This is a genomic window from Bradyrhizobium sp. CSS354 (assembly GCF_029051725.1).
Taxonomy (GTDB): domain Bacteria; phylum Pseudomonadota; class Alphaproteobacteria; order Rhizobiales; family Xanthobacteraceae; genus Bradyrhizobium.
The window spans coordinates 57,672-108,033 of record NZ_JAACFU010000022.1; the positions used below are offsets into that span (position 1 = coordinate 57,672).

Here is a 50,362-nt window from a genome sequence, read left to right on the forward strand (position 1 = left end):
TTCCCCAGCAATGCTTCCTCCATCGACGCCGCGAATTACTGGGTGGACGTCGTTTTCACTGATTCAGGCCTGACGTCGCCGCAAGCTCACGACGATGGTGGCTTCACCGTTAGCCAAAACGGTGTGCTGAACATTTCGTCGTCAACGCTGCTCGCGAACGACACCAACCCGTCTGGCCTGGCTTTCTCGCTTACCAGCGTCGGTAGCCCTTCCAATGGAAGCGTGAGCTACAATTCGCAGAACCAGACCGTGACCTTTACTCCCACCGCTGGCTATGCCGGGGCGGCGAGTTTCACCTACACGATCACGGACACGAGCGGTCAAAGCGGGTCCGGCCAAGTGTCGCTCAAGGTTAACTATCCTGTCTCCGCGCAGAGCCTGTTCGGTACCAGCGATGCGCCAAGCGTCCCCAATTCCGGCGATACCAGCCCCATCGAAGTTGGCGTCAAGTTTACCGCATCCGTGAGCGGGACAATAACCGGCCTGCGCTTCTACAAGGGATCGTTAAATAACGGCCCCCATATTGCGGATCTCTGGAGCTCGACCGGAGCCCTGCTTGCAACTGCTACATTCACGAACGAGACAGCCAGCGGTTGGCAGCAGGTCAATTTCTCCAATCCCGTGGCCATCACGGCAGGCACAACCTACGTCGCGTCCTATCACACCAACGGTAATTATTCCGGTACCCAGAACTATTTCACGACATCGCTTGCCAACGGCCAGTTGACGGCTCCGGCTGGCGCCAACGGAGTCTATAGCTACGGATCTGGAAGCGCGTTCCCGACGAGTACCTTCAAATCCTCCAATTACTGGATCGATGTCGTCTTCAACGGCTCCTCCGCCACCAGTGTGCCACAAGCTAACGCCGACAGCGGCTTCACGGTTAGCCAAAATGGTGTGCTGAACCTTCCGGCATCAGCGCTGCTCGCGAACGACACCAACGCGTCCGGGTTGGCTTTCTCGCTTACCAGCGTCAGTAGCCCTTCCAATGGAAGCGTAAGCTACAATTTGCAGAACCAGACCGTGACCTTTACCCCCACCAATGGCTATGCCGGGGCGGCGAGTTTCACCTACACGATCACGGACACGAGCGGCCAAAGCGGGTCCGGCCAGGTGTCGCTCAAGGTCAACTATCCTGTCTCCGCGCAGAGCCTGTTCGGCACCAGCGATGCGCCAAACGTCGCCAATTCCGGCGATACCAGCCCCGTCGAAGTCGGCGTCAAGTTTACCGCATCCGTGAACGGGACAATAACCGGCCTGCGCTTCTACAAGGGATCGTTGAATACCGGCCCCCATATTGCGGATCTCTGGAGCTCGACCGGAACCCTGCTTGCAACTGCTACATTCACGAACGAGACGGCCAGCGGCTGGCAGCAGGTCAATTTCTCCAATCCCGTGGCCATCACGGCAGACACCACCTACGTCGCGTCCTATTACACCAACGGCAATTATTCCGGTACCCAGAACTATTTCGCGACATCGCTTGCCAACGGCCAGTTGACGGCTCCGGCTAGCGGCAATGGTGTCTATATCTACGGATCCGGAAGCGCGTTCCCGACGAATACCTTCAGATCCTCCAATTACTGGGTCGACGTCGTCTTCAACGGCTCCTCCTCGGCCACAAATACGCCGCCAACCGCGGCCGCGGATGCCGCTGATGCGACCGAGAAGGGTGGCGTAAACAACGGCACGGGCGGCATAGCGGCCATCGGCAATGTTCTGGCCAACGATATCGATCCCGATGCCGGTGACACCAAGACTGTCACTGCAGTCAGCTTCGGCTCGACCAACGTCACACCCGGTTCAGCTCTCGCGGGCGCGCACGGCACCTTGATGCTCAACCCGTCGGGTGCCTTCACTTACGCGCTGAACGAGAACGATGTAGCTGTGCAGGCCCTGCGGCTGCCGACCAATACGTTGACAGATGTCTTTAGCTATACGATGCGGGACTCTGTGGGCGTCCCGTCGTCGGCCACGCTCACTGTCACCATTCATGGCGCCAACGACGCACCGGTGCTGGCGATTCAGACCGCCAGCCAGGCTGCGACCGTTGGCTCGGCGTTCTCGCTGACGCTGCCCGCCGGCACCTTCACGGACATCGATTCCGGCGACTCGCTCACCTACACCGCGGGCGGCTCAACCCTTCCCGCCTGGCTCGCGTTCAATGCGTCGACCCGCACCTTTAGCGGCACGCCGACGTCTGCGGACCTTGGTACGCTCACCGTTACGGTCTCTGCTGCTGATCTTGGTAACCTCACTGGCAGTGAGACATTCGATATCGCAGTGTCGCCAGTTCCTTCAACGGTGAGCCTGTTCTCGATCTCAGATACCCCGGCGATACGGTCGAATTCGGATACCTCCCAAGTCAACCTCGGGATGAAATTCACGTCGTCTGTGGCAGGCACGATCAGCGGTATCAAGTACTTCAAGAGTGCAAATGACCTCGGTACTCATACGGGCTCGTTGTGGAGCAGCACCGGCACGCTACTGGCGAGCGCAACTTTCACCAACGAGAGCGGCAGCGGTTGGCAGACCCTCACGTTCAGCAGTCCCGTGTCTATCGCGGCTGGCACCACCTACGTCGCGAGCTTTCACAGCAACGGCCACTATGCCTCCACCACCAGCTACTTCAACGCTGCTCGCACCAACGGTCCGCTCACGGCTCCGGCGAGCATCAATGGCGTCTACACCTACGGAACAACCAATCTGTTCCCGACCAGCAGCTATAACTCAAGCAACTACTGGGTGGATGTCGTGTTCAACAGCTCGAGCGGCGGCGCCAACCAGTTACCAGTCGCTGCGAACGACAGTGGCCTCTATGCCACGCAGAGCGTCCCCTTCGCGATCCCGGCCTCGGTACTGCTTGCCAACGACACCGATCCCGATGGCGGTACGCTCACGATCACGGGCGCGAGCGGCGGTGTGAATGGCGTCGCCAACTTCAACGCCCAAAGCAACAGCGTGATCTTCACTCCGACGACCGGTTACACGGGAACGGCGTCCTTCAACTATAGCATCTCCGACGGCCATGGTGGCACCGCCAGTACATCCGTCTCTCTCAATGTGACCGCTCCGTCTTCGACGACTGTGCGCCTGTTCAGCGCAAGTGATGAGCCCAGCATTGTGACGGCGAATGATCCACAGTCAGTGGAACTTGGCGTCAAATTTCAGACGTCTGCGCCAGGCGATGTTGTCGGCATTCGTTTTTACAAGGGGCCATCCAACACGGGCACCCACGTTGCGGATCTTTGGAGCAGCACCGGAAATTTGCTGGCAACTGCGACCTTTACCAGCGAAACGGCCGACGGCTGGCAGCAGGTCAATTTTGCCACGCCCGTGACGATCATGCCGGGAACGACCTACGTCGCCTCCTATCACACCGCCGGGAATTATGCATCCGATCCGGGCCTCCTCGCCAACGCAATTACCAACGGCCCTCTGACGGCCCCATCCTCGGCATCGATCAACGGCAACGGTGTCTTTGCGTACGGGACGGATAGTCTGTTTCCGACCAACACTTACAACGCAACGAGCTACGGCGTTGACGTGGTTTTCAGGCAGCAGCTCGCAGCATAGGAGACACCAGATGCACGCCGAACTATATACAGACGGAATCGAAGAAATTACCGTCAGCGGAACTATCGTCCGCATCGATCTGGTCAGTCTTTCACCGACGGAGCGTGACGCCAACAATGTCCCGAAACGCGTGTTTTCTCAGCGGCTGATCTTTTCGGTCGAATCCTTCGCCAATTCGGTCGATGTGATGCAGAAGGCGCTTCAGGGGTTGGTCGACGCGGGCGTAGTCCGGCGAGGTCAGCCAGCTGAGTCGCACAACGGTGCGTCGGTCGTACGCGATGCGCTCGCGCCCAGCACGCCACGGTCCCATAATGTCTCTTCGAACTTCCGGTGAAATCGACGCCGCTGGTGGCGCGAAAGGCCTGGTTGTGGACCCGCCTGGATTGGCGACGCAGACGGCATTGGAGTGCCTGTCCAAGATTGCCGGTCATCACGGCGTCGACCTGGCGGTCGAGCGTCTAAAGCACGCCTATGCCGTAGCCGCTCCGCTCTCGTTGAACCTTCTGTTGCGCATGGCCAAGGATGCAGGTCTGCGCGCGAGAAGCACGAAAATGGAGTGGGGTGCGCTGATCCGTCTCGGAGAAGCCTATCCGGCGCTGACGCGGCTCGCCAATGGCAACTGGATCGTTGTCCTGGGTGCAGGATTGGGAGCTGAGGGCACTGAGGTCGTCAGCGTCTTCGACCCGCTCGCCGACCGCAAGGACGAGGTCTTGGTTGTTGACCGAGACCGATTCTGTGCCCAATGGGCCGGGGACATCATCCTGATCAAGCGCGAGCAGTTGACACGGGAGGCTCCCAGGACTTTCGGCCTCCGGTGGTTCGTGCCGGAATTGCTTCTTCAATGGCGACTGTTCAGGGACGTCGCGATTGCGGCCATCCTGCTCTATGCGCTGGGACTCGTCATCCCGATCTTTTTCCAGCTCGTCATCGACAAAGTTCTGGTTCACGAGAGCTTCACCACGCTCTACGTACTCGCGGCAGGGGCGGCCGCAGCACTCGTCTTTGACACGATATTCGGCTTTCTGCGGCGCTACTTGCTGCTTTATGCGACTAATAAGGTCGACATTCGAGTTGCTACAAAGACGTTCGGTCATCTCCTCGGGCTGCCGGTCACCTTCTTCGAGCACATGGCAGCGGGGGTCTTGGTCAAGCACATGCAGCAGGCGGCGCGAATCCGTGAGTTTCTGACCGGTCGACTATTCTTAACCACCCTGGACGCGCTTTCGCTATTCGTCTTCCTGCCGGTACTTGCGCTCTACAGCGTGAAGTTGACGCTCATGGTTCTGGCCTTCACTGCCGCGAGCGGCGCTGTTGTCGGCCTGCTCATGGGTCCTTTCAGGCGACGTCTCTACGATCTTTACCAGGCGGAAGGTGCGCGGCAGGCTCTCCTCGTCGAAACAGTTCACGGTATGCGCACGGTGAAGTCGCTGGGGATGGAGCCCGTGCAGGGCAGGATCTGGGATAGCCGCTGTGCACAGTCGATTACCATGCGATTCGGTGTCGAGAAGATTTCCGCCGGTGCCCAAGCGCTCACCGGATTTCTCGAGAAGATCATGACGATTGGGATCATCGCTGTCGGAGCCCTCGATGTCTTCGCTGGAGAAATGACAATCGGCGCGCTGGTCGCCTTTAACATGTTGGCCGGCAGGGTCTCCGGACCACTGGTCCAACTCGTGACCATGGTGCACGAATACCAGGAAGTTGCTCTTGCCGTGAAAATGCTCGGCGAGGTGATGAATCAGAAGCCTGAGCGTGACGGCAAGAAAGATGGGCTGCGCCCCGATATCGCCGGCAAAATCGAGTTCGAGAATGTTTCCTTTCGCTACGGAGCTGAGGGAGAGCCGGCGCTCGATGATGTCTCCTTCACCGTCGAGCCAGGTTCGATCTTCGGGATCGTGGGCCGAAGCGGCTCCGGCAAGACGACGCTCACAAGGCTGATTTCGGGCATGTATCCGGTGCAGCAGGGGCTGCTCCGTATCGACGGTTACGATTCGAGGGAGCTCGACCTGGCACACCTGCGCCGAAACCTCGGAATCGTCTTGCAGGATAATTTCCTGTTTCGAGGGACGGTTCGCGACAATATCGCCTGCGTGAAACGGGACGCGACATTTGCCGAAGTCGTCGCTGCGGCGCAGCTCGCAGGCGCCGATGAGTTCATCGAGCGGTTGCCCCGTGGCTTCGATACCATGCTTGAGGAAGATGCCTCGAACCTGTCCGGCGGGCAGAAGCAGCGGCTCTCGATTGCGAGGGCTCTGATCGTCAATCCACGGATCATGATTTTCGATGAAGCGACGAGTGCCCTCGATTCCGAAAGCGAAATGATCATCAAGCGCAATCTCCGCCGTTTGGCGGCGGGACGTACCGTCATCATTGTCTCGCATCGGCTGTCCATGCTGACCGAAGCAAGCCAGATCCTGGTGATGGACCGCGGCCGAATCGTTGACGTGGATCGCCACGACCACCTCCTGTCGAAATGCACCATCTACAGGCATTTGTGGAACCAGCAGATGAAACAGATTGCATGATGGAGCCAAGGCAAACACGGACGGACGCGAACAGGAACGATCTGGTCCCGGCCAGGACGGTCGAGCGACGGCGGAAGCTATTCAGGCCAGTGCCAAGACAGGCGCCTGTGATCGCCGAGTTCCAGTCCGATGCAACCGAAGTCGAGCACCAAGCGCCGCCGCGGCTCGCGCGCCTTACCCTCTACGGCGTGCTTGGGCTAATTGCCTTCGCGGTCACCTGGGCATCCGTTTCGCAAGTGGAGACGATCGTCACGGCGCAGGGGAAATTGACCACGACACGTCCAAACCTGGTCGTACAGCCGTTGGAAACGTCGGTCATACGCGAGATCCACGTCAAGGCCGGTGATCGCGTCAACCGCGGCGACGTTCTGGCTACGCTCGATCCGACCTTCTCGCAGGCTGATTTCGATCAATTGCGCGGGAAGGTGGCTGGTTTCGATGCGTCGATCGATCGCCTTGGCGCCGAATTGAATGGAACGGAGTATGCCGCCAAGGAGCTCACAAATGCGGACCAAATCCTGCAGGGCAAGTTGTTCTTGCAGAGGAGAGCCGCCTATGAGGCGCAGATCCAGAACTACGACGCACAGATCGCTTCCGCTCGAGCCAATCTGAAGACAGCGCAGGACGAAGAGGCGGTTCTCCTTCAGCGACTCGATACGATGCGTTCTATTGAAGCCATGCGCACCACGCTGATGGACAAAGAGGTCGGTTCGAGGCTGAATTTTCTACTGTCTCGCGATGCACGGCTCGAAGTTGAGAGCAATCTGGCGCGCGTTCGTGGCAGTATCGCCGATACGACCCATCGGCTGGACAAGGCCCGCGCTGACCAGAAGGTCTTCGTCGAGGAGTTTCGTCGCGCCACTTATCAGGAAGTGGCGGAGACGCTACCGAAGCGCAATGGTGCAGCAGAGGAATTGAAGAAAGCCGAGCTTCGTCGACAGTTGGTCGTCCTGCAGGCGCCGGCAGATGCCGTGGTGCTGGATATCGCAAACCGGACAGTCGGCTCGGTGGTTCGCGAAGCGGAAACGCTGTTTGTCCTGGTTCCGCGTGACGTGCCTCTTCAGGCGGAGGTCAACGTCGAGGGTCGGGATATCGGTCAGGTGGCGCTTGGACAAGCGGTCCGGATCAAGTTCGAAGCGTTTCCTTTCCAGAAATATGGAACTGCAACGGGGGAAGTCCGCATCATCAGTCAGGACACGTTCTCGCCGGACCCGAAGGCCGAAGGTGCGCGCCGCGCGTCAGCTCCCTATTACCGCGTACTGGTCGATTTGTCGGACACGCACCTTCGGCTGCCGGCTGAGCGCATTCAACTGATTCCGGGTATGGCGGTGACGGCCGAACTGAAAGCTGGCAAGCGCACCGTGATCTCCTATTTCCTCTATCCATTGCTGCGCGGATTGGATGAAAGCATTCGTGAATACTAACCCAGCTTGGAATGGCGATGACCATGATCATTAGTCCGAATTTTGGGGCGAAGCTCCTAGTGCCCACAGCGGCGGGCAAGCTCTCGCAAAATTCACCGCTCGTGAACTATGCGCTCAACGGGCTGGAACGTTGTTGGCTACCTGAACATCGTCGGTGGTCCCACATTTACCATCTTGATGGACGTTCTTCGCCCAATGAGTCGGTACCCAACAGCGACGTATTCTATACTCTCAACGTTTTACTCGGGATGTCGCGCGTCGCTGGAATTCCAAGTGGTATTGATCTGCCGGAAATATTCCATCGCAATGTTCTGTTACTCACGAGGCTCCCGGTGCGCAAGTACGCCTTCGGTATGGCGCTATGGAGCGCCGCCGAGCTCGGCGTCGAAATACCGGAGCCGGTCAAACACCAGCTAAGAGCCATTCTTGCCGATGAGTCCCGGTGGAGGGCTTTCCGTGCGCAGGATCTTGGCATGCTGCTCACGGGGATCGTGGCTCAGGCGAGGGCGGGCGAGAACGAATGGTGGCGCTACGCCATGCCGCTATATCGGTTTTTGAAGGAACGCTTGCACAGCGAATCGGGATTGTTTTTCGATGCACCGTTCGGCTTTCGGCGCCGTTTCTCGTCATTTGCAACGCAGACCTATCTCTCGATCGCCTGTTATCAATATGGTGAATTCGCTGGCGATGCTTCCGCGCTTGTCATGGCCGATACTTGTGTGCGCAATCTGATAGCGCTTCAAGGTCCACAGGGCGAATGGCCTTGGTTTTTCGACGCGCTGAACGGTCGCGTCCTTGATTTTTACGAAGTCTATTCTGTCCATCAGTATGGAATGGCTCCGGCACTGCTGGAATGGGCAGAGAGCTTTGGCCTGAGGGGATCGCGGGACGCCCTGGTCAAGGGATTCAACTGGGTACTCGGCCAGAACCAACTGGGCCGAGCCATGCTCGTGCCTGAACTCAACCTGACCCTCCGCTCGCAGGTTCGCAAAGGTGAATTGACAACGAGGGCGCCCCGGGTATTGCGCGCGCTCAAGAACGCCTGGCTCGGAAAAGGGCCGCGGCTGATCGAAGACACTAACGTGGAAGTTCGGCTTGAGTGCCGCAGTTACGAGCTGGGTTGGATCCTGTGGTCATTCGGCCGGCGTACCGACCTGCAGGAGCTGACCCACAATTGTGCCTTTGGCGGCGCCTGACAGAATTGGCGTTTCGCTAACGGTTCCAGGCGACTGCTCGGCGCCCTCGTAGGTGCGAGAGCATCGTCATGGCGCGGTGCGCTCGGACAGCACACAATACGGCAATAGCTTTGAGGCGGACGCCGCTACCGTGTAGGCGGTCGCTGGTGAGCACAGTCACGGCGTTTGGCGCGAGTGACGCGAGGACGAGCAAAGCTTGCGCGATCCAGCGCAATTGCCAAATGGGTTTACCTTCCGCCATGTTGCGATAGTGCGCGATGTGTCGGTCCCATTTGGCGTAGAGCTCCTGGAGAGAGCCCCGGGCCGGATGGAAGACGATCATCTCAGGGGTGTATCGAAATCGAAGTCCGGCCCGCAGCGCACGCTCCCCCCACTCCATATCTTCGGCGACTTCAATGCCAGCGAAAGGGCCGACGCGATCGAAGTCGCGGCGAAACACCGCCATATTGCCAGTGCCGGAATAACCGTGGCGCTCGATATAGAGCTTGAAACGATAAGCGAAGACGCTTTCGTAAGCCGCAATGGCGTCAAGCTTCGCATTTTCCGGCCGCCAAATGCGAACGTCGCCCCCGAGAACGGTGCCAGCCGGTGACAAGCGAGACCATTTCACCACGCTGCTCAGCCAATCCTGATGGGCCCTACAATCGGCGTCGATGAAGGCAAGGATCTCGCCGTTGGCAGCAGCGACGCCTGCATTTCGCGCCGGGCCGGGTCCTGGATGCGGTTCGTGCTGCAGCCGCACACCAGGATGAGCCGCAACGACGTCCATTGGGGGCGTTGCCGAGCCGTTGTCCACCACGATGATCTCAAATGCGTCACGCGTCAGGGTCTGTGCGTCCAGGCTGTGCAAACAGGCTTCCAGAGCACCAGGCTGGTTGAGGTGGGGAATAATGACCGAAATCATCAGTTAATTCCTCTATTTAATTCATGTTAGATTTTCTGCCCGCCAGTTTGCGCGACGGCCTCGTATTTTGCGAGGGTGCGGCGAGGTCCGCTCGATTTAAACCTTGCAATTAAATGTTGCTTGCGTATTATCTCGATAATAATCTTAAATGCAAACTTAAACCGGGTGGAATTTTCTAGGAGATAGGTTCCAATGCGCGCCTCATTTCTGGGATGCCCCATCGACCTGTTGACAATGGCGGAAACCGTCGATCTGGCGCGCGGGGCCATGCACAGCCGGCGACGGCTGCAACATGTGGCGCTGAACGTCGCCAAATTCGTCAATATGCGATCCGATCCCGTGCTCGCGGCCGATGTGGCCAACAGCGATGTTGTCGGCATCGACGGCATGGGGATTGTTTGGGGCGCTCGAGCACTGGGGCTTCCGGCGACGTCGCGGGTCGCGGGTGTGGATCTCCTCGCCGAGTTGCTCGCGGTATGTGCGCATGAAGGCTTCAAGCCCTATTTCCTGGGAGCCACTCCCGCCGTACTGCAGCAGGCGATGCAAGGCGCGCGCGAGAGGCATCCTTCACTTGTCTTTGCGGGCTGGCACGACGGCTACTTCAAACGCGAGCAGGAGAGTGATGTCGTCCGGGACATCCAATCCAGCGGGGCCGATTGTCTCTTCATCGGCATGCCGACCCCCCGGAAAGAGCGCTTTCTCGCCGCTCACCGCGATGATCTCGGCGTACCTTTTATCATGGGCGTCGGTGGTGCATTCGATATTCTAGCAGGCACCGTTCGGCGCGCGCCGGTCCAGATACAGAGGCTCGGCCTCGAATGGCTGTACCGCATCTATCAGGAGCCTGGGCGGATGTGGTGGCGATACGCCACGACGAACACGCTGTTTGCGGGCGTCCTGGCGCAAGCCCTCATCAGGCAGGCATTTCGGCACCCGCTTGGTGCGCCCGGCGCCGCTCCGCCTGGTCCGAGCCGGATCGGAGGGTGAGGCGTGCGCAAGCATTTTTTCATTCTTCTCGGAACCCGGCCGGAAGCAATCAAGCTCTTTCCGGTCATCAACCGGCTCAAGGCCGAGAAGCGCAAGGACATCTCCGTAACGATCTGTGCGACTGCACAGCATCGGCACTTGCTTGATCAAGTCCTCAAGTTGGCCAAAGTGGTCCCGGATTTTGATCTGAACGTCATGACGACCAATCAGACTCTCGATCATCTGACCGCTCGGCTGCTCGGACAAATCGGCGAACTCCTCGAAAAGTTGAAGCCCACCAGGGTTATTGTCCAAGGCGACACGGCGACTGCCATGACGGGTGCACTGGCATCTTATTATCACCGTATACCGGTCTCGCACATCGAGGCCGGGCTGCGCAGCGGTGACATCTTCGCGCCGTGGCCCGAGGAGGTGAACCGCAAGATCGTCGGCTCGATCGCCGATCAACATTTTGCCCCGACAGAGCGCGCGGCGCGCGCGTTACGCGCTGAAAATGTCCCGGATGACCGCATTCACGTTACCGGAAACACGGTGGTGGACGCTCTCATCCTCGCGAAAGCTATGGTCGAATCCGATCCAGGGCTCTCGTGCCGATGGGACGGCATCAAGAAGCGTCACGGCAATCGGCGCATCATCCTGGTGACCTGCCATCGCAGGGAGAATTTCGGCGGCGGCGTCGTTAATATCGCGAACGCGTTGGAGACCATCCTGCGCAGGGAGGACGTCGCCGTGGTGCTCCCCGTGCATCCGAATCCGAATGTCCGCGACATGTTTGCGTCTCGGTTCTCGGACCATCCGCGGGTCGTCCTTATTTCCCCTCAGGAATATACGGATTTTGTGAGCCTGCTCTCGATGTCTTATTTGGTCCTGACAGATTCAGGCGGCGTACAGGAAGAGGCACCCACTTTCGGTAAACCGGTCCTGGTGATGCGCGAGACAACCGAGCGTCCCGAGGGAGTAGAAGCGGGAACGGCGCGCCTGGTCGGTGCGAACTACGACAGGATCGTGGCCGAGACATTCCGCCTCCTCGACGACGACGAGACTTATGCTGCCATGGCGCGTTCGCACAATCCGTTCGGTGACGGGCACGCGAGCGAGCGGATCGTGAAAGTGCTTCTCGATGCCTGAATTCCAAAAGATCAATGTGGTTGGACTTGGTTATATCGGTCTGCCGACCGCGGCGCTGATTGCGAGCCGAGGGCTGCAGGTGGTCGGTATCGATACCAATGAACGCATCGTCGACACCGTTGCATCCGGCAGAATTCACATCGCCGAGCCCGATCTGGATGGCCTTGTTTCCAAGGTCGTGTCGAGTGGTGCGCTCACGACCGCCAGAAAGCCGCAGCCGGCGGACGTGTTCATCATCGCAGTACCGACGCCAATCGATCACGAGAACCGTCCAGACTTGTCAATGGTGAATGCCGCAGTCGACTCGATCGTAGATCTTCTCGCGCCGAGCAATCTTGTCATTCTGGAATCGACATCGCCGATTGGGACAACAGAAGCCATCGCAAAGCGGATCGTCGAACGCAGGCCAGAGTTGCACATAGGCGTCAACGGCAAGGAAGAGGGAGCGATTTACGTCGCATACTGTCCCGAACGCGTGCTTCCGGGACGGATCTTGACCGAGCTTATCAACAATGACAGGTGCATCGGCGGGATTACGCCAACCTGCACGCGGCGGGCTCAGCGCTTCTACAAAATGTTCGTTCGCGGCGCTTGCGTCGGTACTACGGCGCGCGCGGCAGAGCTGGTCAAGCTGACCGAAAACGCCTTCCGCGACACCAACATTGCATTTGCCAACGAACTCTCGCTGATTTGCGACAGGTTCGACATCAACGTCTGGGAGGTGATCGATATCGCCAACCGCCACCCTCGCGTAAACGTATTGCGACCGGGACCTGGAGTGGGCGGGCACTGTATTGCGGTCGACCCCTGGTTCATCATCGACTCAGCGCCAGACCTCGCGCGTGTGATGCGAACAAGCCGAGAAGTGAACAACGCCAAAACGCAGAAGATCATCGAGCGCACAGAGGCACTGATCGACGATCATCCCTATGCGAACGTGGCTTGTTGTGGACTGACCTTCAAGGCCAATGTCGACGACGTGCGTGAAAGCCCGGCCATGGAGATAGCCACGCATCTCGCGGCAAAATACGGTGAACGGATCAAGGTTGTTGAGCCGAATCTGCGCCGTCTGCCTCCTCAGTTGGCCGATCATCGTGTCGCATTCGTGAATATTGAGGAAGCCCTGCGCAGTTGCGAGATCGCGATTCTTCTCGTCGACCATGACGAATTCAAAATGGTGCCGTTAGCAGAGCGCCGGCACCTCGACGTGATCGACACGCGAGGCATCTGGCAGGATATGCCGGCGCGGACATAACGTATTGCGGCGTAATCCCCCGAATGGATCGAGGTCAGTATGCGAGATAGCCAGGTGGGAATCGGGGTCGTGGGATACGGCTATTGGGGCCCTAATCTCGTTCGCAACTTCTCGATCAATCCGGACGCCCGCGTCGTCAGCGTCAGCGACCTTGATCCAGGCAGGCTCGGCGCCATAAGGCAGGTTTACCCGGGGGTATCAACCACACCTCGATATGACGATCTGCTGAAGGACACCTCGATTGATGCGATCGCTATCGCTACGCCGGTGCACACACATTACGAGCTGGCAATTGCGGCCTTGAGGGCTGGCAAGCACGTGTTGGTCGAGAAGCCCCTGGCGCCAAGCACGGACCTCGTGTCCCGCTTGATCGACGAAGCGGACCGGCGCGGATTGACGCTGATGGTCGATCACACCTTTCTCTACACGCCAGCGGTTCAGAAGATCCGCGAGCTCTTGGTGAAGGGAGAGCTCGGAGACATCTACTATTACGATAGCATACGCTCGAGCCTCGGGCTGTTTCAAAAAGACGTAAATGTGATCTGGGATTTGGCGGTGCACGACATCTCGATCATCAACCATATCCTCGATGAGGAGCCGGTCGCGGTCTCGGCAACGGGCTCGTGCCATGTTGCCGGTTCGCCGGAAAACATGGCCCACATCACATTGTTCTTTCCCAACGCATGCGTGGCCCACGTCAGCGTCAACTGGCTCTCGCCTGTCAAGGTACGCCAGACGTTCATTGGTGGCAGCAAGAAGATGATCGTCTACGACGATCTCGAGCCGACCGAAAAGGTGAAGGTCTATGACAAGGGAATTACCCTTGATAGGCCTCCCGAGAGTGCACATCAATTTCGGATCGGATATCGCGCCGGCGATATGTGGGCTCCGCACATCTCGCCTAAGGAGGCGCTGCAAACGGAGGTCGAGCACTTTATCGACTGCGTGCGCACCGGCGGACAGCCGATTTCCAGCGGCATGTCTGGGCTGCGAGTGATCGAGGTGCTTGAGGCGGCGTCGCGATCGATTGCCGAACAGGGCAAGCCGGTCGCGATCAGGCAGTTGCCGGGCAGGCGACCGGAGCGGGCTCGGGCCACGGCTTAATTGGCGGTTTGGTGAGGGCTGTTCGCGCGCGAGCCCCGCGACGGAGTCGCAATGAATTCAGTGCAACGTTCAGTCTTGTTTTCTGCGGTCGATCGCTATGCGGGTCTCGTGCTGTTCCTCGTCTCGACCGCGGTGCTTTCGCGTCTACTGACGCCGAGCGAGTTCGGGGTCTTCGCGGTTGTCAATGCGCTTACGGCCGTGATCACAGCCGCTTTTCAGGAATTTGGGGGGGCGAATTACCTGATTCAAAAACGTGAGCTATCGCGCGGGACGATTCGCACAGCGTTCACTATCACCTTAGGCATCTCACTGGCGATTGCGCTGATCCTATTTGCCACGGCCGACGTTGTATCGCGACTCGTTGCGCAGGACAGTGTAAGGCGAGGTATCGAGGTTTCTGCGTTGAATCTTCTCGTTCTACCGGTCTCCGGAACGTTGATCGCCTTGTTTCGTCGTGACATGCAGTTCGGGACGCTCGCGGTCTGCAATCTTGCAAGCAATATGGCGGTGGCGCTGGTTTCGATCGGACTGGCAGTACTGAAATTCAGCTACATGGCTCCGATCTGGGGTGGTGTGGCGGGGAGCATGGTTCTCACGGCCATGCTGCTGAGCTCGTATCGGGATTTCAGTGTGTTACGTCCTTCGCTGTCCGAATACCGAGACGTCCTCGAATTCGGTCTCTATTCCAGCGGCGTCAGCGTCATCAATGTCTTTTACAACCTGGCGCCCCAGCTCTTTCTTGCGAAGGTTCTCGATTTTACCGCTGTAGGTCTCTACAGCCGGGCGATCAACCTGACCCAGGTGTTCGACAGGCTTGTCACGCAGGTGCTGAACCCGATCATCATGCCCGCGATTGTGACGAGGCGTGCATCCGGGGCAGATCTAAAAGGCGTGTATCTAGATGCGGTCCAACTGCTTTCCGCCGTGCAGTGGCCGTTCCTCACGTTCGTGGCCATTATGGCAAGGCCGATCGTTTTGATCTGGCTGGGTGAAGCCTGGCTGGACGTAGTGCCGTTAGTGCGCATTCTTTGCCTGGCAAATCTGGCGGTGTTCGCCGCGTGTCTGACGTATCCTGTTTTCCTGGCAGTCGGACGCGTGCGCGACGCGCTTGTTTCGTCCTGCATCTCGATACCACCTTCACTCCTTGCCCTTCTTGGTGCGTCCTTTTTTGGCGTGGAGGCAGTCGCAGCGTGCGCCTTGCTGACGTTGCCATTCCAAGCAGCAGTGGCGATATACTATCTCAGTTCGCATCTGGCGCTGCGGCCGGGCGAATTTGGCCGTGCCCTGCTGAAGAGCGGTGTCGTCACGATGGCGACTGTAGCGGGCGCGGCCACCTGTGCGGCGTTGATCGGGACGGGAACTCTTAATCTCATTGTAGGGCTTATATCAGCGTTGGTGGTCGCCGCCTTCTGCTGGTTGTGGGGACTGATCGTGACAAGGCATCCTCTGCTGCAGCACCTTCGTCAAGCGGCAGCAGGTCTTGCCGAGATGGCGCCCAGGCGGCTCCCGTCACGCCCTGTACTGTAAAGGCTTGATTGACTGTAGTGACAGGAAAACTGACATGGCAATAAAGGACACCCAGCTTGGCCGCGATGTCCGCATTCTGCATCCGGACCTGGTCAACCTGTATGGTTGCGCCGTTGGCGACGAGAGCAGGATCGGAACCTTTGTCGAGATCCAGGCCGGGGCAAAGATAGGTGCGCGCTGCAAGATATCGTCGCACAGCTTCATCTGCGAGGGTGTCACGATCGAGGACGAAGTGTTCGTCGGGCATGGCGTGATGTTCACGAACGACAAATTTCCGAAGGCAACAACCGCGGATGGTCGTCCTCAGCAAGCGTCGGACTGGACACTGCAGCGCACTCACGTCGGCAGGGGAGCTTCAATCGGCTCGAACGCCACCATTCTGTGCGGTGTGACGATCGGCGCGGGTGCTTCCGTGGGCGCAGGGGCAGTGGTGACGAAGGACGTTCCGCCCGGCGTCATCGTCGCCGGAGTGCCCGCTCGGGTTCTGTCCGGAGATGAAAGCACCGTTCTGGGCAATCGAGATTCGTCAGTCGCGCATCATAAACCATTTTAAATCGAAAGATATATCCCGTCGAATTTAATGCTTGATTAAATACGATAATGCGAGTTAATTTGTTTGTATAATTTTGCTCCAATCCAAGGTCTTGAATCTTGATCCCCTTCCTGGATTTGAAAGCCCAATATAGCCAGATCAAGCCGGAAATCGACGCCGCGGTAGCGAGGGTCGTCAGCAGCGGGCACTTTGTGCTCGGGCCGGAGGTGACGGCCTTCGAGTGGCGCTTTGCGGATTATTGCGGGACCGCCCATTGCCGCGCGGTGAACACCGGCACTTCGGCGCTTCACCTTGCCTTGCTTGCAGCAGGCGTCGGCCCCGGTGATGAAGTCATTACAGTATCCATGACGTTCGTCGCGACAACCGCGGCCATTCTCTACAGCGGCGCCAAGCCGGTGTTTGTCGACGTCGACCCGGTAACGTGGACGATGGATCCCGGCTTGATCGAGGCTGCGATAACGCCGCGGACCAAAGCGATCCTGCCGGTTCACCTCCACGGGCTGATGGCCGACATGGATCCGATAATGGCGATCGCCCGCCGTCACGGTCTGGTCGTCATTGAGGACGCCGCGCAGGCGCACGGCGCGGAATACCGGGGACGCCGCGCAGGCTCGATTGGCGATCTGGGATGCTTCAGCTTTTATCCCGGCAAGAATCTTGGAGCGTTTGGCGAGGGTGGGGCGGTCGTAACCGATCGGCCTGACTTCGCGCGACACGTGTCACTGCTGCGGGACTGGGGGCAGGAGGCGAAATACGACCACGTCATCCCCGGATACAACTATCGCATGGACGAAATTCAGAGCGCGATACTGAAGGTCAAGATGGACTACATCGAACGCTGGACGGAAGCGCGTCGGTCGCTCGCTGAGCGATACCATGCACTGCTATCCGATCTCCCATTCGCGCGTCCCCAGCCGCCCCGCCACGCCCGTCACGTGTATCACGTCTATGCGGTCAGACTGCAGCGGCGCGACGACGCGCTGACGCTATTGCGTGATGCCGGCATTGGTGCCGGGATCCACTATCCCATTCCGGTGCATCTGCAAAGAGCCTATGCCGAACTCGGTTATCGTGCCGGTGATCTCCCCATCACTGAGATGCTTGCGAACGAGTTCCTCTCTCTTCCCATTTATCCGGAGATGCTGCCGGAACAGGCGATCGAAGTTGTCGCTACATTGAGGAACGGGGCGGTCCTGTGGCCCAGCGAAGCCGTCAGCGACCGGGCGGAGCATCCACAAAGCGTCATGACATGGTCCCACAACAGGAGAGCGTCTTGATTGATCTCAAGGGAAAGCGCGTTCTGGTCACCGGCGGGGCGGGATTCATCGGCTCCCACCTCGTTGATCAGCTCTGCGACGAGGGCTGTATCGAGATTGTTGCCATAGACAACATGATCCGAGGCCGGCCGGAAAATCTCCGGCGCGCGCTCGGGCGCGGGCCGGTGAGATTGGTTCACGGCGACATACGCGATCGCAAGCTGATGGAAGCGCTAGTCAAGGCGGCCGATATCGTCTTTCACCAGGCCGCACTCCGCATCACTCATTGTGCAGCCGAACCACGCCTGGCCAAGGAAGTCATGGTGGATGCCACCTATGACCTGCTGGAGCTGTGCATCAAGCACGATATCGAGAAGATCATCGCAGCGTCTTCGGCATCTGTATACGGCATGGCCGAGGAGTTTCCGACGACCGAGCGGCAGAATTCGTACAACAACCGAACGCTCTATGGGGCCGCCAAGGCGTTTAACGAAGGGCTCCTGCGGGCCTTCAACGATGTAAGCGGCCTCGACTATGTGGCATTCCGATACTTCAACGTTTACGGCAGCCGGATGGATATCCACGGACGGTACACCGAGGTCTTGATCCGCTGGATGGAGCGCCTGGAAGCCGGATTACCTCCCATTATCTTTGGTGACGGCCGTCAGACCATGGATTTCGTCCACGTCCGCGACATCGCGCGTGCCAACATCCTTGGAGCCAGGGCAAAGGTTACTGATGAGGTCTTCAACGTCGGGAGCGGCACTGAAACCAGCCTGACCGAGCTGGCGACGGTGCTTGCGTCCGTGATGGGACACCGCGGCTTGACACCCGAATTCGCGCCGGAGCGCTCGGTCAATCCGGTGCCGCGACGGCTGGCATCGACGGGCAAGGCAGAGCGTTTGCTGGGTTTCCGCACCACGGTCTCGCTTGAGCAGGGGCTCGCCGATCTCGTGAAATGGTGGCGATCCGAACGCGATCTCGCTTCGGACCGCCAGCGACAAGCGGCGGCATCGTGATTCCGATCGCGCTGCCGCTGCTTGCGGACGAAGAAGCTGACGCTGCGCGCGCGGTCGTGCTGTCGGGCTGGGTATCGCAAGGTCCGCAGGTGGCGGCGTTCGAGCGCGAGTTCGCTGCACTTGTTGGCGCACCGCACGCTTGTGCCGTCTCCAATTGTACGACCGCCCTGCAGCTCGCCTTGGCAGCGTTGGATGTCGGCGCCGGGGACGAGGTGATCACGGTCAGCCACTCCTTCATTGCGACCGCGAACGTCATCCGACACCAGGGCGCCACTCCGGTTTTTGTCGATATCGATCCCGAGACATACAATTTGGATTGCGCTCGGCTGGCCGAGGCGATCACCGAGCGCACGCGCGCGATCATCGCGGTCCATCAGATGGGCATGCCTTGCGATATGGCAGCGCTCATGGCTATAGCGCGCCGCCACGGGATCGCCGTGATCGAGGACGCGGCCTGTGCCGCCGGATCGCAGATCCGGATAGACGGGGAATGGGAGCCGATCGGCAAGCCGCGTGGAGACATTGCGTGCTTTTCCTTTCATCCGCGAAAGGTGATCACGACGGGTGAGGGGGGAATGCTCACCACCGCGAATGCCGAGCTTGATCGCAAATTCAAGCTCCTGCGCCAGCACGGCATGAGCGTTCCCGACACGGTGCGGCACAATTCGTCGTCCGTGATCTTCGAGGAATACGTCGTTGTGGGCTACAACTACCGAATGACGGACATGCAGGCCGCGATTGGGCGCAAACAGCTCGAGCGGCTCCCGGAACTGATTGCACGCCGGCGAGCCGTCGCCGCCAATTATGCCGAACAGCTCGGCAATCTGGAAGAGTTGCGGTTACCGACTGAACCGGCGTGGGCCAGATGCAACTGGCAGAGCTATTGCGTACGTCTTCCAGACCGCCTCGACCAGCGCATCGTCATGCAAAACCTCCTCGACAAGGGAATCGCGAGCCGCCGCGGGATAGTGTGCTCGCACCGTGAGCAGCCTTACGCCGAGTCGAGGCAACGGCACGACCTTCGTCAATCTGAACTTGCGCAGGACAGGTCGATCCTGCTGCCCCTCTACGCGCAGATGACGGATGCGGACCTGCTGAGCGTTGTCGCGGCGCTGAAAGCCGAGATAGCCAAATGATGAGTGCGGCACGTCTATGAGAATCTTGGTCGCAATCGCCAGCTACGGCCATGCAAATGACCGGTACTTGGATCGGGTGATCAATGAATACCGATCCATGAAGTTCGATGTCGACCTGGTAGTTCTCTCAAATATCGAAAAGGCCGTTGCGCCCACTGTCGAGTGTCTTGTCGGACTTCCAACCAAAGACCCTTGGTCTCTCCCGTTTCTGCATAAGAAGCTGTTCCTAGAGCGGCTCAATTTGTACGATCTGTTCATCTACTCGGAAGACGACATTCTAATTACCGAAGAGAATATCCGCGCGTTTCTGGACGTTGAGTCTGACCTGAACGAAGACGAGATCGCCGGATTCTTGCGAGTTGAATATGGTCCGAACGGAGAGCGCAACTTTCCCGAGGTGCATGGTCATTTCCGCTGGGATTGTGAATCGGTCAGAGTTAGGGGGGGCTATACGCTCGCCCATTTCACGAACGAACACTCAGCCTGCTACGTACTAACCCGGCAACAGCTGGCGAAAGCGATTGCTTCGGGCGGCTTCCTGGTAGAACCGCACGAGGGAGAGTACGATCTTCTTTGCAGCGCTGCCACTGACCCGTATACCCAATGCGGGTTCAGAAAATTTATTGCCATCTCGCACATAGAGCAATTCTGGGTGCATCATTTGCCGAACAAGTATATCGGCCATTTTGGTGTCGACCAACACGAACTAGGCTCTCAAATATCGGCGTTGTTGCAGATCGCCTCTCAGGAGGAAAGACGTTGTTCGCTGCTGAATACCGAGACCAGCTTGTGGCACAAGATGTACTCGAAGGATTACTATGAACCGATCAGAAACGAAGTCTTGAGCTTGATCCCCAGGAGCGCCGAACGCATCCTGTCGGTCGGGTCAGCTTCCGGCGCTAATGAACTTTGGCTGCTCGAGACCGGAAAAAGGGTGGTAGCGGTACCGCTTGATGACGTCATAAGCAGCGAATCGGCCGCACGTGGGCTTCAGGTGGTGTCAGGAGATTTTGATACCGCTCGGGCAAAGATTGGCCCAATGAGATTTGACTGCATCTTGTTTCTCAACATTTTGCAGTTCGTTCATCATCCTAAGCATTTGCTGAGATTGTTTGCCGATGCTCTCTCGCCAGGAGGGGCAGTCCTCATTACGGCACCGAACTGGCCGTATGTCCGTTATCGGTGGCGGCGGAAGGGCGGCAGCGGGCCGCGCCATGGGCGGCTTAGCTTCGAAACGACGAGAATTCACAATACGTCGACCTCGGTAATTCAACGTTGGTGTGCCGAGTCGGGGCTCTCGATGGAGAGGACATCGAAAGTCGCTTCAGCCCGAGCCTACGGATCCAGGCAAAATCGTTTGTCCTCTCTTTTTGCCGCGGATGTGGTCGCTCTGGCAAAGAGAGTGGATGATCCGAATGAACGCAGAGGTTCGAAGAGAAACGGTGGAAACGCGGGCGAGCTGCTATGACAAATCGAAGAGACGGTAGCGCTTGTGACTCGGAACGTACCGAATACTACAGGCATTCACGCGAGGAAATTAGATCGCTCTTGCCAGATGGAGCATCGAGGATCTTGGAGGTCGGGCCGGGCGGCGGTTACACGCTGCGTTGGCTGAGATCGATCTATCCGAACGTCACGACCGTGGGGGTCGAGGTCAACCGCGAGCTGAAGGAAGAGTTGGAGGAAAACGCGGATATCGCCGTTATCGGCAATATCGATGACTGTTCATCCGACCTGGGCCAGTTCGACCTCGTCTTACTCCTTGATGTACTAGAGCACCTGCCGGATCCCGGGAGGACACTTCGATCGATCAGCGGGCTTCTAACGGAGGGCGGCCGCATCATCGTTTCGGTGCCGAACGTCGCACATTTGAGTGTAGCGCTGCCGTTGCTCTTCCGACGGAAATTTACATATCGGGATTCCGGGATTCTTGACCGTACGCATTTGAGGTTCTTTGTCGAAGGAACGGCCGTCGAACTTCTGAACGATGCTGATCTGATTGTCACAGATGGTTTGGTTGCGGGCATCGAAGGACCAAAATCGAAGCTGATTGACTGTCTCTCACTCGGGGTCCTTCGTCACCACCTGGTCAAGCAATATATCATGGCCGGGCAACGACGCGGCGATACCTCGGCACAACCCAAGATCGGTTGGAGGATGGCAGACAGCGTGTGCGCAACGGAGGGATGCCGGTGAGCTCCATAGATGTCATCATCCCCTGCTATCGGTATGGGCATTTTCTGAGAGATTGCGTCCAAACTGTTCTGACGCAATCCGGGGTGACGGTGCGCGTGTTGATTATCGACGACGCATCACCAGACAACACGGCTGAAGTTGCGCAAGAGTTGGCTCGCGAAGACTCACGGGTCAACGTTCTCAAACACGCATCTAATCGGGGGCACATCGCAACGTTCAACGAAGGGATTGCCTGGGCGGCGGCCGACTACATGGTGCTGCTTTCTGCGGATGATTGTCTGTTGCCTGGTGCCCTCGCGAGATCAGCCCGCCTGATGGATGATCACCCTTCTGTCGGTCTCGCTTTTGGTCGAGCGATCGTACAACAGGATGATCGAAGGGAAGACGTCGCTGCTCCCCCAGGCTTGGGGCCGGGAACACGGATATTATCTGGAATTGAGTTCGTCCGTCTCAGCCGTGCCAAGAACATCGTGCTCGCGCCTACCGTAATGGTTCGGACGAGCCTACAGAAAAAGGTGGGCGGATATTCGGCGCAACTGACGCACAGCGGGGACATGGAGATGTGGCTGCGATTTGCCGCGCACGCCGAGGTTGGATTTATTGACCAGAACCAGGCTGTTTATCGACGGCATACAGCCAATATGTCCACGACATACTCGCCGGAGCAGGATCTCGCTCAACGGAAGGCGGCAATTGAAGGATTTCTGAGCAGTTGCGCTCCAGTGCTCGCAAACGTTGATGATCTTCGGACCTGGTTCGTCCACGAACTGGCGCTTGACGCAGTAAAGAGTGCGAGCCGTGCCTTCAACGTAGGAGCAATGGGACTTTCCGACCGGCTTTGTGACGCTGCATTGAAAATCGACCCAAAGGTCGAAGGAACGCCGTCTTGGCTGGCTCTGGCTTGCAAACGGCGTTTAGGCCGTCGTGCGTGGCGGCTTCTGCAGCCGGCGGCCGATCGGTTACGGCAGATGATCGTGCGGTAGTAAAGCCTGCTTGGCCCTTGTGCCGGCGGACGCGCTGCGAGCGCAGTTCTCTCCCATTTGACGGAAGCTTGCGGGCATGGCCTGTCACGAGGAGCCATCGCGCCCCAATTCAGGCGCGCTTATGGTCGCGCGTGAACTAGGGAAATGTCAGCGGTCATCAACGGCATCGCTTCGTCCGCGAGCATCCGGTATTCGGTCATAGATGCCTCGCGAAGGGACGCGCGAATCCCCAGACAAAGACCCCAGAATATCCAAAGAAAGTGCCAGTAATGAACGGTCAGGCCGGTGAGCATCGTCAGTACGAGCGCCGTTGTAAATCCCCAATGTAGGGGATCGCTAGCGACCTTGCTGGCGTTTCGCCTGGCCGGCAGAATAGTTGCGATGTTGGTGAGGGCCACTAGCACAATCATGGGAATGCCGAAGCGTAACGCCAGCTGCAGCCACACGCAATCGACGGTGTAGTCCAATATTTCGTTGTGCAATGGGTTAAAGGCAAATCCGGTCCATGGTTCTTGGTCAATTTTCATTAGAGCCAGATCCCAGATCATCAACCGGAAGTAACCTGACACTGGATCGAGTGTCAGATGGGAGATGATCCAGCCGATCGGATGATTGGCGACGAAGAAGATCGCCAGTATGCCCGCTCCAACGGCAAACCAGAACACGCTCCAGCGCCATGAATAATTCCTCATGAAGCATTCGTATGTGAAGGCCACTATGCCAATGATGAACGACAGCAAAGGTGCAGAGGACATTGATAGTATGCATCCAAGAAGGCACACGCCCACCCACAATGTTCGCTTTGCACGGTTCTGTTCGTAAGACATCAGCAATGCGCCGGACAGAGTGCAAAACGTGCCGAACAGGATGGGGTGGTCAAAAGTGGATGCAGTCCTCAGCAGGTCCGCGCGAAAATCAGGCTGTAGCAGGGGGGCACTCTGGAAAATGCCGGCCAGAGTTGTGTGCACCATCAGTCTTCCGGTGATGCTGTCTGCGAGTGCCAGGAGCACGACGACGATCACGAATTTCTTCAGCACTTGAATGAATGTCGAAACGGCGGATCCGAAAAACAGCCCTCGGGCCACAAAGTATCCTCCGACGTACTCCAGGCACACCGCCACCGCGGATGACACGCTGCCGTCCCCTCCGACATGAGCCGCAGCCCCGACCATCCAGATGCCGGTTAAGGCCGCCAGATAGTCACTTGCTATGAAATGGCGATCAGCCTTTGTAAGTCGGAAAAGGGCCGGTATGAGCAGTATCAAGACGGCGATCCTGCCGACCGTGAGTTTGGCGCCAGACGCATCCACGGCAACCAGACCTCCAGGAAGCAGGATTGCTAGGAGGGCAATGTAACAAGCGATGGCGCCTGCAGTTCGGGGCTTCGGCCGCAGTTGTTCGCGATTGACGAGTGCCGAATGGGATAGCGTTGACTTCATTGCTCTCGCGTCCACGGTTCTGGATAAGCTGCCATCAGGATGCAACGGCTTGTTCAAGAACTTGCGCGTATCGCTCGATACACGCCTCTGTGTTGAAGCGGACCTTCGCCTCACTTGCGAGAGTCGCGCGAGAGGCCGTCCAATGCTCTCGATTTTCGATGATCGAAGTCATCGCTGAGACAAGGGCGGCTCTGTTGCGCTGAGGCCGAAATCTCTCACGCGCAACTCTATCCCATGTGACGGTCTCGGGATCTTCCAGGGGGTTGGGCACGAGGTGGCCATGCCTTCCTTCCAGGCCAATTTGCTCGCGGGCCCCCCCGACATCGCTCATCACAACGGGGAGGCCTGTGCAAAGAGCCTCCATTGGGGCGAGGGGCCATCCCTCAAAGAAGGAGTTGAGAACGAAGCAATCGGCCGCTGAGAGCAATGGGGACGGGTTGGACAGATTGTCGCGAAGATGGATTCGATGGCGCTCGGGGATATTCCTTTGAAGGAGCTGGAGCTGCTTCATGTAGACGGGATCATCCGCGCGACCGGCCAGGACAAGATGCGCATGCGGGAACAATTTTGCGACCTCTGCAAAGGCGACCAGCAAGCCGTAGGCGTTCTTCTGCATGACGTGACGGGCCAGCGACACGAATAGAAACTCATCTTGAAGACCCAGCCACTTCCTTGCCGCGGCTCGGTCAGTCATCTGCCGGTGGGTAGAATTGAAACCGTTGGGTATCGTGTAAATCGCATCGGCGTTGAACGCCGGGTTGCCACGCAAGTATTGCCGTCGTACCAGGTCGCTTACGGCAATCAGAAAACGAATATTGCGACTTCTCGTTCCCTCTGCTCGCCAGTTGGTCCCTATCGGGGTCGGAGCGGCGTGCAGCGTCTCGACCACCGATATTCCCAGCTCGTGGGCCGCCTGGAGCAGCCAGTCTGGAGGCGCATGAGCGCTGATAACGTCAGGCCGTTGTCCCCTGAGCCACCCGGGGCTTTCAGATGGGGATTTATGGATGACCTCAATCCCCTCTTCTTGTAGCGCGCGCATGAGGCGCCCTCCGGTCGCAGCCGGCTCTGTTATCATGACCGTGGATCTGATACCCCTGTCGGGCAGCCGCCGAGCAAGAAATGCCACGAACTCATCAATACCGCCGGCGTCCAAGACGCTCGTCGAAATCAAGCAAGATAGGCGTCGGTCAGGTCGGCTTGGCCGATCAACACTTGGGGGGAGGCGCGTGGCGGCCTGGTTCAAGTCAGCTGCGTGACGGGCGTTGTTCGAAATCATTCCCTCGCGGACGATCAGCGGCGAATTCCAACCTTCGACAGGTGCAGGACCCCCCTGAAGACGCGAGAGCATGCTGAGTCCTACTTGCCTCAGGACGCGAGGAATGGGCCAGGAGCGGCGCTGTGCCCAGAGAGCGGTCGTGACCACGGGGGAAAAGCGGGATGCCGAAAATTGCCTCACAATTGGCTCCTGGACCGGGAAAATCCTGCCCGCTATTTAAAATAGCGTTCGCCGATTTATAGCAAGTATTAAATATTTAATAAATCGACTTTTGGCCGTGCTGCTGGCTGATGAATAAACATGAACAACAGACCTATCGTGACAAAGCTCGCCGGCTGATGCAGAAGCACCTTCAGGGCAAGCGCCCCGTCAATCGAAGGAGATTTCAGGCCGACCTGTTCTGCCGTTTATTCCATGCCACAAGCCGGCGATCGTTAGCCTGGCAGCCGCTGGAGCACCAAGCAGAAGGTATCTCAGTGCGTACAACATCCAAATCGCGGAGTGGAAGACCCACCGCCACCCGGCCCGACGCCGAGAATAGAGGATACCGTTCCGGGCGGACAGGTAAACCGACAAATGGGACTGGTCTCTTGGATCGACAGCCGATCCTATGGTCGTGCCTCCCACGTGACGTATCAGCGCCCCCTCAGCGACCCCGATCCGGTGGCTGGCCCGCCGCCGGCCCCAGTCAAGGTCCTCCATATAGAGGAAGTAGTCGTCCATCATTAACCCTACATCAGCGATGAAGTCCCTCGTCACAAGCATACAAGCGCCGCTAATCGCATCGATCCTTTCAACAATTTCCGGTGTAAGGCGACGCCCCGCAGGCGAGTTTCGGCCGACAGCTATCACTCGCCCCGTCAGAGCGGACCATCGAAGCCCATAATTGGCGACCTTGTTCGGGGAATCGTCGAATACCAGAACCCCACCAACCATTCCGTATCCTTCGGCGGCTTTGGCCACCAACTGTGATAGGCACGTCTCAACGACCTCGGTGTCCGGATTGAGAACGAGCACAGCGTGCCATTCGGGCTGACCGAGCAATTTCTCGAGCCATGCGTTAACTCCGCCGGCGTAGCCGAGATTGTCAATTGCGAGCGCCACCCTGACCAAATTGGAGCGAGATCGAAATCGACATTTCGCCACGCTGGCCAGTCGTCCTCCCGGTCGGTCCAGTTGATGCGAGCAATCTTCGATTTGCTGCAATGTGCCGTGTTCGTGTGCAATGACCTCCATCAAAGACGCATAAGCTTCCGGTCCGCCATTCTCACAGATGAAAACATCAAAATTCTCGAAGTCGGACCGGGCAAGTGACTTCAAGCAGCGATCCACGTCGCCAGGGTTTCCGTATGATACGATGAGGACCGCTATCCTTGTGGCGTCCGGCCCGGTATTTGACATCGCTCCCTCGCTCGGATGATGACGGCCGTCGCAAACCTCGACGTGGCCCGTCATGGGTCGAATTGCGGCCCCTGCGCCGCCGGCCACGTTAAATAACTTAATAAATTATACCTTTTTGGCAATCAATATAATGTTGAATTGATTAAAGTGGCGATTTATAATCACTTGGAGATTTGCGCTTCATACGGAACTGGCGATTGATTGAAGTGTCACAGGCCATTGAACATAGCGGGTACGAGAAGGCTGCGTCGAGCAGCTTCCGTCTGGCGCGATTTTCGATCTTTCTCGAGCTGGTGAGCTCGATCCCGAGGACCGAGCGTCCGCTGCGTATCCTCGATATTGGCGGGGTCGAAGCCTATTGGTCGGACAAGGGGCACCTGATGGCCCGACCGACGGAGATAACGCTACTCAATCTGGATGGGGGCGGGCCGCCGAAGGCGGGCTTCACATTTTGCCAGGGCAACGCCTGCCATATGCCGGAATTCGCGAACGACAGCTTTGACGTGATCCATTCGAATTCGGTCATTGAGCACGTCGGTCAATGGCCGAGCATGATGGCCATGGCAAACGAGATCCGGCGCATCGCTCCCAATTATTTTGTGCAAACGCCGTACTACTGGTTTCCGATCGAGCCGCACGCGAGAACGCCCTTTCTGCATTGGCTTCCCGAGTCGCTGAAGTTCCGGCTTGTGATGGCTCGGAAGTGTGGTCCTTACTGGTCCAAAGCTGCGACCGTCGACGAGGCGATGAAGACGATACAAAGCTCGTCCCTGCTGGACAGGCGTATGTTCAGTGCATTGTTTCCCGACGCGTCGATCATCCCCGAGAAAATCCTTGGCGTAACCAAATCTCTGATGGCTGTACGAAAGCGCTCTTGACTTGTGAGGGAGCGCAAAAGAGCGGTCATCCTCATCCTGGAGAGGTACCCGATCGCTTGGCGCAAGAGAGCTTGAACAGCGCCGCGGGGTCTGATGGTCGTTTAGAATGAAATCCTTGCTCTGTTTGGTGGCGGCGCTGGTGATGGTCGCATCTTCCGATGAAGATGACGTCCGCATCGCGCAAGAGAGGAGCGGCAAGGGCGAGTGCACGGCCAACCGCTGCGATGTGAGTGAGCAAAGGGCTTCATCTGCAGCACCTCAGCATCCGGAATTGCTAAAACGCTATGCCGTACGGCCGGACTGGAGTGTCGCCGGCGTCGATTATGCGGTCGGGGCGGCATCGACATCGCTCAAGGATCCGGCGACGATCTCGATGGCGGGCGTTTCGATAGATACGTCGAGCCGCACGGTCGCGATCAGCGGAAACAACATCACGCTTGATGGGTATGATTTTTCGCTTCACGGCGGATATCAGGTGAGCGTCGCAGGCGCGAATGCGACGATCTCGAACAGCAATTTTGCGATTGGCACCAACCAGGGATCATATCTGGTCTACGGGACCTCGGGGGCGTCCAATCTGATCCTCGCGCATAATAGCTTTGATGGCAGCGCCATCGGTAACGCGACATCGTTCATCGGATTCGCGGGCTCGGGCCTGGTCACCATGGAGTACAACTGGTTCAGGAAGTTTCCGCAGCACGTCGTCGAATTCACGCAGGCAAACGGCAGTCCGAGCTTCTCGGTTATCTACAAATATAATCTGATCGAGCAGGGGGCGATTAAAGACGGCGCCCATCTGAATTTCCTGCAGTTCGGCGGCGGTGCCGCGAGCTCGGTGGATGTCGAGTTCAATACCACCTATCAGACCCCGCAGACGTCGGGAGGTGAGGGCTTCCAGTTCTACAGCAATACGCAGGGCGGAGTGATCCAGGATGCCGTCATGGCATACAACACGATGATCGCGGTTGGTGGATCCGCGGGGTCAGCGATGTCGTATATGGTTCATGCCAATTCCTATAACGACAACAGTTCTGCTCACAGTGGCAGCGTGCACGACAACTTCTTTGATCTGCAGGCGGCGTGGGGGGCATTCTACTCCGCTCCGAGCGGCTGGTCGTTCTCCAATAATATGGATATGCGCACCGGTCAGGTGATCAATTCGAACAATGCGAGATCAGCAGCTAAATTAAATAAGGCATCGCAACCGCGGCCAGCTTCTCGCTGATGGTTCGTTCGTGTCTCGAACATGACTGCCGGATCCGGTCCGCTTCAAAGTCGCGGCATGGGGCGCACTGCGACCCGCGAGACGAACTCAACGGGCGCTTTTCCGGCTCTTGTTGGGCGCCCTCGATCCCGGTCGAGCCGGTGCAATGGATCTCCTGATGTAGGTTCTCTTCTATTGGCTGCGACATTGTGCGCCAGACGCGAACTGGTCCGGCTGCCATCATTTCGCTTGGCATAACTAAATTCAGATTCTTTCGCGCGCAGCTTTCGTCAATTTCCGACCCGCTGTGAATTCGTAAAACTAACTTCTTGTCCTTGAACGCGAATGATCGAGATGCTCGATGTGGATAGATAATCAAATAAATACCTACTCCAGTATGTTTATATTTTCCGGTGGATAAGTATGAAAGCGGAGTCACTACTTTAGACCGCTGAATTACCTTTGCTGAGTCGTGTTGTTGTCCAAAAAAAGCCTTTGGTGGTGAGCCATACGGATGCCGCCTAGCATCCAGGCTTGGCTCTACGTGACCTGAAATCGCTGCGTGACTTCAAATGGGGTTATTTGATCGCGCAGTGCGTGGCAGGTCAGATTAAACTCGAAGAGGGGACTCTCCTTAATGGCAACTTCGCAACTTCCGAACCTGCTTGACGGCTATTCAACCCGGCCGAGCTGGAATGTGGCCGGCGTCGATTATGCGGTCGGGGCGACATCGACATCGCTCAAGGATCCGGCGACGATCTCGATGGCGGGCGTTTCGATAGATACGTCGAGCCGCACGATCACGATCAGCGGAAACAATATCACGCTTGATGGGTATGATTTCTCGCTTCACGGCGGATATCAGGTGACCGTCGCAGGATCGAATGCGACGATCTCGAACAGCAATTTTGCGATTGGCGCCAACCAGGGATCATATCTGGTCTACGGGACCTCGGGGGCGTCCAATCTGACCCTCGCGCATAATACCTTTGACGGCAGCGCCATCGGTAACGCCACATCGTTCATCGGCTTCGCCGGTTCGGGCCAGGTCAAGATGGAGTACAACTGGTTCAAGGAGTTTCCGCAGCACGTCGTCGAATTCACGCAGGCAAACGGCAGCCCGAGCTTCTCGGTCGTCTACAAATATAATCTGGTCGAGCAGGGGGCGATCCAAGACGGCGCCCATCTGAACTTCCTTCAGTTCGGCGGCGGCACCGCGAGCTCGGTGGATGTCGAGTTCAATACCACCTATCAGACCCCGCAGGCGTCGGGAGGCGAAGGCTTCCAGTTCTACAGCAATACGCAGGGCGGAGTGATCCAGAATGCCACCATGGCATACAACACGATGATCGCGGCCGGCGGAGACGCCGGGTCAGCGATGTCGTATATGGTTCATGCCAATTCCTACAACGACGACAGTTCTGCCCACAGTGGCAGCGTGCATGACAACTTCTTTGATCTGCAGGCGGCGTGGGGGGCATTCTACTCCGCTCCGAGCGGCTGGTCGTTCTCCAACAATATGGATATGCGCACCGGTCAGGTGGTCAATTCGAATAATACCGAATCGGTGCCGAAATCTGCACCAGTGGTGGTGCCGGCAGGAGCCGATGGCTCGTCGGGCAGCACGTCGTCTGGTTCCGGTTCGACCGGTTCTACTCTGCCGGCCGCTCCCGTCATCGCGTCGTTCTCGACCGACAGCGGCGCCGCCGGCGACAAGATCACCAACGACAATACCGTCGAGCTCAAGGGGTCGGCTGCCGCCGGCAGCACGGTCAAGGTCTACGATGGTACGACCCAGATCGGTTCGGCCACTGCGGACTCGAGCGGCGCCTGGGACTACATCACAAAGGTTCTGACTGACGCCAAGCATACGCTCACCGCAACGGCGACCAACTCGTCGGGTCAGACCAGCGCGGCGTCGTCTGCGTTGGCAATCACCGTCGACACTAAAGCGCCGACTGCGCCGACCATGGCCAGCCATACGGTGAACAGTGCCAATCAGGTGGTGTTGTCGGGCTCGGCGGAAGCGAGCAGTGTCGTCAAGGTATTCGACGGCACGACCCAGATCGGGACCGTCACGGCCGACAGCAATGGCGCTTGGGGCTACACCAGCGCTGCCCTAGCAGCCGGTTCGCACAGCCTCACCGCCAAGGCAACGGACGCGGCAGGCAACACCGGCGCGGCGTCCACCGCGTTCGCGGCGAGCATCAGCAGTTCGGCACCGACCTCGCCGACGTCACCGTCGTCGCCGACCGCGCCCACGTCGCCGACTGCCGGTACGGTCGTCGAGTCGGCTGGCTCGACAACTCTCGTTGAGAGCAGCGGCAAATTTTACCTCAACGGCAGCACCGGATCGGGCCCCACGCTGAAGGATAACGGTGTGGCGTTTGTGAGCGGGTCAGATGGCACCTGGACTCCAATTGGTGCGGAGAAGACGGCGACGGGCTATGAGGTTGCCTGGAAGGAGACCAGCACCGGTCAGTACACGGCGTGGAACACCGACAACAACGGCAACTACGTTTCGCATGTCGACACCCTGACCGGGTCAACGTGGGGCGGCTCCGTGTCGGGTACGGACTCCGGCCTGAAATCGTTGGAGACCACCTTCCATCAGGATCTGAACGGTGACGGTCAGATCGGTACTTCCACTGCCACCGCACCAACGTCGCCAGCGCCGACCACTGGCACGGTCGTCGAGTCGGCTGGTGTGACAAGTCTCGTTGAGAGTGGCGGCAAATTCTACCTCAACGGCAGCAGCGGAACGGGCCCTTCGCTTAAGGATGGCGGTGCCGATTTCGTGAGCGGGTCAGATGGCACCTGGACTCCCATTGGTGCGGAGAAGACGGCGACGGGCTATCAGGTTGCCTGGAAGGAGGCGAGCACCGGTGAATACACGGCGTGGAACACCGACAACAACGGCAACTACGTCTCCCATGTCAGCACCCTGACCGGCTCCACGTCCGGCGGCTCGGTGTCGGGTACGGACTCTGGGCTTAAGTCGCTTGAGACAAGCTTCCATCAGGATCTCAACGGTGATGGGCAGGTCGGTACTTCGAACCTGGCTACGTCGTCCACGAGCACCACGCAGACCATTGCTACTTCGAGCTCAACAACCAGCAACACACAGACGAGCACTTCAGGCAATGACGTGTTCGTTGGGACCAGCAAGGCTGACACTTTCTCGTTTGCCGCGAATTTCGGCAACGATGTTGTCAAGGGCTTCGTTGCCAGCGGACCTGCTCACGACGCGATCGAGTTCAGTAAGAGCGTGTTCGACAGTTTTGCCAGTGTTCTCTCCCACGCGACCCAATCAGGTGGCGACGTCGTCATCGCGACGGGGGACGACACGCTCACGCTGAAGAACATGAAGGTCGGTTCGTTGACCAGCCAGGACTTCCACTTCGCGTAAGGTATGGGCATCCACACCGAGTAGTACTCAACAACTGCCTTGGGGATCTCTTGGGGGATCTTCCGACAAAGGCATGGTTCAAGGGCGGCTACCATGATTGACTTTGGACGGCGGGGGGGATTCCCCCCGCCCGCGAATCTTTATCGAATTCCACTTCTACATATATCAGGGCTATGGGCGGTCGGACGGCGGTGGGCGGAAGACGCCGAACTGCGGACGCCGCAACTGATCGGCTGGGCAAAGCGCTCGGTCGAAGCCCTGCGGCGACGGATATTCGCTGGTCGACCCCGGCCGGCGGAGGACTATGACGAGTCGCAGTCAGAGATGTCGGCTTTCCTGCGGTCTTGCCGCCGGATTTTCTGGGCTCTCGCGGCCTTCAGCGGGATGAGCAATCTCCTCATGCTCACCGGGTCGTTTTTCATGCTGCAAGTCTATGATCGGGTGCTCCCCGGGCGCAGCATACCGACGCTGATCGCCTTGATGGTTCTGGCGACGGTGCTTTACCTGTTTCAGGGTGGGCTGGACCTCGTCAGGAACAGGATCAGCGCCCGGGTCGGCCGGTATTTCGATGAAAGGCTCGGTGTTCGGATATTCGACGCGCTTGTTCGCCTGCCTCTCAAGACCAGGGCCGATGGCGATGGCTTGCAGCCGGTGCGGGACCTTGATCAGGTCCGCAGCTTCCTGTCGAGCGGAGGGCCGACGGCGCTCTTTGATCTGCCTTGGATGCCGATCTATCTCGGCGTCTGCTTCCTCTTTCACTTCTGGATTGGCGTCACTGCGCTGGCCGGCGCGCTGGTGCTGGTCGGCATTACGCTGCTCACGGAAACACGCACCCGAGGGCCGGCAAAGGCGTCCTCGCGCCTGGCCGTTTCGCGAACTGCCCTTGCGCTCGAGGGGCGGCGCAATGCCGAGGTTCTGCAGGCCATGGGCATGCGGCAACAAGCGGCTTTCCGTTGGCGGGATGTCAACGCGAAGTACCTCGCGGCCCATGAGCGGGCCAGCGATGTCGCAAACGGACTCGGTGGCGCATCCAAGATCTTCCGGGCGATCTTGCAATCGCTGGTTCTCGCCGTTGGTGCCGTCCTCGTCATCAACCAGGAATCGAGCGCCGGCATCATCATCGCCGGATCGATTCTCACCGCGCGTGCACTGGCGCCCGTCGAAATGGCCATTGCGAACTGGAAAGGATTTGTCGCCGCGCGGCAATCGGGGCAACGGCTCGATCACTTGCTGAAGCTTCTGCCTAACGAGGAGGAGCGCTTGGCATTGCCGGCGCCTGTTGAAACCCTCACCGCGGAGCACCTCTATATTGGCGCCCCGAACTCCGACAGGCCGACCCTCAGCGAAGTGTCGTTCCAGCTGCGGAGCGGGCAAGCGGTTGGAATCATCGGTCCGAGCGGGTCCGGCAAATCGACGCTGGCACGCGCGCTGGTGGGAGTGTGGCCGTGCATTAGAGGCAGGATCCGGCTCGACAACGCTTCGCTCGATCACTGGTCTTCAGACGCGCTCGGCAAGCACATCGGCTATCTGCCTCAGGACGTCGAATTGTTCGACGGCAGCATCGCAATGAACATTGCGCGGTTCGACCCGGAGGCAACGGCCGCTGCTGTTCTGGAAGCCTCACATGCCGCGGGCGCGCACGACCTCATTCTCTCCCTTCCGGACGGCTACAGCACGAAGATTGGCGAGGGAGGGCTGGCGCTGTCGGCGGGACAGCGGCAGCGTATCGGGCTCGCGCGCGCCTTTTACGGCAAGCCCTTCCTGGTCGTGCTTGACGAGCCGTCTTCCAATCTCGATGCCGAGGGCGAGGAGGCCTTGACCGAGGCGATCCTGAACGTGCGCCGCCGGGGAGGGATTGTCGCCGTTGTCGCGCATCGTCCGAAGGCGCTGGAAGGTGTGGACCATGTCTTGTGCCTCGGGGAAGGCAGGGTTCAGTCTTTCGGCAAGAGGGAGGAGGTTCTCAAGAGAGTGTTGCGCAATCCAGTACCGCTCAAGGTCGTCGCGGAAACTCAAGGAGGCGGTCGATGAACGACCAGGTGACACCGGCGCTGCAATCAATCCAGCGTTACATGATCGTCGGTATGATCATGTTCGGTTTTGTAACCTTTGGGGTCGGCGGTTGGGCGACAACGACCCAATTGTCGGGCGCGGTGATCGCCCAAGGCGTGGTCGTGGTGGATTCGAGCGTCAAGAAGGTTCAGCACTCCACTGGTGGGATCGTGGGAGAGTTGCGCGTGCGGGAGGGCGCGCGGGTTAATGCAGGGGATATTTTGATCCGCCTCGACGAGACGCAGACGCTCGCGAATGCCACCATCGTCACGAACAGCCTCGATGAGCTGTTCGCGCGGCAGGCTCGTCTGGAGGCCGAGCGCGATGGCGCCGAGCAGGCTGTCTTTCCCAAGGTGCTGCTCGACCGGGCCAAGGAGAGCAACTCGGAGGCGAGCCGTGCGATTACTGCGGAGCGAAAGCTGTTCGAGCTGCGTCGTCAGGCGCGGAGCGGCCAAAAAGCGCAGTTGCAGGAGAAAAGCGCGCAGCTGGAAAACGAGATCAAAGGCCTCACGGGGCAGACCGAGGCCAAGCAGAAGGAAGTCGAATTTATCCGGCAGGAGCTGGAGGGCGTGCGCAGTCTCTGGCAAAAAAATCTGGTGCCGATCACGCGGCTCAATTCCCTCGAGCGGGATTCCGCTCGCCTCGAAGGCGAGCGCAGCCAGCTGGCAGGAATGATTGCGCAGTCGAAGGGCAAGATTGCCGAAATCGGACTCCAGATCATTCAGATCGACCAGGACCTGCGGACGGAAGTGGGCAAGGATCTGATCGAAACGCGATCGAAGCTCTCCGAGCTGAGCGAGCGCAAGACCGCGGCGGTCGATCAATTGAATCGGATCGATATCAGGGCACCGCAAACCGGTCGCGTCCACGAGCTGAGCGTCCACACGGTCGGAGGTGTGATCGCTCCCGGCGAGCAGATCATGCTGATCGTGCCCGATGCGGACTCGCTTGCGGTCGAGGTCAAGATCGCACCGCGCGATATCGACCAGGTCTATATGGGGCAGACCGCGACAATGCGCTTCGCGGCGTTCAACCAGAAGACCACGCCCGAAATCGACGGAGAGGTCAGCATGGTCTCGGCAGACATCACGCAGGACCAGCGCGCCGGCACCAGTTACTACACGGGTCGCGTTCTGCTGAAGCCGGAAGAGCTGGCGAAACTCGGGTCGGCCAAGCTGTTGCCCGGCATGCCGGTGGAGGTCTTCATCAAGACGGCCGGTCGGACCGCGTTGTCTTACCTGCTCAAACCGCTGCACGATCAGGCGGGGCGCGCATTCAAGGAGCGCTGAGTCTTCGCGGAAGATAGCAGCGTTCGACTGCGCGCATTCCAGGCGGGCGCCCTATCCGTGGGCGCCGGCGTTGCGGCCAGCCTCTGAAGGCACGGCTGGGCGGCCGGGCGCATCGGCAGCGGGCGGGCTCGGCCGACGAGTGCGCGTCACAAGCCGGATCGGAGTCTGCAGTCTGCTTTGCAGAGTCGACACCAGCGTTCTGAAGATGTCGGGTCGCCGCAAGAGATTTGGTGGGGCGAACGTGGTGAGATCGACCCACCTCCTGATCAACCGCGGTCGCGCTGCTTTCGACGGATCGACCGTGGCAGATGCCTGGGCGAGATTGCGGATCGCTCGAACGACCGTCGGTTCAGTACGTCCATTCGCTTGGCGTACAGGGTCATCGCCGCTACGAAGACAAGTATCGTAGCTTCAGCTCCCAGGATGACGAGTAGCTCACCTGGCATATGGAATCTGCCTTCCCGAGGAAGCACCGTTTGACGATTTGGCCTCGGTGAATAATTAAATCAACAGTTATGATTATATGGGCGGTTGAATTCTTGCCCTGGCTGGATCGGCGAACCACGTCTGTTCCGTGCCGCGCCGCGCTTGCCGCGCCTTTCCATCGAGAACGATTGTAGCCGCAAGGCTTCCCGTTCCATTCATCCTTGCATTTGTCCTTGCAGGCGCCGCCGGTGTCACTGCAGCCCGTTTGAGCGACTTTCAACGCGAATTTGATTATTAATTTATTCTTGCCGATTTAATTAAGTGGAATTATATTAAATAAATAATACGAAATAATTATTTTCGCGCGATCGGGACGCGCGCCGCGTCGGCGGTGGATCCGACCTCAGTTTGGCGTACGCAGGGGGATCGGCAGATGCAGCGAACCTCGGGCCCAGTCATCGCGGCAGCCGTAGCTGTCATGATCGGAGGCGTTCAGTGGGCGCATGCGGCATTGTTGACCGTGCCGACGGCGCCGCGAGCGGCTCTTGCGCACATCGAGTTGGGACGCCCGACGCTTCCGCCCCTCACGTACACGGTGTTTTGCCTGCGCTATGAGGCTGAATGTCGCCCGCGGCGCTCCTTCCGCGGTGGGCCGGCCCGGTTGACGAAGGAACGGTGGGCAGAGCTGAAAGCAATCAATCGCGCCGTGAACCGCGCCATTGCTCCGCAGCCCAATGAACTCGGGCTTGCCGGTGAGGAGTGGATCGTTAACCCCGATCGCGGTGATTGCAACGACTACGCAGTGAGCAAGCGTCATGAACTGCTGCAACGCGGCTGGCCCGCACGGGCCCTGCTATTGAGCGAAGTGGTCACCAGTTCTGGAGACCATCACCTTGTGCTGGTGGTGCGCGCCAGGACTGGCGACCTGGTCCTCGACAATCTGACGCCCGAGATCAAGCCGTGGTCGCGGGTGCCGTATGGCTGGGTCCGCATGCAGATGCCGAGCGACAGCCGACTGTGGGCGACGACTGGCCGACCGGGAGCATGAGCTCCTGCCACGCGGCCGGAATCCCCATCGACGTATAAGTATAGATAACTCTCAAGAGTGGCAGCTTCTCGACATCTCACCTCAGCCGGGGCCGCACCGACGTTCGCCCGCAGATCGCGGGCGATGGTCGAGAGCCGGCGCGCCCGCCGTTATGACGCCGCGATCCCCAGCGTGTTCCCGGCGGCGGCCGTGGGGTCCACCCAACGTCGGATGGTGCCATCATATATATCGGCACCGTAGAGCCAACCGTCGGGCCCCTTCTGCAGGTCCACAATGCCTGGTACGTTGTCCACCAACTGGACGCCTGCGACCTGCCGGCTCGCATTCAATGTCGCAGCGTAGATCGTTCCATTGTAGACGTCGTCGAAGAACATCGTGTTCTGATTGTAGAAATCCCCCGCAGTGATCACGTGGGCGTTGTCCGGAGCCCCGTGGCTCAGAGGCAAGATCGGGAACACGGCAGGCGGGTCCGACGTATTGTTACGGTTGCCATTATTGTAGAAGGTGATCGCCTGGGCGAGGTCCTGGTAGCTGGCGGTTTTGTTCGGACCTTCAAAATAGGGCCATCCGAAATTCGAGCCGGCGGGCCCCGTATCGATCTCTTCCCAGTTGTTCCAGCCCACATCTCCAACTACAGGCAAATTCGTGACGGGATCGAAGCTGAAGCGGTACGCGTTGCGGACGCCGTAGTAAAACACTTTCGACTGATTGCTGTTTGGATCGCCGGCCTGATAATACGGATTGCCGGGCGCTCCCTCGCCTGTGATGGGATCGATCCGCAAGAGCTTGCCCGAGAGATTGTGGATGTCTTGGACCCGCACTGCGCGGGGATCGACGAAGTTGTACGATGTGCCATCCCCGACCGTGAGGTAGAGATAGCCGTCGGGGCCGAAATGAACGGCACCGATAGAATGCGAATCGCTGTCGGTCGCAATGTAATCACGGATGTTCTGGTTCTGGATTCCGGGCCGATCGGGATCGTTGTCCTGAGATCCAACCTCGATCTGACTCGCGGGAGCTGTGATTGTGGTGCCGTTGACAATCCCGGAAGGAACGATGCTGGGATCGCCGCCGCTGTTCGCGTCGGGACGGCTGGTATAGGCCCAGATGCTGTTCTTGCCGACCAACACCACTTCACTGGACGGATCGGCGATCATTGTGGTGGGGTCGACGGTGACCCTCACCAGCCGATCAGGTCGGTTGCCGCCCTGATCGGCGGCCGCGAGACCGCTCTGGCCCGCCGTCTCGGGCGGATCGTAGGTGTAGAGCAGGTAGACATAGTGGTTGCTTGCGAAATTCGGGTTCACCGCGATCCCCAGCAGCCCGCGATCACCGAAATCATTGACCTCGCTCGAAAGGTCGATGAGCGGAGTCGATCGCAATGTGCCGTTGTCCACCACGCGCACTACGCCGTCCTTCTGCGCGACCAGCATGTAGCGGCCGTCGGGAGTCCAGTCCATCGCCGATGGTTGGTTCAGCCCCGTCACCGCTGTCTCGCCCACCAGATTGCCGAGAGCGGGGTTGTCATTATCCAGGATCTTCACTGTCGTTGTTGCCTGAGTGCCGAGAGTGGCGCCCGTCGGGTTGCTCAAGGTGACGGTGAAGGTTTCGTCGTTCTCCGGCGTCGTATCGTTGATGATCGGCACCGAGATGGTTTGGCTCACCTGGCCAGCAGCAAAGGTCACCGTGCCGGACGTGGTCGTGTAATCGGATCCTGCGAGTGCGCTGCCGTTGCTCGTCGTGAAGCCGACCGTGGCTGCTTGATTGACGTTCCCGCTGCGCAGCAGCGTCATCGTCGCCATGGGGGTACTCTCCGCGACACTCACCACGACGTCCGCCATTGCGATCGAGGCGGGTGAGTCGTCGTCGACGATGGTTACGAGCACCGTGCGTGGGGCTCCGAGGGATCCGGAGCCGGGATTTTGAATCCCGACGGCGAACGTTTCGTTGCCCTCGGTAAGCTGATCGTTGACGATGGAGACGGTGAAGCTCTTGGTGCTCTCCCCCGGTGCGAACACGATCTGGCCGGTGTTCGCTCGACCATTGAAGGTGGGCTGGATGAAGTCCGATCCAGCCGTCGCAGTTCCGGCGGTGCCGATTTCGTTCGTCGTGTACTCAACGGTGTTTTGAGACTGGAGGTCGCCGGAGCGTACGACGGTGATGGTGGCCGTGCCGGCCGCTTCACTGACATAGATCGTAGAACTGTTAAGGAGTGCGATGACGTTGGATGGAGCGAAGACGACGTCGCGGAAATAGTTTGTATTCTGGTAGACGGCGGTCGGGAAGACGCCCGCGGTGTAGTCGAAGACGCCGGCGCCGGCCGGAGCGTTCAGGCCACCATTGTTGATGCCGAACGCGAAGTTTTGGGGGGTGGAGACGTAGTAGCTGTTGATATTGACCGAGACCACGTAGGTCGTACCGGCCGTGATGGTGAGCGGCGTGGCGAGCGCCTGCTGCTGCCAGCCCGATGCGCCTTCGTTGGTGAAGATGACCGTCGCCAGCTCTTGGCCCGTTGCCGACCAGATGTGGCCGATATGGGTGCCGGTCTCGTTCGAGGCCTTGTAGTACCGGATCGCCTGGATCACGCCGGAAGCGTCGCTGGTGAAGCGCATCCCCAGCTCATAATCCGCCCCTATCCCGTCGGTGGCATTGGTGATGGATGGGGTCTGGGTGGTGAACAGGGTGGTGGTGGCACTCGCAGCGGCAACCGTCGCCGTGGCACTGCTGGTTGCGTTCTCGCCGGTGCCGAGTTGGTCGGTGTAGGTGGCATTGACCCGGATCCGCTTGCCGACCAGGCTGCTATCGAGGGTGAGGCTCGAGGTGGTGGCGGACAGATTCGTCCAGGTGGTGCCGTCGGGGCTGCTCTGCCAGCGATAGGTGATGCTGGCCGGGACGCCGTCGGGATCGGCGACGCTGGCCGTCAGCGTCTGGTTCTGGGTCGCCGTGCCGTTGATCGTGACGACGCCGACGTCGTTGACATTGGCCACTTTCGTGGCGGTCGCGGCGCTCACCGGGGTCTCGTTGCTGCCCCGGGAGTCCGTGTAGACGGCGCTGACACGTATGAAGCCGCCGACCTGGGCCTGCCCGAGGGTCAGCGTGCTCGCCGTCGCGCCCGTGATGTTGCTCCACGTGGTGCCGTCCGTGCTTCGCTGCCATTGATAGGTGATGCTGCCCGGCAGGCCATCGGCATCGCTCACCGTCGCGGTCAAGGTCTGGTTCTGCGTCGGCGTGCCGTTGATGCTCACCGTGCCCGGGTGATTGGTGGGTTGGGTCCCGCTCGCAGCGAACACGACGTCGCGGAAGTAGTTCGCATTCTGATAGGTGGCGCTCGGGAAGACGCCTTTGGTGTAGTCGAAGACGCCGGCGCCGACCGGCGCGTTCAGGCCGCCATTACTGATGCCGGAGGCGAAGCCTTGCGTGGTGGAGACGTAGTAGCTGTTGATATTGACCGAGACCACGTAGGTCGTACCGGCCGTGATGGTGAGCGGCGTGGCGAGTGCCTGCTGCTGCCAGCCGGAGGCGCCTTCGTTGGTGAACGTGACGGTTGCCAGCTCCTGGCCCGTCGCCGACCAGATGTGGCCGATATGGGTGCCGGTCTCGTTCGAGGCCTTGTAGTACCGGATCGCCTGGATCGCGCCGGAGGCGTTGGCGGTGAAGCGCATCCCCAGCTCGTAGTCCGCCCCGATCCCGTCGGTGGCATTGGTGTTGGCCGGCGTCTGGGTGGTGAACAGGGTGGTGGTGGCACTCGCAGCGGCAACCGTCGCCGTGGCACTGCTGGTTGCGTTCTCGCCGGTGCCGAGCTGGTCGGTGTAGGTGGCATTGACCCGGATCCGCTTGCCGACCAGGCTGCTATCGAGGGTGAGGCTCGAGGTGGTGGCGGACAGATTCGTCCAGGTGGTGCCGTCGGGGCTGCTCTGCCAGCGATAGGTGATGCTGGCCGGGACGCCGTCGGGATCGGCGACGCTGGCCGTCAGCGTCTGGTTCTGGGTCGCCGTGCCGTTGATCGTGACGACGCCGACGTCGTTGACATTGGCCACTTTCGTGGCGGTCGCGGCGCTCACCGGGGTCTCGTTGCTGCCCCGGGAGTCCGTGTAGACGGCGCTGACACGTATGAAGCCGCCGACCTGGGCCTGCCCGAGGGTCAGCGTGCTCGCCGTCGCGCCCGTGATGTTGCTCCACGTGGTGCCGTCCGTGCTTCGCTGCCATTGATAGGTGATGCTGCCCGGCAGGCCATCGGCATCGCTCACCGTCGCGGTCAAGGTCTGGTTCTGCGTCGGCGTGCCGTTGATGCTCACCGTGCCCGGGTGATTGGTGGGTTGGGTCCCGCTCGCAGCGAACACGACGTCGCGGAAGTAGTTCGCATTCTGATAGGTGGCGCTCGGGAAGACGCCTTTGGTGTAGTCGAAGACGCCGGCGCCGACCGGCGCGTTCAGGCCGCCATTACTGATGCCGGAGGCGAAGCCTTGCGTGGTGGAGACGTAGTAGCTGTTGATATTGACCGAGACCACGTAGGTCGTACCGGCCGTGATGGTGAGCGGCGTGGCGAGTGCCTGCTGCTGCCAGCCGGAGGCGCCTTCGTTGGTGAACGTGACGGTTGCCAGCTCCTGGCCCGTCGCCGACCAGATGTGGCCGATATGGGTGCCGGTCTCGTTCGAGGCCTTGTAGTACCGGATCGCCTGGATCACGCCGGACGCGTCGGCGGCGAAGCGCATCCCGAGCTCATAGTCCGCCCCCACCCCGTCGGTGGCGTTGGCGATGGACGGTGTCTGGGTGGTGAACAAACTTGCCATTTTGTTCTCCGCGCAAGTCGATTCCTGCACTCGGTGATTTAACTGAACGCGAAGTTAAGTGTTTTAAATATTATATTTATTATTCCGCTTGTGAAGCAACCCGCGTGTGCACGGATGTCAACTTCTCTTGAAGGGTGTGTTCGCTGTCGGCCTCCGCCGCATGAACGACGGCCTGGCGGGGCTTCGCGGGGAGAGTTTTGCGATGTGGTGCCGCGTACGCGAAAGATCGGGACGCGGGATGCCAAAACCGGGTGGCGCCGCGTATTCCCGCCTTCGCCTTCGACATCTAGCTTTTATGCCTCCATCCGTTTCGCGATCAGATCGGCGAATTCACCCAGAGTCCGCGCCGCCTCGACCTCGCCAACGCGGAATCGTACGCGAAACTTCTGCTCGACGGCGATGACGAGCGAGATCTGCATGAGCGAGTCCCACTCCTCGACGTCCGCCGCCGAGAGCTCGGGCTTGGCCGCGACCTTCTCGAGGAAGATGCCGTCGAATACCTCCTGCAATTTCGCCAGTACTTCAGCCTGCTTCATAAGCCCTCCGGGTTACGCGTATCTTTGTCGAACGCACCTGATACTTCCCCACCTCGAGCTCGAACTCTTTTCGGGCGGCGGAGTCTTCCGTACGCACGAAGCCAAACGCCTTGTAGATTCCGGCGACGATCCCGTTCTTGGCCGTCGGAAGATAAATGCCGCGCACTCTTGCGCAGCCGGCGACCTCTGCAAGCCGAAAAATCTCATTCATGATCTCGTCCTCGACCTGGCGCTTGAGCACGCGGCAGCTCATGAGCCAGGTGTCGAGCACGAGGACGCCGTCCTCGACCTTAGCAATGACCACGCAGATGAGCCCGGAATCACCGAACCGGTCTTCGAGCCGCATCGTGAAGCACCGGTAGTCCGGTCTGCTCATCAGCCCCTGGATATCGGTTTCGGATCGGCGAACCGTTGTCAGGTTGAACTGGTTGCTGCGCGCGATCAGCTGCGCAATGCGGGGCAGATCGAGCGCGTCGAACTCCTTGATCGTGCCTCGCATCTCGAGCGAGGCGAGGTAGGCTGGCATGTCGGTCACGCTCGCCGCGAGCTCCGTACGTCGCCGTTCCTGGTTGTACTGCGCAGTCCGTCCGAGATCCTCCGCCGTGACGGTCCGCGGCTCGAAATGGCGTCCCGCCTGGAGGCGGCCGATGAATTCGGCGGGATCCGGCCCGAGGAGCACGCCTTGGACCTGAGGCTGAAACTGTCGCACAATCTCGATCTCCGCCGGGTTGTCATCGGCGAAGACAAAGCTGTCCACGCCAACGCGGAGTTCATCCGCGATCCGCTGCAGGTTGTCGGACTTCGGGTCCCAATTGGCTTTGAAGGCGGCGAAGTGCTCCAGCCGGAGAACCATCTCGGGATGCTTTTCGAATACCTCGATCGCGCGCGCATGGTCGTTCTTGCTGCACACCGCAAGGAGGACGCCGCGTTCGGAAAGCGAAAGGAGATACTTCTGGAAAGCCTTGAAAGCTTCGCCGCGGGGAGACGAGTCCCCAAGTTCGATTCCCTCGATACCGTCCTCCGCGATCACGCCGCCCCATAGCGTCTGATCGAGATCCAGCGCCAGCACCTTCTTAGGGCTTTGCTTACGGGAGGCGATCAGGTGGCCTAGCTCTTGCGCGACGTCCACTAGAAAATCAGGTGAGCCGGGCTGCTTCGATTCGTACCATGCTCGCGCATCCTCCGCGGCCGTGATCCCTCGGCGTGCCGAGAGAAACTCGACGTCGCAGATTTGCACCTCAGCTGGAGCCCGGAGCCCGAGCTCAAGGTTCACCGCCTTGCGGAAACTCCAATCGGCGCCAAGCGTGCGTGAACGAAACGAGCCGAGATCGAGGCCGCCGGGCAGCGCAAAATTTGCCAGTATCACTGCCGCACCTGAGCGTTCGATGAAAGTCTGCGCGAGGTTGAGGAGCTGCTCCGCGGCGCCGACTACAGCTTCGCGCTGATGTTGCACGGCGTCGAGGAGCGCGCCCGAAAAGCGGCAGTGGTTCGCGTTCGGCAGAATGAAGGCGAGGTCCGGCTTGAAGGCGTACAGCGGACTCGAGCCGTCGAGGACTTCTGAGACGAAATTATCGTACTCGCCAAGGAAGCGTTCGCACTCGATTCCACGAATGGCCAGGAGGTGTTCAACCAATTCGTGCAACGGATACAGATTGTAGCCGCCGATTAAGGCGAGGCGGAGTCTTGGCTGGACACTTTCAGTCGTATGTAGCTTCGCCTTCTTTCGAAGTGTCGACAGATAGAACATTTCGGAAAAGCTCGTGGCTTGCCGTGAGCGGGCGGCGAGATGCCCCCAGAACGCGGCATCGCCGGACACCGCTAAGGACTTGAGCTCGGCATCATTTACATGCCGGACCGGCAAGACAGGGACAGCAGCGAGAATGGCGAGCCTCCACCCAGGAAAGAAGCATCATTTTATCGTCAGGAACATTAAATAATGCTAGTGCTCAGGTCAATTTAAATATATTCAATGTGTGAATTAGGGCGAAATAAATAAATGACGACGCATATGGAATTGGAGCCGCCGAGCTCGGGCACGCTTTCCGCCAAAGCTGAGAATCTCAAGCGGCCTCCCGAGGGAAACAACCTGGTCCTCCGAGAGGTCCGGCTGGAAGACTCCGCGCAAATCATCGCTTGGCGGAACGATCCCGTTCTCGGCAAATTCATGACTCGAGAAAAGCTGACCTTGACCCAGCAGGAAGAGTTTTTCCGAAACTACCAGGCTAGGGCGGACGACTACTATTTCATTGCGGAGTTCAAGCGCTCGAGAAAACCGGCTGCCAGCATCGCCCTTGCGAACCTGGATTTCGCGGCAAAACGCGGCGAGGTGGCGCGGTTGATCGTCGATCCGGGTGCGCGCCTCTTTCTGGCCGAGATCTTCGATCTCCTTTTCGCGTTCGCATTCGTGCAGTTAGGGCTTTCGGTCGTCGTGGCCAACGTGCAAAGCAAGAACGAGTCCGCGAAGAGCTTCCATACTCGACTTGGCTTCCAAATCGAAAAGATTTCGCCGAAGGCTTGGTGGAACGGCGACGACGTGATTACGTTTCGGATGTCGCGCGAAGATTATCCGCAGTTAAAGCAGGCCTGGTCGGCGCTGCTTCTTGATGCGCGGGAAGGTTAACTGCCTCTAGCAACGGGCCAGAGCAGCGGAAGCAGCGCATCGAGCTTCTGGAGGCGTCGGATTTCACGCTGGAAATTGGGCTCGGGGACCCATCGCCCGTGCGTAAATCACGGACCCTTTGCTCCCTCCCATCTGCGGGGCGCCCGACCGAAATTCGTATTATTTACTCGCTCGCGAAGACCTCTACAGTCCCGATATTCTAACCCCTACCAAGGCGTCTTTTTTCCCCGCCCCGCAGGACGCACCCGTCTCCTTGCGCTCGCAAGGGAAGGAGGAATAGCAGATGGATTTGCATTTTCATCATTTGGGAATGGCGTGCCGAAACATCGCGGCGGAGTTGCCGGAACTCGCGATAGTGGGCTACAATCCTGAAGGCCCTATAATCGAGGACCCGATCCAGCAGGTTAGGATCCAGTTCGTGTCAGGCGGCGGTCCGCGCCTCGAACTCATTGAGCCCGCCGACGCACAATCGCCGGTGCAAGGCATCCTGAAGCGCGGCGGCAAATTCTATCATCTTGCATACGAAGTGGGTCGGTTCGACGACGCAATCGCTTACTTCAGGGAGCGGCAGTATCTTCCCGTATCGTCACCCGCGCCCGCGGTCGCGTTCGACATGCGTCGTATAGTGTTTCTCGCCTCCGCGACGCGCACACTCATCGAACTCATCGAGGCAAGGACGGGGTGTGAATCGGCGAAAGCTCGATCAGGGGCTCAGTAACGATTTGCGCGAATCCGTCAGTCGAAATAGGTCTACTGCGCCGAACGCACTCGGCAGCGCGCAGGCCGCCTGCCTGCAGTCTCACGATCGGTTCAGGGCCAATCTCCGACAGGAGAATGCCCATGTGCCCCAATGCGGGAGGCGCTGTTGGCCAAACGGCCAATCCATTTGCTGACAATACGGTTCGATCCATATCGCCCCAAAATTGCACGATAACCCCGCCGGCGGGCGCGCAAGCAGCGAGGTGCGTTGCTTCCGGCGAACCGATACGAGGCTGAGCCGCCGGTCGCAGCGCGACGATGATTGCGTCCCACTCGTCGCGATACACAGCTTGAACGCTGTCAAAGGTTTCCACGCTCGCTCCAGAGTTCGCGAGACCGGCGCGGAGCGAGCCAACAAAGTCATTGTCACACAGCACACCAATGCGATTCTTGTAAACGGGTAAACCGCAATCGTGAAGTTGCTTTACGCTCAGTGGACCGAGAAACGAGAAGACATCGACTGCCGGGTGGCGTTCGTTCACGCCGACAATCGGAATTCCGCGCCGCAAGCACGCTTGCATGTCGAGGTCGCTGGCGCGAAATTCCCAAGCCTCAAACATCAGGGCGATAACGGCCTCCTTTGATAACTTATCGATTAGCGCACCGGTAAGAGGCCGAAGATGGCCGCTGTTGGTTATAATATCCGTTTGATTCAGAATACCCGGGGTGATCTGCTCCAAAACGTCGATGCGATCGGCCACACCGACCGAATCTGCAAGCTCCAGAGTCTGTCGCCTGGCATCGCCCGGTGTGCCGTGCCGCGTAGGTTTCGTGAAGGCATAGACGTGCCTGGCTCCAGCCATCGCTGCCAGCACGGCCGTCACGGCATATGCGCCGGTCGCGGCCTCAGTGAGAACCGTTAATTCCGACAGGTCTAAGAGCGTTTCCGTCAGCGCTCGGCTCATCAAGGCTCCCAGACGCGGCAGCGAGAATCCTGGTCGCAAAGCCGTGTCGAAGCCAGACCGCAATTGCCCGAATGCTGCTCCGGTCCCGGTTCCGGTCATGAACTGACTTTCGTTTTTACACTTGGCGAGAGTAATGCTTTGTGCGCTGCATACGTAGTCGAGCTACCCTGAGCTCGTTGTGCGCCGAAAGGATTTTATTGGCGAAGGTTGCTTCCGAGCTAATTAATGTATTTATAACTATATTATTGCCGATTAATGTCAATGACGACCGCTGGGCCCGAGACGGTGCGGCAATGTAGCCTCATAGCTAGTAATGGCCGGTGCGCATTATGCCGTGACTGCGCGTCGGCATTTGAAATTCTGAATCAAAAAGTTAACTTATGTCCATTCTGCCCTATTTTCACCTCAGCGACGATTGGAGGAGGGCACTGATGACCCACCTCGACGCCGACGGCGAAGGCCGTCGTGCGTTCTTGAAAAGCTGCGGAAAATTTGCTGCCGTTACCCCTCCAGCCATGACGCTGTTGCTGTCTACCTCTCTGACTTCAGCCGCCATAGCCAGTTCAGGCGGCCATATTGTGCATGGCAACAGTGGCTACGGCAACGGCGGCGGTGACGGCAGTCCTAACAATAAAGAGGATCGCGATCGCTAGATTTCGTGGTCCATGGACGGCCGCGCCGTCGCGGTGTGTACGGCGTCGGGCCGGGCCGTGCTCAACCGGTCCGGCGGCGCTTGTGGATGGACGAGCGGTTAATCAACAAATCGTTCAGCTTCTTGCCGGCTCGGAGCTGCGCCTTCAGCCAGCGGGGTTGCTTGCCACGACCGGACCAGGTCTCGGACGGGTTTTTCGGATTTTGATACTTCGGCAGCACTGGCGGGTAGGGGCGGCGCGCGCGTTCCTCGTTGGGGGTCCCGGAAGTTCCCTCGATCCTGCGAAGCCGCTCTTCGAGCTTGGCTTTTTCCGCAATCATTCTCCGACTAAGAACAGCCGTCACCTCATCGTAAAGCCGCCACAGCTCGGCTGTGGCCGTGGATGCCCACTCGTCGTTCCCCATGGAAGCCGTCCCCACTACTTCCGATTTGAAATAGGAGGGGGGCTTATCAGGTCAAAGCCCCGTCGGGCAAGCCTGATCGGCCCGCGCACAGGACTCTAGTGTGCAGTGCGGTGCTTCTGGCGCTACCAGCCGGGCCTGTGCCTTCGACCGGCCGGTCGCCTCCCGGCCGGTCTCCGCCGGCGGACCCTTCGCATCGGGCCGAGCAGGCGCTGCTCGGCCATCGACACGCGACTACGTAAATTCTGCAATTCGGTGAATTGAACGATCAGAGATTCATGCGTTTGCCGCAAAACAGCCGAAGAATACATATGACCACCTACTCATTACCAGCGATGACCCGTGACCCCAGATTGAAGTTTGCCGGGTTGGCGAAAATGTCGCCCGAACTTTGCTGACCAGGTTTTCATCGGTGCTACTGCCGAAGCAGAGCCGTTGTCGTTCGAGACGTCTGATCAATGGTTGAAAAACTTCCATTCCTCATATTGATGTTGGATGAATAGTATTACTTTTTGGCCTCCTCTTCGTATTATGGGTCGAGGCTTTTCAGCTGCCTCGCTCCGGTCAAGTTTGTCGAATGTTAGATTTGAATCATGAATGTGACTATATATCGTTCGTAATAAGTGGTCGGCGATGAGCTTGATCGCGGTTAACCAATCCTGACAAGGCAGCCACATACTGGACCGCCAGATCTGCGGGAGAGTTTTGCAGATCGTAGCCAGCTGAGAAGGCGCTGTTTTGTAGATGAATTCGCTGCTTCGGATTTTCCATGGAGGACCGGAATCCTACGGTGCTGCACGCATTCTCAAAGCGAGTTACAGTGGTGTGGCCATCATGCGTTGCCGATGCGCCGTGACGAATTGACAGTGCGGCGTTTTGGCAGACGGATTGGTTGTGCTTCCCGCGTGTCTTGAGGTGAATGCAGGAATAAAAACTGCCGCGCGGGGTATCAGGAATAGGCAGGGGAAGCATGCGCCGCATCAGAGTCGTCATCGCGGATCGGCACCCGATCGTGTTGCAGGGGATCAGCAGCGTCCTTGCGGCGCAGCGCGATTTTGCGATCGTGGCCGCCTGCGGCGATACTGCAAGCTGCATTGGGGCCATCCGACTTCTGGTGCCCGACATTGCATTGGTCGATATTGCAATGCCCAGTATCAGTCGACCGGACATTCTGGCTATCGCAAACACCGCTGGCCAAGGTACCCGGGTCATTTTCTTCGCTGAAAAGGCCGGCGATCAACGGTTGCAGACGCTGGCCGCGGGCCGCGCCTGCCTCGTCCTCACGAGAGATGCTGAGCCGGAGATGCTGGTCGCGACCCTGAGGAGGGTTGCGGAACGCCAGGGACCAGCATCGCGGTCGCCGTGCACAGGTGGCGAGGTCCGTGGGGAGTCTCACACCGGTGAGGAAAAGGCTCCGACGCAGCTGACCGACCGGGAGCGGCAGATCATGAGACTTGTATCGGAGGGGCTGTCGAACAAGGAGATTGGGCGTTTCCTGAACATTACCGATGGTACGATCAAAGTCCACCTTCACCACATCTTCCAGAAGCTCGATATCAGCAATCGAACAGTTCTCGCGGCATTTGCAATTTCGCAAAACGGGCAACATGCGGCCGCACGTGAACTCGCCCCTTCCGGCCTACTACAGCAGGATTCGGCGGTTCGAAACTACGAGGACGTCAAGCGCGGCAATGTCCTTCCGGAACGTACGCGTTAGCTGGACATCGCATCATGCTGGGCGGTGAGCATCGGTTGCGGCGCGCAGATGCTCGGCCATGTTGCGGCAGGCTCCTTCGGCCTCAGCCAATGTTCGGAAGGGCGACCCGCTGATCTTGATCGCGCCATTGTTCTCGTAGAGTGGTCGCCAACTCGCCAAGTACCCGGAGCGTCCGTGAAAGCCTGGACCGGTAGGGCTCTCCAGGCTGATCACAAACGAGAAGCCATCGCCGCTCGCGCTCCAGATCTCCATGTTTTCGATGGGCCGGTGAAATTGCAGTGGCATGGCCATCATCCGTCGTGCGCTGCCCTTAACCAAGTTAAATCAGATATATGCATATTAATGTTATTTGAGACTCCAGATTGGGGCTCCGGCGCCGGGGGGTAGCAAACCCGAGGCCATGGAAATGCTGGCAATCTGCCGGTGGCGCACGCTTCGCAATCTCCACCTTTCAAACAAAAGTTTTGGTTGAAAGTCTATTTAATATATAATACAAATGAATGAAAGCGATTTAAATCGAGGGGCGCATCGTGACCCAAGGTGGCAATGAAGATGACGACCGGCGGGCGTTCCTGAAAACTTGCGGAAGATTCGCGGCCGTGACACCGCCCGTCATGACGCTGCTGCTGTCGACATCGCTGACTTCGACGGCCATTGCGCGTTCAGGCGGACAGAACGGAGCAACGCATGGCGACGACAGGGGCCAGTCGTTCTTCGACAACGATCGCCCATCCTCTGCAGTGTCGGGGTCCTCTGGCAGCGGGGCACCTGGAGGCGGTGGCGGACCTGGGGGG

At 59.0% G+C, this 50,362-nt stretch carries 39 protein-coding genes (1 of these 39 running past the window's edge); 28 read left to right on the forward strand and 11 right to left on the reverse strand.

Features of this window, described 5'->3' with window-relative positions; translation table 11 throughout:
* From GWG67_RS33630 to GWG67_RS33650, 5 genes are all read left to right on the forward strand, one after another.
* A protein-coding gene (locus GWG67_RS33630) for a DUF4082 domain-containing protein (protein WP_275173787.1) crosses the window boundary here: on the forward strand, positions 1-3,576 show its 3' portion. It extends 3,330 nt beyond the left edge of the window; the window shows 3,576 of its 6,906 coding nt (coding positions 3,331-6,906); the start codon falls outside the window, past its left edge; it ends in the stop codon at positions 3,574-3,576.
* 10 nt (positions 3,577-3,586) lie between these two features.
* Positions 3,587-3,910 (forward strand): hypothetical protein, encoded by a 324-nt coding sequence (locus tag GWG67_RS33635; protein WP_275173788.1) that lies wholly within the window; start codon positions 3,587-3,589, stop codon positions 3,908-3,910.
* Positions 3,911-3,959: 49 nt separating this feature from the next.
* Positions 3,960-6,101 carry a peptidase domain-containing ABC transporter gene (locus GWG67_RS33640; RefSeq protein WP_275173789.1) on the forward strand — a complete coding sequence of 714 codons (2,142 nt, stop codon included), beginning with the start codon at positions 3,960-3,962 and terminating at the stop codon, positions 6,099-6,101.
* A gap of 107 nt (positions 6,102-6,208) precedes the next feature.
* Positions 6,209-7,525 carry an HlyD family type I secretion periplasmic adaptor subunit gene (locus tag GWG67_RS33645; protein WP_275173790.1) on the forward strand — a complete coding sequence of 439 codons (1,317 nt, stop codon included), beginning with the start codon at positions 6,209-6,211 and terminating at the stop codon, positions 7,523-7,525.
* 17 nt (positions 7,526-7,542) lie between these two features.
* Positions 7,543-8,721 (forward strand): hypothetical protein, encoded by a 1,179-nt coding sequence (locus GWG67_RS33650; protein WP_275173791.1) that lies wholly within the window; start codon positions 7,543-7,545, stop codon positions 8,719-8,721.
* A 16-nt stretch (positions 8,722-8,737) separates the two neighbouring features.
* Here GWG67_RS33650 and GWG67_RS33655 read toward each other — a convergent pair whose 3' ends face one another.
* On the reverse strand, positions 8,738-9,625 hold the full coding sequence (locus GWG67_RS33655; protein WP_275173792.1) for a glycosyltransferase family 2 protein: 888 nt from the start codon (positions 9,623-9,625) through the stop codon (positions 8,738-8,740).
* A gap of 192 nt (positions 9,626-9,817) precedes the next feature.
* Between GWG67_RS33655 and GWG67_RS33660 the strand changes: the two genes are divergently transcribed.
* The 12 genes from GWG67_RS33660 to GWG67_RS33715 all read left to right on the forward strand — a co-directional run bounded on the left by GWG67_RS33660 (position 9,818) and on the right by GWG67_RS33715 (position 22,769).
* Complete coding sequence (locus GWG67_RS33660; protein ID WP_275173793.1) at positions 9,818-10,612, forward strand: WecB/TagA/CpsF family glycosyltransferase; 795 nt, start codon at positions 9,818-9,820, stop codon at positions 10,610-10,612.
* A gap of 3 nt (positions 10,613-10,615) precedes the next feature.
* Positions 10,616-11,740, forward strand: a complete 1,125-nt coding sequence (wecB, locus tag GWG67_RS33665) for a non-hydrolyzing UDP-N-acetylglucosamine 2-epimerase (protein ID WP_275173794.1) — start codon at positions 10,616-10,618, stop codon at positions 11,738-11,740.
* On the forward strand, positions 11,733-12,995 hold the full coding sequence (wecC, locus tag GWG67_RS33670) for a UDP-N-acetyl-D-mannosamine dehydrogenase (protein WP_275173795.1): 1,263 nt from the start codon (positions 11,733-11,735) through the stop codon (positions 12,993-12,995). Before wecB ends, wecC begins: the two co-directional genes overlap by 8 nt.
* A gap of 39 nt (positions 12,996-13,034) precedes the next feature.
* Positions 13,035-14,099: a Gfo/Idh/MocA family protein gene (locus GWG67_RS33675; RefSeq protein ID WP_275173796.1), complete on the forward strand. Its 1,065-nt coding sequence runs from the start codon at positions 13,035-13,037 to the stop codon at positions 14,097-14,099.
* A 51-nt stretch (positions 14,100-14,150) separates the two neighbouring features.
* Positions 14,151-15,626, forward strand: coding sequence for an oligosaccharide flippase family protein (locus GWG67_RS33680; RefSeq protein ID WP_275173797.1), 1,476 nt, complete (start codon positions 14,151-14,153; stop codon positions 15,624-15,626).
* Between the two features lie 34 nt (positions 15,627-15,660).
* Positions 15,661-16,179: an acyltransferase gene (locus tag GWG67_RS33685; protein WP_275173798.1), complete on the forward strand. Its 519-nt coding sequence runs from the start codon at positions 15,661-15,663 to the stop codon at positions 16,177-16,179.
* A 98-nt stretch (positions 16,180-16,277) separates the two neighbouring features.
* The gene (locus GWG67_RS33690; RefSeq protein WP_275173799.1) at positions 16,278-17,456 is read left to right on the forward strand and encodes a DegT/DnrJ/EryC1/StrS aminotransferase family protein; all 1,179 of its coding nucleotides are present in this window, start codon (positions 16,278-16,280) and stop codon (positions 17,454-17,456) included.
* Positions 17,429-18,454 carry an NAD-dependent epimerase/dehydratase family protein gene (locus GWG67_RS33695; protein ID WP_275173800.1) on the forward strand — a complete coding sequence of 342 codons (1,026 nt, stop codon included), beginning with the start codon at positions 17,429-17,431 and terminating at the stop codon, positions 18,452-18,454. The genes GWG67_RS33690 and GWG67_RS33695 overlap by 28 nt, the downstream gene beginning before the upstream one ends.
* Complete coding sequence (locus GWG67_RS33700; RefSeq protein WP_275173801.1) at positions 18,394-19,590, forward strand: DegT/DnrJ/EryC1/StrS aminotransferase family protein; 1,197 nt, start codon at positions 18,394-18,396, stop codon at positions 19,588-19,590. Before GWG67_RS33695 ends, GWG67_RS33700 begins: the two co-directional genes overlap by 61 nt.
* Positions 19,591-19,687: 97 nt before the next feature.
* Complete coding sequence (locus GWG67_RS33705; protein WP_275173802.1) at positions 19,688-21,058, forward strand: bifunctional 2-polyprenyl-6-hydroxyphenol methylase/3-demethylubiquinol 3-O-methyltransferase UbiG; 1,371 nt, start codon at positions 19,688-19,690, stop codon at positions 21,056-21,058.
* The gene (locus GWG67_RS33710; RefSeq protein WP_275173803.1) at positions 21,055-21,786 is read left to right on the forward strand and encodes a bifunctional 2-polyprenyl-6-hydroxyphenol methylase/3-demethylubiquinol 3-O-methyltransferase UbiG; all 732 of its coding nucleotides are present in this window, start codon (positions 21,055-21,057) and stop codon (positions 21,784-21,786) included. The genes GWG67_RS33705 and GWG67_RS33710 overlap by 4 nt, the downstream gene beginning before the upstream one ends.
* Positions 21,783-22,769, forward strand: coding sequence for a glycosyltransferase family 2 protein (locus GWG67_RS33715; RefSeq protein WP_275173804.1), 987 nt, complete (start codon positions 21,783-21,785; stop codon positions 22,767-22,769). The genes GWG67_RS33710 and GWG67_RS33715 overlap by 4 nt, the downstream gene beginning before the upstream one ends.
* Before the next feature lie 119 nt (positions 22,770-22,888).
* Here GWG67_RS33715 and GWG67_RS33720 read toward each other — a convergent pair whose 3' ends face one another.
* The 3 genes from GWG67_RS33720 to GWG67_RS33730 all read right to left on the reverse strand — a co-directional run bounded on the left by GWG67_RS33720 (position 22,889) and on the right by GWG67_RS33730 (position 26,939).
* Positions 22,889-24,265 (reverse strand): O-antigen ligase, encoded by a 1,377-nt coding sequence (locus tag GWG67_RS33720; protein ID WP_275173805.1) that lies wholly within the window; start codon positions 24,263-24,265, stop codon positions 22,889-22,891.
* Positions 24,243-25,379: a glycosyltransferase gene (locus GWG67_RS33725; protein ID WP_342761073.1), complete on the reverse strand. Its 1,137-nt coding sequence runs from the start codon at positions 25,377-25,379 to the stop codon at positions 24,243-24,245. The genes GWG67_RS33720 and GWG67_RS33725 overlap by 23 nt, the downstream gene beginning before the upstream one ends.
* Before the next feature lie 474 nt (positions 25,380-25,853).
* Positions 25,854-26,939, reverse strand: coding sequence for a glycosyltransferase (locus GWG67_RS33730; RefSeq protein ID WP_275173809.1), 1,086 nt, complete (start codon positions 26,937-26,939; stop codon positions 25,854-25,856).
* A 152-nt stretch (positions 26,940-27,091) separates the two neighbouring features.
* Here GWG67_RS33730 and GWG67_RS33735 point away from each other — a divergent pair, with 152 nt between their 5' ends.
* The 6 genes from GWG67_RS33735 to GWG67_RS33760 all read left to right on the forward strand — a co-directional run bounded on the left by GWG67_RS33735 (position 27,092) and on the right by GWG67_RS33760 (position 37,188).
* Positions 27,092-27,763, forward strand: coding sequence for a methyltransferase domain-containing protein (locus tag GWG67_RS33735; protein WP_275173838.1), 672 nt, complete (start codon positions 27,092-27,094; stop codon positions 27,761-27,763).
* Between the two features lie 106 nt (positions 27,764-27,869).
* Positions 27,870-28,988 (forward strand): hypothetical protein, encoded by a 1,119-nt coding sequence (locus GWG67_RS33740; protein WP_275173811.1) that lies wholly within the window; start codon positions 27,870-27,872, stop codon positions 28,986-28,988.
* A gap of 616 nt (positions 28,989-29,604) precedes the next feature.
* The gene (locus GWG67_RS33745) at positions 29,605-32,376 is read left to right on the forward strand and encodes an Ig-like domain-containing protein (RefSeq protein WP_275173813.1); all 2,772 of its coding nucleotides are present in this window, start codon (positions 29,605-29,607) and stop codon (positions 32,374-32,376) included.
* A gap of 324 nt (positions 32,377-32,700) precedes the next feature.
* A complete protein-coding gene (locus GWG67_RS33750; RefSeq protein WP_275173814.1) occupies positions 32,701-34,404 on the forward strand; it encodes a type I secretion system permease/ATPase in 1,704 nt (567 codons plus the stop codon).
* Complete coding sequence (locus GWG67_RS33755) at positions 34,401-35,714, forward strand: HlyD family type I secretion periplasmic adaptor subunit (protein WP_275173816.1); 1,314 nt, start codon at positions 34,401-34,403, stop codon at positions 35,712-35,714. The genes GWG67_RS33750 and GWG67_RS33755 overlap by 4 nt, the downstream gene beginning before the upstream one ends.
* Before the next feature lie 859 nt (positions 35,715-36,573).
* Positions 36,574-37,188: a transglutaminase-like cysteine peptidase gene (locus GWG67_RS33760; RefSeq protein WP_275173817.1), complete on the forward strand. Its 615-nt coding sequence runs from the start codon at positions 36,574-36,576 to the stop codon at positions 37,186-37,188.
* Positions 37,189-37,337: 149 nt separating this feature from the next.
* On the opposite strand, the gene GWG67_RS33765 is transcribed toward GWG67_RS33760, so the two are convergent.
* The 3 genes from GWG67_RS33765 to GWG67_RS33775 form a co-directional block, all read right to left on the reverse strand.
* Entirely contained in the window at positions 37,338-41,978 is a 4,641-nt protein-coding gene (locus tag GWG67_RS33765; RefSeq protein ID WP_275173819.1) for a DUF4082 domain-containing protein, read from the reverse strand.
* Positions 41,979-42,271: 293 nt separating this feature from the next.
* Positions 42,272-42,514 carry an acyl carrier protein gene (locus GWG67_RS33770; protein WP_275173821.1) on the reverse strand — a complete coding sequence of 81 codons (243 nt, stop codon included), beginning with the start codon at positions 42,512-42,514 and terminating at the stop codon, positions 42,272-42,274.
* Complete coding sequence (locus GWG67_RS33775) at positions 42,501-44,330, reverse strand: HAD family hydrolase (protein WP_275173823.1); 1,830 nt, start codon at positions 44,328-44,330, stop codon at positions 42,501-42,503. Before GWG67_RS33775 ends, GWG67_RS33770 begins: the two co-directional genes overlap by 14 nt.
* A 180-nt stretch (positions 44,331-44,510) precedes the next feature.
* Here GWG67_RS33775 and GWG67_RS33780 point away from each other — a divergent pair, with 180 nt between their 5' ends.
* Positions 44,511-45,134 carry a GNAT family N-acetyltransferase gene (locus tag GWG67_RS33780; protein ID WP_275173825.1) on the forward strand — a complete coding sequence of 208 codons (624 nt, stop codon included), beginning with the start codon at positions 44,511-44,513 and terminating at the stop codon, positions 45,132-45,134.
* Positions 45,135-45,417: 283 nt separating this feature from the next.
* Complete coding sequence (locus tag GWG67_RS33785; protein ID WP_275173826.1) at positions 45,418-45,852, forward strand: VOC family protein; 435 nt, start codon at positions 45,418-45,420, stop codon at positions 45,850-45,852.
* Here GWG67_RS33785 and GWG67_RS33790 read toward each other — a convergent pair.
* The gene (locus tag GWG67_RS33790; RefSeq protein ID WP_275173828.1) at positions 45,797-46,897 is read right to left on the reverse strand and encodes a hypothetical protein; all 1,101 of its coding nucleotides are present in this window, start codon (positions 46,895-46,897) and stop codon (positions 45,797-45,799) included. The genes GWG67_RS33785 and GWG67_RS33790 overlap by 56 nt on opposite strands.
* A gap of 332 nt (positions 46,898-47,229) precedes the next feature.
* Between GWG67_RS33790 and GWG67_RS33795 the strand changes: the two genes are divergently transcribed.
* Positions 47,230-47,451, forward strand: coding sequence for a hypothetical protein (locus tag GWG67_RS33795; RefSeq protein WP_275173830.1), 222 nt, complete (start codon positions 47,230-47,232; stop codon positions 47,449-47,451).
* A 61-nt stretch (positions 47,452-47,512) separates the two neighbouring features.
* On the opposite strand, the gene GWG67_RS33800 is transcribed toward GWG67_RS33795, so the two are convergent.
* Positions 47,513-47,854, reverse strand: coding sequence for an H-NS histone family protein (locus GWG67_RS33800; protein WP_275173832.1), 342 nt, complete (start codon positions 47,852-47,854; stop codon positions 47,513-47,515).
* 600 nt (positions 47,855-48,454) lie between these two features.
* Entirely contained in the window at positions 48,455-48,832 is a 378-nt protein-coding gene (locus GWG67_RS33805; protein ID WP_275173834.1) for a hypothetical protein, read from the reverse strand.
* Between GWG67_RS33805 and GWG67_RS33810 the strand changes: the two genes are divergently transcribed.
* On the forward strand, positions 48,822-49,568 hold the full coding sequence (locus GWG67_RS33810; protein WP_275173835.1) for a response regulator transcription factor: 747 nt from the start codon (positions 48,822-48,824) through the stop codon (positions 49,566-49,568). The genes GWG67_RS33805 and GWG67_RS33810 overlap by 11 nt on opposite strands.
* Positions 49,569-49,580: 12 nt before the next feature.
* Here the strand turns inward: GWG67_RS33810 and GWG67_RS33815 are convergent, their stop codons facing one another.
* Positions 49,581-49,853, reverse strand: coding sequence for a hypothetical protein (locus GWG67_RS33815; protein ID WP_166517484.1), 273 nt, complete (start codon positions 49,851-49,853; stop codon positions 49,581-49,583).
* A gap of 230 nt (positions 49,854-50,083) precedes the next feature.
* On the opposite strand from GWG67_RS33815, the gene GWG67_RS33820 reads away from it, so the two are divergent.
* Positions 50,084-50,362, forward strand: a 279-nt coding sequence (locus GWG67_RS33820; protein ID WP_275173840.1) for a hypothetical protein, incomplete at its 3' end; no start/stop codon positions are given.

What these genes read in the sequence shown, in the direction of transcription:
- GWG67_RS33635 (WP_275173788.1), top strand. Translation starts at nt 3,587, where the DNA reads ATGCACGCCGAACTATATACAGACGGAATCGAAGAAATTACCGTCAGC.
- GWG67_RS33650 (WP_275173791.1), top strand. Translation starts at nt 7,543, where the DNA reads ATGACCATGATCATTAGTCCGAATTTTGGGGCGAAGCTCCTAGTGCCC.
- GWG67_RS33655 (WP_275173792.1), bottom strand. Translation starts at nt 9,625, where the DNA reads ATGATTTCGGTCATTATTCCCCACCTCAACCAGCCTGGTGCTCTGGAA.
- GWG67_RS33660 (WP_275173793.1), top strand. Translation starts at nt 9,818, where the DNA reads ATGCGCGCCTCATTTCTGGGATGCCCCATCGACCTGTTGACAATGGCG.
- wecC (WP_275173795.1), top strand. Translation starts at nt 11,733, where the DNA reads ATGCCTGAATTCCAAAAGATCAATGTGGTTGGACTTGGTTATATCGGT.
- GWG67_RS33675 (WP_275173796.1), top strand. Translation starts at nt 13,035, where the DNA reads ATGCGAGATAGCCAGGTGGGAATCGGGGTCGTGGGATACGGCTATTGG.
- GWG67_RS33680 (WP_275173797.1), top strand. Translation starts at nt 14,151, where the DNA reads ATGAATTCAGTGCAACGTTCAGTCTTGTTTTCTGCGGTCGATCGCTAT.
- GWG67_RS33685 (WP_275173798.1), top strand. Translation starts at nt 15,661, where the DNA reads ATGGCAATAAAGGACACCCAGCTTGGCCGCGATGTCCGCATTCTGCAT.
- GWG67_RS33695 (WP_275173800.1), top strand. Translation starts at nt 17,429, where the DNA reads ATGGTCCCACAACAGGAGAGCGTCTTGATTGATCTCAAGGGAAAGCGC.
- GWG67_RS33700 (WP_275173801.1), top strand. Translation starts at nt 18,394, where the DNA reads ATGGTGGCGATCCGAACGCGATCTCGCTTCGGACCGCCAGCGACAAGC.
- GWG67_RS33705 (WP_275173802.1), top strand. Translation starts at nt 19,688, where the DNA reads ATGAAGTTCGATGTCGACCTGGTAGTTCTCTCAAATATCGAAAAGGCC.
- GWG67_RS33710 (WP_275173803.1), top strand. Translation starts at nt 21,055, where the DNA reads ATGACAAATCGAAGAGACGGTAGCGCTTGTGACTCGGAACGTACCGAA.
- GWG67_RS33730 (WP_275173809.1), bottom strand. Translation starts at nt 26,939, where the DNA reads ATGACGGGCCACGTCGAGGTTTGCGACGGCCGTCATCATCCGAGCGAG.
- GWG67_RS33740 (WP_275173811.1), top strand. Translation starts at nt 27,870, where the DNA reads ATGAAATCCTTGCTCTGTTTGGTGGCGGCGCTGGTGATGGTCGCATCT.
- GWG67_RS33745 (WP_275173813.1), top strand. Translation starts at nt 29,605, where the DNA reads ATGGCAACTTCGCAACTTCCGAACCTGCTTGACGGCTATTCAACCCGG.
- GWG67_RS33750 (WP_275173814.1), top strand. Translation starts at nt 32,701, where the DNA reads ATGTCGGCTTTCCTGCGGTCTTGCCGCCGGATTTTCTGGGCTCTCGCG.
- GWG67_RS33755 (WP_275173816.1), top strand. Translation starts at nt 34,401, where the DNA reads ATGAACGACCAGGTGACACCGGCGCTGCAATCAATCCAGCGTTACATG.
- GWG67_RS33760 (WP_275173817.1), top strand. Translation starts at nt 36,574, where the DNA reads ATGCAGCGAACCTCGGGCCCAGTCATCGCGGCAGCCGTAGCTGTCATG.
- GWG67_RS33765 (WP_275173819.1), bottom strand. Translation starts at nt 41,978, where the DNA reads ATGGCAAGTTTGTTCACCACCCAGACACCGTCCATCGCCAACGCCACC.
- GWG67_RS33770 (WP_275173821.1), bottom strand. Translation starts at nt 42,514, where the DNA reads ATGAAGCAGGCTGAAGTACTGGCGAAATTGCAGGAGGTATTCGACGGC.
- GWG67_RS33780 (WP_275173825.1), top strand. Translation starts at nt 44,511, where the DNA reads ATGACGACGCATATGGAATTGGAGCCGCCGAGCTCGGGCACGCTTTCC.
- GWG67_RS33785 (WP_275173826.1), top strand. Translation starts at nt 45,418, where the DNA reads ATGGATTTGCATTTTCATCATTTGGGAATGGCGTGCCGAAACATCGCG.
- GWG67_RS33790 (WP_275173828.1), bottom strand. Translation starts at nt 46,897, where the DNA reads ATGACCGGAACCGGGACCGGAGCAGCATTCGGGCAATTGCGGTCTGGC.
- GWG67_RS33795 (WP_275173830.1), top strand. Translation starts at nt 47,230, where the DNA reads ATGACCCACCTCGACGCCGACGGCGAAGGCCGTCGTGCGTTCTTGAAA.
- GWG67_RS33800 (WP_275173832.1), bottom strand. Translation starts at nt 47,854, where the DNA reads ATGGGGAACGACGAGTGGGCATCCACGGCCACAGCCGAGCTGTGGCGG.
- GWG67_RS33810 (WP_275173835.1), top strand. Translation starts at nt 48,822, where the DNA reads ATGCGCCGCATCAGAGTCGTCATCGCGGATCGGCACCCGATCGTGTTG.
- GWG67_RS33805 (WP_275173834.1), bottom strand. Translation starts at nt 48,832, where the DNA reads ATGCGGCGCATGCTTCCCCTGCCTATTCCTGATACCCCGCGCGGCAGT.
- GWG67_RS33815 (WP_166517484.1), bottom strand. Translation starts at nt 49,853, where the DNA reads ATGCCACTGCAATTTCACCGGCCCATCGAAAACATGGAGATCTGGAGC.